We start from the raw sequence: 48,684 nt of genomic DNA, 5'->3' as shown, positions 1-48,684 counted from the left end.
AACAAAACGTTCAAGGGGTAGTCCAAGGGATGAATGTGGTACAAACTGCCGGCACTAGTTTTGGTGAAATTGCGCAAGAGGTTAAAGTTCTAATCGAGGAAATTAAGAATATTGGAATGTTAATTAATAAAATTTCACAAGGTAGTGAATGTGTGGCAGAAGAAATAAATAAAGTTACGGAATTTAGTAATGAAATGGCGGGAGATACTCAAAGTGTATCAGCGGCCAGTGAAGAACAATCAGCGACAATGAAGGAAATAGCATACTCTATTGGTGCACTTAATGATGTAACAGCGAAGCTAAATGCGGCAGTTAATTATTTTAAAATAAAATAAGATAATTTCAATAGAGCTGTTATAGCTAAAATAACAGCTCTATTGAAAAATAAGGATGTAAGATGACGACAACGCTAACAAGACCAAATAGCTCATTATTAAAATTATCATGGCCAATATTGTTGGAATTACTGTTACAGATATTAGTTGGTAATGTTGATCAGCTTATGATAAGTCATTATTCGCAACCGGCAGTGGCAGCGATTGGCAATGCTAATCAAATTATTAATATTGTGATTATTTTATTAACGGTGACCAGTACTGCCAATACGATTTTACTGAGTCAATATTTAGGAGCGAGAAATAATTTAAAAATAGCAGAAATCTGTACAGTCTCATTAGTGTTAAATGCCTTATTCAGCTTAATGACCAGTGTAGTGCTGTTATTGTTTGGCAAAACATTGTTACAGTGGTTACAAGTACCGGTTGATATCTTAGAAGAAGCTAGCTTGTATTTGAAAATAGTTGGTGGAGGCATAATTTTACAAGGAATATATTTTTCCTTGGTATCGAGTTTTCGTGGGTTTTCTTATATTAAAATGACATTAGTGGTGTCAATTATTATGAATATTTTCCATGTTGGTAGCAACTATGTGCTTATTTTTGGAATGGGCGCTATTCCGGCACTAGGCGTATTAGGGGTGTCAATATCAACGAACCTAAGTAAGTTTTTAGGACTAGTTATTTTGCTGGTTTTATTTTTTAGGTATTTAAAAATTGAGCTTAGCTGGCGGTATCTAAAACCATTTCCTTGGGATAGTGCGAAAAAAATATTGTCTATTGCAGTGCCGTCAGGAGCTGAAACCTTATCATATCAACTTTCGCAGACTTTTATTATGAAAATTGTTAATGTTTTTGGCTTAATTGTGATTAACACCAAAATTTATGTCTATATTATGGCAATGTTTTGTTATAGCTATGCCTTAGCGATATCAGCAGCAATGCAAATTGTTATGGGCTATTTAATTGGTGAGAAAAACTTTGGACAAGTTAGTACAACGGTTTGGAAAGCCGTCGGTATTGCTACTCTTATTACCGGTTTGATTACCACGACATTATATTTTAATAGTGATATAGTTTTTAGGATTTTTACTGATAATGAAGAAATTTTAAAATTAGGACAGCAAATATTTTTCATTGAAATTTTCCTGGAAATCGGGCGAGCGGTAAATATTGTAATGGTTAGAGCACTACAAGCCGCCGGTGATATTAAAACGCCGGTGACAGTGGGGATTGGCGGAATGTGGTTTATTGCGGTATTTGGTGCTTATATCCTAGGAATTGTTTTAAATTTTGGATTGGTTGGGGTCTGGATTGCGATGGCACTAGATGAAATTATAAGGGCATTAATTTTTATTTATCGCTGGCAAAGCGGTAGATGGCAACAGAAAATTTTAATCAACTAAAATAAAAGTGAATTTTCTGAAAATGAAACCGGTGTGGTATTTAAAGAAATTGTGGAAAGAATCAATAAGGTTAATGCACAATTAATTGCGGAACAAGAATCAGTAAAACAAATTAGCGCCGGTAGTGAACAAATTAATCATTCAACGCATAATATTCAACTATTGAGTCGCACTGCTTCCGATGAAGCGCAAAATGTTTCAGCGGCAACAGAAGAGCAATCGGCATCAATGAATGAAATTTCAACAGCAAGCCGTTCTTTAGCAACGTTAGCACAAGATTTACAAACAGAAATTAGCAAATTTAAAATGTAAAAACCTAAAGAGATAATTTAGCTTAAGCTAAGTTATCTCTTTTTTTGAAGTTTGTTGAACTTATTAATGTTTGACAAGTATTAATAGTATTGTTACAATCAAATCAGATGATAATGATTTTCATTATATAGGGGTGGTTAGATGGTTTTAGCAGAAGTGGAACGAGGACAAAAAGTTAGAATTCTTAAGATAGAGGATGAAACAATTAGAGCACAAGCGATTCGCTTTGGTATTTCTAGTGGTAGTGAAGTTAAATGTAGTGAAAAAATAGTAGCCGGTCCAATTATAATTTCTAAGGGAAAACAGGAAATTGCAATTGGCAGAAAATTAGCAGAAAGAATAACAGTAGTTATAGTTTAAAGTGGTGAGAAGATTATGAGCAAACAAGAACCGATAAAAGCCATGGAAATTCATGGTGAAAAAAAGAAAATAGTATTAGCCGGTAACCCTAATGTGGGAAAATCAGTTTTTTTTAATTCCTTAACAGGAATATATGTTGATGTATCAAATTTTCCAGGCACGACAGTAGATGTGTCACATGGTCATTTTGAAGAATATGCAGTGATAGACACTCCAGGGGTTTATGGAATATCTTCCTTCAATGACGAAGAAAAAGTGGCGAGAGATGTAATCTTGACCGCGGACTTAATTGTAAATGTTGTTGATGCTGTTCATTTGGAACGGGATTTGTTTTTGAGTCTTCAGGTTATTGAAACGGGAATTCCAACCATTATTGTATTGAATATGATGGATGATGCGAAAAGAGAAGGCCTAAAAATAGATTTAGCACTGTTGGAAGAACAACTAGGAGTCCCTGTTATTCCGGCAGTAGCAATCAAAGGCAAAGGGTTAAAAGAACTTAAAGAAAAGCTCAGAGAAGCGCGAACTGGTAATATTCCCCTAGAACGTCAAGCGCAACTAAAAGCTTTAACTTGCCGTAATTATTGTCGCCAATCGGAAGCGTTGTTAATTTTGGAAGGCGATGAGATTGTAGCAAAAAGGATTGGGGTAGCTCCCGGTACGCAGCGTGAGGAAATTTATCAGGAGCGTCGTCAAAGGGTTGATAAAATTGTTGCGGCAGTTGTTAGCGAAACCTTAGATGGAGCTACTTTTGCCACAAAATTGGGTCGAGCGATGTTAAATCCGTTGACTGGTGTGCCAATTTTTTTAATGGCATTAGCCTGTATGTACTATATAATAGGGGTGTTGGTAGCACAAGATATTGTCGGTTTGACCGAAGAAACAATAATGCAAGGAATGTATGAGCCGGCGGTTAGAACTTTTATCAGTTCGATGATTTATCCTGAATCAGTTCTAGGTAAGTTTTTAATCGGTGAATTTGGCTTATTAACAATGACAGTAACTTATGTTTTTGGGTTGTTATTGCCATTGGTGTTAGGATTTTATTTTATTTTATCAGTAATGGAAGACTCAGGCTATTTACCAAGATTAGCAGCCTTAGTGGATCGCGTTATGAATGCGGTAGGCTTAAATGGTCGAGCAATTATTCCAATGATTTTAGGGTTTGGCTGTGTGACTTTAGCAATTATCTCTACTAGGTTACTTGGTTCGCAACGTGAACGGACGATTGGTGTAGCTTTATTGGGCTTGGCAATTCCTTGTTCGGCGCAATTAGGAGTTATCACTGGCTTGTTGGCAGCGTTAGGTCCAATGTATGTTGCACTTTATGTCGGTATTATAGTCTTGGTCTTAGGGGTGGTTGGTCGTGTTTTACATAAGATTTTACCGGGTGAAGCGACGGACTTATTAATTGATTTACCACCGCTTAGATTCCCACGCATTAGCAATGTTGCACAAAAAATGTTTATTAAATCTTATGGGTTTATCAAAGAAGCCACACCGGTGTTTGCCCTAGGTGCATTGATTATTACGACATTAGATGTTACTAATTCTTTGGTGCAGATTCAAGACTTTTTAGCACCATTGACCAATGGTTGGTTGAAATTACCGCGTGAAACGGCTAATGTTTTTATCATGGGTTTGATTAGACGTGATTTTGGGGCGGCTGGTTTAAGCAATATGGTGCTAAGTCCGGAGCAACTATTGGTTTCCTTGGTAACAATAACTTTATTTGTTCCTTGTATTGCTTCGGTGATAGTGTTATTTAAAGAACGTAGCAAAACTGAAGGGTTATTAGTTTGGTTTGGTTCTTGGGTTGCAGCCTTTTTGATTGGCGGGCTTGTGGCTCAAATCATAATTTAAAGAAGGTATTAATATGGCAAAGCGTTGTCCAGTTTGTAATAATTTAATAAAAGATGTAACTTTATTGCGGTGTCCCCGTTGTAATAAATTGTTAGTGACACCTTGTAACGGTGAATGTAGTAAATGTGGACAAAGCAAAGTTTGTCCTACCACTAAAATAATGAAATAAGTAATAATCAGCTGGTGAAAATAATATATTTTAGCCAGCTGATTTTTATATGGTAAGTTGTACTTTTTAAAAAGTAGTTATATACTAAATTTAAGTTGTTAGTAAAACAGGAGGTCATAATGGTGTTTGATACTCATTTACATACGGAAATATCTTCTGATTCAGAAATGAAAATAGAAGAAGCAATAAAACAGGCGAAGGCCTTAAATTTGGGGCTGATTATTACTGAACACATGGATTTGTTTTATCCTGAGGATAATAAGTTTATCTTTGATGTTGAGCAATTTTTTCAAAACTATGAACAATATCGCAGTGATAAGTTGTTGCTAGGGATTGAAGTTGGGATGCAATTAAAATGTGTAACAGAAATTAAAGAAATTATTAAAAAGAACAACTTTGATTTTGTCCTTGGCTCTATTCATATGGTTGAAGGAATAGATATTTATCATCAAGAATATTATCAGCAATCGAAGGAAGAAGCTTATAATAAATATTTTAAGGCTATGACAGATTGTATCAAGGCGTTTGAAGATATTGATAGTTTAGGTCATATTGATTATATTGCCAGATATGCAGTGTATGAAGATAAGGAAATGTATTATGAAATTTTCCAAGAAGCTTATGATAAATTATTGAAAACTTTAGCTCAAGCTGATAAAGCCTTGGAAATTAATACACGGCGGTTAACTGATCCTCGGGCGATTGCAGTATTATTGCCAGTTTATAAGAGATTTAAACAACTAGGTGGTAAATATGTTACCATTGGTTCTGACGCTCATAAGGTTTGTGATATTGGTGCTAATTTTTCAGAAGGCAATAAAATTGCTGCCGCGTGTGGGTTAAGACCGGTATTTTTTAAAGAGCGGAAAATAGAATACGCCAAATAATGTCGAAAAATGACTCAAAAAAGGGTACGAAAATATTTGTCTTTCGGTAGACTTATGAGTTAAAATGAATTAATATATTTTTGAGAATATAATTCCATAACTTAGGGGATAGAGAGAATGAATCATCTAATATTTCAAAATGCAAAAGGCATTTTAGGGCTGAGCGGAATGATATTAGGTTTTTTAATGTACCTCGTGAATAGCTTAATTGTTCACGGGTATATTGCTATGTCTCAAGGAGCGTTGTGGATTATATTTGGTATTATTCTTACTATCATGGGCTTTGTGATTGGTAGTATTTTAAGCTTATTTCATTATTGGGCCTATCGAGATTTTTTAACCGGAGTATGGAATCGAAAATATTTTTCTTATAAGCTAAAAGAAGAAATAAAGATAAAGCGCAAAACCGGTATGGAGTTTTGTGTGGCATTGATTGATATGGATAATTTTAAGCAGGTTAATGACACTTATGGTCATTCTTATGGCGATGAGGTTATTAAGCAAGTTGCGAAGGTACTGAAACGTAATGTTCGTAAAGGTGATGAAGTTATTCGGCTGGGGGGCGATGAATTTGCAATAATCTTCCCCAAAACCTCAGAAGATAAAGCTAATATTATTTCCGAAAGAATTAGGGCTGTGGTTGAAAGAAAATGCTCTCATGTGACAGTTAGCATTGGTATTTTAGCGATAAATAATGATGTTGATGCTAATTGTGTGTTTAATTTTGTTGACGATATGTTATATAGTGCGAAGGAAACGAAAAACTCAATTCGCAGTATGGCAATATAAAAAGAGATTACCGAGTACTGACTCCTTAAGGTTGGCGTTAATTCTAACCCCAAGGAGCTTATGTTGCGGTAATCTCTTTTTTGTTATAGTTTAGTTGGATCAGTAGCAGTTGGTTGTGGTGTAGTATGGATATTTTGCTTAATCAGTGCTAAATCACCTAAGATGTTAAGGCTAAACGGTGCCTCTAAGATTGATGCTTTATTAAATTCTAAGATAACTTCTTCATGTTTTTTAGGGGCGGTGTTTTTAGCGTTTAAAATTTCGAGACTTTTTTGAATTAGTTGGAGCTGTTGATTGGAAAAATTGATTGTTTTAGTAATAATATTTTGTACTAAGACTTGATTTTTATCGGATAAATTTGGTGGTGGTGCTAGTTTTAATAATTCAGCATTGAAGTTTTCTATGTTATGGAGCAAGTCTTGTAATTTTACTGTAGCATATTGAAAACTAATTTCATCATTTTTCAGCATTTCGTGTAAATTGTTATAATCTTTGTTAAAAGCATCAATTTTATCAATTTGTTTTAAATAATTGCTATACCATTTGCTAAAAGAGGTGTACTCAGCAATTGCTAACTCTTGTTGCTCTGCTGTTAATTGAGGTGAACTGTTATTAGGAACGGTAATTGTAAATGGTAATAAAATAATACCGAGTATTGCTATTATTTTAAAATATTGCTGCTTTTTTAACGCTAACGCAACTAAGGCTGTTAAAATTATGGTTAAAGCCAGCGCTAGTATTTTAATGGTGATAATAGATGTAATCATGATTAAACTCCTTTTTTAAACTGTTTAGTATCTTCGACATGTTTAGGGCAGTTCCTTTTTTTAGAATAGCTATTGTCAAAGAATACTATTGTAGATATACTTTACTTTAATGTAAGTTTTTGAAAAAAACAGAAAGTTGGTGCCTTGATGAGGGTTTTAGTAACCGGTGGAGCTGGCTATATTGGCTCACATACTGTGAAAATGTTAGAAAAAATTGCCGATAAGGTTGTTGTTTATGATAATTTAAGTAAAGGGCATAAACAAGCCGTGCCAAACAGCATTTTGGTTCAAGGTGATTTGTTTGATAAAAAATTATTAAAAACAGTTTTAACAGAACATAAGATTGAGGCTGTAGTTCACTTTGCAGCATTTAGTTTAGTGGCTGAATCAATGACTAATCCTCAATTATATTATCATAATAATGTCCAAGGAACTTTATCATTATTGGAAGTTATGCTGGAGTGTAGTGTTAATAAACTTGTTTTTTCGTCGACGGCAGCTGTGTATGGTGAGCCTGAGGTAATGCCAATCAGTGAAGAGGCGCTTAAAAATCCGACCAATGTCTATGGACAGACGAAGTTAATGATGGAGCAAATTATGGCTGACTATGCCAAGGTTTATGATTTTAATTATATAGCATTGCGTTATTTCAATGCTTGTGGTGCGGATGATAGTGGCACTATCGGTGAAGATCATTCTCCGGAAAGCCATTTAATTCCGTTGGTACTGCAAACCTGTTTGGGCTTAAGAAATAGTATTAAAATTTTTGGCACTGACTATGATACGGCTGATGGTTCTTGTGTTAGAGATTATATTCATGTTAATGATTTAGGGCAAGCACATATTTTAGCCTTGCAAGCATTATATCGGGGTGCTAGTTCGACCGCTTATAATCTAGGAAACGGTACCGGATTTTCTGTTAAGGAGATTATTGCGGCAGCAGAAGAAGTTACAGGAATTAAAATTGTCAAAGAACTAACTGAACGCAGAGCCGGTGATCCAGCTTGCTTAATAGCGAGTTCCACTAAAATAAAAAAAGAATTACAGTGGCAACCCCAATATACAGAAATTAAAGATATTATTGCCTCAGCGTGGCAATGGCAGAAAAATAATCCTCAAGGTTTCGCTAAATAAAGGATAGTGAGGTAAGAAATGGCGACATTTAAAAAGGCCTTTTTTCAAGGGTTATGGAAGTTGGCAAAAGATTATTGGCAAAGTGAAGAAAAATGGAAAGCCTATGGTTTGTTGATAGTAGTAGCCTTGTTGAATTTTTTTGGAGTCTATATCTTAATTTTAATTAATGAATGGTACAACAGTTTTTATAATGCTTTGCAGGAGTATAATCAAGTTGCTTTTTGGGACTTGGTGGCAAAATTTTTACTGTTAGCGTTAATTTATATTTTTTCAGCGGTATATGCCTTATATTTGCGACAAATGTTAGAGATAAATTGGCGAAACTGGATGACAAAACAATATTTAAGCAGATGGTTACAAGTGCAAACATATTATAAAATGCAGGTGGTCAGTGATAATACCGATAATCCTGATCAAAGAATTAGTGAAGATATTAAGCTTTTTACAAATTTGACCTTGCAATTGCTGATGGGTTTTTTAAAACAATTGGCGATTTTAGTGGCGTTTATTGTTGTCCTTTGGCGCTTATCAGGAGAGTTTAATGTTGTTATTGCCGGTCAAAATGTAACTATCTATGGCTATATGGTGTGGTTGTCGTTGATTTATGCTGTTATCGGAACCTGGTTGACGGCTAAAATTGGTAAACCATTGATTCAATTAAATTATAATCAACAACGTTATGAAGCTGATTTTCGTTTTGATATGGTTAGATTGCGCGAAAATAGTGAAAGCATTGCTTTTTATGGTGGTGAAGAGATTGAAAATAATATTTTCAAGGCAAAGTTTGCTCATATTTTCAATAACTTTCGCGCCTTGATGCGCTATCAAAAAAGATTAACTTGGTTTACTAACGGTTATGGTCAACTGGCAGTTATTTTTCCGTTGTTGTTGGGCGCACCACGATATTTTAGCGGTAAAATTCAATTAGGTGGTTTAATGCAGATATCTAGTGCCTTTGGTAGAGTTCAAGATGCGTTATCCTTTTTTGTAGACAGTTATGCCACGTTAGCGGAATGGGTGGCTGTAGTAAAACGGATTACTGATTTTAGCGACAATATGGAGCAAACGTTACAATTACAAAGTAAAATATCTTTTGAAAATAATAAGAATGATAATTTGTTAATCGATAAAATGGAAGTTCAATTACCACAAGGAAATGTTTTAATAAAAGATTTAAATCTTAATATTAAGCAAGGTGACAAACTGTTGATAACCGGTGCTTCGGGTTGTGGTAAAAGTACCTTTTTAAGAACTTTAGCTGGATTATGGCCATTTGGGACGGGGTTAGTACAACTGCGTGAGGGTGATAAAAAAATATTTTTACCACAAAAGCCTTACTTGCCATTGGGCTCACTGCAAAGTGCCTTAGCTTATCCGCAAGCAGAATTAGACCTTACGGTAAAAGAATTTGAAGAAGTGTTAATAAAGTGTAGCTTAAGTCATCTAAGTGCAAAATTAACAGAAAGTGATGACTGGAGCAGAATTTTATCATTAGGAGAGCAACAACGAATTGCTTTTGCTAGAACATTGCTATATAAACCGCAATGGATTTTCTTGGATGAGGCCACTTCAGCCTTGGATGAGCAGACAGAAGAAACTATGTATGAATTATTAGCAAAAGAGTTGCCGGATAGTGCGGTTATCAGTATTGGACATCGCAATACTTTGAGAAAATATCATCAATATAATTTGCAAATAGACAACACTGGTCAATGGATACTAGAAAAAATATAGCTGGAGGAATTTATAATGGAAAAACAACATTTTGCAACGATGGCAGTACATGCCGGACAGGTTCCTGACCCTACTACTGGCTCAAGAGCGGTTCCGATTTATCAAACGACCGCATATAATTTTAATGATACGGAACATGGCGCTAATTTATTCTCGCTCAAAGAAAGTGGTAATATTTATACTAGATTAATGAATCCAACAACTGATGTCTTTGAAAAAAGAATGGCGGCACTAGATGGTGGAATTGGAGCCTTGGCCTTTGCCTCAGGGCATGCAGCAATAGTGGGAACATTGCTTAATTTTTTGCAAACCGGTGATGAGATTGTAAGCTCTGCGGCACTTTATGGTGGAACTTATAACTTGTTTGCCCATACCTTAGCGCATTTGGGGATTAAGGTTAACTTTGTCGATGCTAGTGATCCAGAAAACTTTAGAGCAGCAATCAATGATAAGACTAAGGCGGTATATGCTGAAACAATTGGCAATCCGAAAATTAATTTACTGGATGTGCAAGCTGTTGCGGACATTGCACATGAAAATAAGATCCCGTTTATTATTGATAATACCTTTTTAACACCATATTTATTTTGTCCGATTGAATATGGTGCTGATATTGTGATTCACTCGGCCACTAAATTTATTGGCGGTCATGGAACTTCAATGGGTGGCGTGGTAGTTGATGGTGGAAAGTTTGATTGGAATAGTGATAAATTTCCACTTTTAAGTAAACCTGATCCGAGCTATCATGATTTAAATTATGCCGAAGCTTTAGGAGCAAGTGCCTTTATTACTAGGTTAAGAGTGCAGGTGTTGCGAGATTATGGGGCTTGTATCAGTCCGTTTAATAGTTTCCAGTTATTACAAGGGTTAGAAACTTTGCATTTAAGAATGGCCAGACACAGTGAAAATGCGTTGGCGGTGGCTGAGTTTTTAGCACAGCATGATGCGGTAGCTTGGGTTAATTATCCGAACCTTCACAATAGCCCTGATTATGCCTTGAATAAGTTATATTTAAAAAATGGTGCCGGTGCAATGTTAACTTTTGGGATTAAGGGTGATGTGGCTAGTGGCGCTAGATTTATTGATTCGCTTAAATTGTTATCACATTTAGCCAATGTTGGTGATGCTAAGTCCTTGGTAATTCATCCGGCCAGCACAACTCATTCACAACTTAGTAGTGCTCAAAGAGTAGCAGCGGGTGTGCCAGATGATATGATTAGATTGTCAATTGGCATTGAAGATGCTAGAGATATCATTGCTGATTTAAGCCAAGCCTTGCAAAATATTTAAGTATTTCTATGTATTTAGCAGGAATTTAATATTTAAAATAGAAACTTCCTAAAGCTTGTTTTTTGCTATAGGAGGTTTTTTTATGGACATTTTACTTAAAAAAGGTTTTACTTGGAAAAACGTTTACGAAGTTTTTCAAACTGATTTGAAATTATTTATTTTTATAATAATGTTATTATTTGTTTTCCGATTGAGTTTTATTGTGACAATGGGTGATTATTTAGGTGAAAGTACTATCCTGAAGGATGTTATGTTATCACTATATTATGGTTTTAAAATAAGCCTTAAATCAGCAGGGATTTTAGCCGGAACATCTTTTTTAATTTGTTTATTAGCCAGTATTTTTGTGCCAAAATTCTATGTCAAAATTAGAATGGGTCTGGCTAGTTGTTATGTATTGATTTTGACGATTTTATTTTATGTTAGAATTCCTTATTATCAGCAATTTCATGCGGGTTTTAATCAGTTGATTTTTAATACTTTTAATGATGATGTCAGTGCCTTGACCTCTTCGTTATTGCAAGAATATAATTTGCCGCTACGCTTTGGAATTGCTTTTGTTACAGCTTTTATTTTAATAAAAGTAGTCAAGTGGTGGCTGAATACAAAAATTGTTTATTTGCCAACCTTCTCTAAACATTACGCTAATATTGGAGTGCGGATTGTCTTTTTGTTAGCGATTTACAATCTTGCAATCTTTATAAGATTTGGGGGCAGTATGAGTTATGCGTATAATGTTGACTGGGAAAATTCAGGGGTAACGAAAGATCAATTATTGAATGAAGCAATTTTAGATGATGTCCAAGCTTTATATCGAGCTTATGAACTCAATAATCGATTGTTGAGCTCGGTTGGAATGGGGCTGGAATCCAGTCAAGTTGTAAATTATGCTAAAAGCTTAACGGCGAAGAATTTTGATAGCAATAATTTAGATGATTATTTAAAACAAGAAGCCCAAGGTGCTAAAATACCAAAGCCTCAGCATATTTTTTTAATTATTGGAGAAAATTATGCTAATTGGCCGTTGTTGCCACAATATCAGCACCTTAATATTGCTAATGGCTTAAAAGGTATTATTGCTAAAGATAATGCAACCTATGTAAATACCTTTTTACCGAATGGTATGAGTACGGTTTCGGCAGTGATGGGTGTTTTAACAGGTTTTGCCGATGCCAATTTATATTTAACGCAAATGCCGGAAGCTTATAAACAGCCTTATCAAACTGCGATTGCACACCAGATTGGGAAATTAGGTTATCGAGCAAACTTTTGGTATGCCGGACCTAGTAGCTGGGAAAATGTTCGTGAATTTTCCTTAGCCCAAGGATTTAAAGCTTTTTATAGTAGTGGTGATTTTGATAAAGATGGTGGTAATGTTTGGGGCTGTGATGATAAGGATTTATATCAGGCAGTTTTAAAGGGAACAAAAAATGAAGACGCCAGTTTCAATGTAATATTAACGGTCTCTAATCATTCGCCTTACACTGTGGATTTAGTGGCGGCAGGCTTTAATCCGGACCTTGTAGAGGGACCGGCTGAAGTTAAAAATGATCCAGAGTTAATGAAAAAATTAGGACATTTTTGGTATGCTGATAAAATGTTGGCAGAATTTATTGAGACGGCTGAGCAAAAATATCCTGACAGTTTATTTATTATAGTTGGTGATCATGCCGATCGCGTTAATATTGATAAGACACCGAGTGTGTATGAACGTTATGGTATTCCGCTTGTTCTTTATGGCAAGGGTGTTAATAAAGAGATTTTAGCGCAGCAGGTAGCAGGTAGTCATATTAATATTATGCCAACATTAATTGAGCTTATTGCGCCAAAGGGTTTTGAATATTATACAATTGGTAGGAGTCTGACGAAACCTAATAAATATGGCATTAATTATGGTTTTTGGATTGATAAAGATTATGTAGGGAAAACCGATAGTGCTTTTATGGCGGAAAAAATAAATAATAGTGCTCAACCATATGATAAAGCTGAAATTGAAAATGAAGTCAATGCAGTAAGAGCATTATCTTGGTGGCGGAGCAAGTATGGAAGCAATTTGGCGGTAAAACTTTCAGAACAATCAGAGTGATGGATTGAAAATTATTATTAATTTAATTGTTTTTAATGATATAATTTAAAAGTATGTCACTAGGTAGTGCTGAGTGTACAATCTTGCGACTATTGCGATAAAAAGAAAATGGTAGTATAATTTCAACAATTACCGTCAAAATGGTAGTGGACAGGGATATTGCTGTAAGGAGATATGTAATGACTGAGTTAGTACAAGATATTTTAAGATTAAAGAAAGAACGCAATGCTATTATTTTGGCGCATGTTTATCAAAATGCGGAAATTCAAGCCATTGCTGATTATACAGGTGATTCGCTAGAATTAGCGAAAAGAGCAGCGGAAAATGATGCGGCAGTAATTGTTTTTTGTGGTGTAAGGTTTATGGCTGAAACTGCAAATATTTTATCGCCGGAAAAGATTGTGTTATTGCCGGAGGAGAGTGCCGGCTGTCCAATGGCTGATATGGTTGATGTAGGGGCGTTGCAAGCTAAGTTAGCAGAAAATCCGGACTTGTTTGTGGTGGCTTATGTTAACACTTCCGCCGCTGTCAAAGCTTTGACTGATGTTTGTTGTACTTCGGCTAATGCTATTAATGTCATCAAGTCAATACCGGTTGATAAAAAGATATTATTTGTACCGGATAAAAATCTCGGTTCATATATTATGGAAAAAACTAATAGAGAAATGGAGTTGTGGCAAGGATATTGTCCAATTCATAATGATATTTTAGTTAGTGATGTACTAGCTGCTAAGAAATTACATCCGGAGGCATTAGTATTGGCTCATCCTGAATGTGATAAAAAGGTGTTACAATATGCTGATTATATTGATGGCACTGTTAGTTTGATTAAATATGCCAAAGATAGCACCAATACAGAATTTATTGTTGTAACAGAAGCCGGGGTATTGTATCAGCTTGAGACTCAATGTCCTGATAAAAAATTTTATATGGTAAAAGATAATTTATGCTGTGTAGATATGAAGGGAATAACTTTAGCGAAAGTGAAAACCGCATTGGAAACGCTTGAACCGAAAGTAATTGTACCAGAAGAAATTAGAATTAAAGCACTAGCAAGCCTGAAAAAAATGCTAGAGATAAAACGCTAGAAGGTGAATGATTTGTCAAGAAGATATTTGACTAATTTCGATACCAGTAAATTACCTTGTCGCAATACTAGCTGTTTAGTCGTGGGCGGTGGCATTGCCGGCTTAATGGCGGCATGGAATATTTCTCAAGCCGGACAAGATGTAATCTTGGTTGTTAAGGGAAAATTAAATGACAGTAACTCTAACAAGGCTCAAGGAGGAATTGCGGCCGCTGTAGGTGCTGATGATTCCGCGGAACTACATGTGGCAGACACCTTAGTGGCTGGAGCTGGACTGTGCGATGAAGAAATAGTGAAGATTGTGGTAGAAGAAGGTCAAAAAGAAATAAAACGCTTGATTAAGCTAGGGGTTGAATTCGATAAAAATGGCAATACTTTGAGTTTAGGTCGTGAAGGCTGTCATAGTAGAAGTCGAATTTTACATGCTAATGGTGACTCTACCGGGGCGCAGATTGTCTCGGTGATGGTTGAATTATTGAAACAAGCTGAGAATGTAACAATTTTAGAAGAGTATTTTTCTATTGATTTATTAGTAGAAGAAAATGTTTGTCAAGGAATGTTAGTTTTAAACCAGTATAATAATCAAGAAGTTATTTGGGCGAAAGCCATTGTATTATCGACCGGTGGGTTAGGACAACTGTACAATAATACGACTAATCCGGCTGGTGCGACCGCTGATGGTATTGCTATGGCCTATCGTGCCGGCGCCGTAGTGATGGATATGGAATTTGTACAATTCCATCCGACGGCAATGGCGGTGGACGGTTTGCCGAACTTTTTAATTTCAGAAGCGGTGAGAGGTGAAGGCGCTATTTTGCGTAATGCCGAGGGTGAAAGGTTTATGACAAAATACCATTCGATGGCAGAACTAGCACCGCGTGATATAGTGGCAAGAGCAATCGTTAATGAAATGAATAAGACGAAAAAGAAGCATGTTTTACTGGATTTAAGTACTATTGGTAGTGAGAAAATTTTGCAACGTTTTCCAATGATTAATAAAACTTGTTTGGAATATGGCATTGATATTACGAAAGAGGCAATCCCGGTTGCACCGGCGGCACATTATATGATGGGTGGCGTTAGAACTAATCAATGGGGACAAACTAATATAAAAAGATTGTATTGTATTGGAGAAAGTGCTTGTACTGGTTTACATGGGGCCAACCGTTTAGCCAGTAATTCTTTACTAGAAGGCTTAGTGTTTGGTAAAAAAATAGTGCAAAAACTATTAAGTACCAAGACTAAAGAGCTTACTGAACATAATTTCGGTAGCCATGAATTAAATATCAAGAAAAAAATTAATGTCCAAGAAAATTTAGCAGAGTTAAAGAGTGTAATGTCAACTAGAGTCGGCATTATTAGAGATATTGAAGCGTTAAATAAAGGACAGAAATTTTTTGTTAGTCAAAATGAAATTCTCAAGGATTTTTGCTGCATGACTCCACTAGAAATGGAAACTATTAATATGATTGTTGTGGGCGAGTTAATTTGCCGAGCAGCCATTATGAGAGCGGAAAGCCGCGGTGGTCACTTTAGACAAGATTGTCCGAGACAATCGCCGTTTTGGCAACATCATATTTTACAACATAAATAATAACTCAAAGGAGTTTCTATGTATTACTCAAAAAAAATGATAGAACATAATATTAAGCAATGGTTAGCCGAAGATTTGGGGAGCGGTGATATTACGACCCAAAATATTGTACCCCAAGGGGCGATAACTACTGCTGTTATTCATGCGAAACAAGATGGCATTTTGGCCGGTAATGAAATAGCTCAATACGTTTTTCAATATTTAAATCCGCAAATAAAGTATGTAGAATGTAAAAAAGACGGTGAGACACTGGAATTTGGGGATGTTATTGCTAAAATTGAAGGTGATGCACAAACTATTTTGAGTGGTGAAAGATTAGCACTTAATTTATTGCAACGTTTGAGCGGAATTGCTACTAAAACAAAAGAGTTTGCAGACTGTATTAAAGGTTACTCGGCAAAGATTGCTGATACGCGAAAAACAACTCCGGGCTTGCGACTGCTCGAAAAATACGCAGTAACGGTGGGGGGCGGTCGTAATCATCGCTTTGGCTTATATGATGCTGTGATGATTAAAGATAACCATATTAAGGTTGCTGGCGGAATTTTAGAGGCGATTAATAAAGTACGACAAAGCATTCCACATACTGTTAAAATTGAGGTAGAGGTAGAGTCCTTAGAACAGGTGGAATTAGCATTAATCGGCAAGGCTGATATTATTATGCTTGACAATATGTCGACGGAACTAATGTTGCAGGCGGTGGAGATGATTAAGGGACAAGCGTTGGTAGAAGCTTCCGGAGGCGTTAACTTATTGACGATTGAAAATATTGCTAAGACTGGTGTTGATATTATTTCGGTAGGAGCGATTACACATTCGGTGATGGCGCTGGATATAAGTTTAGATATTGGTGAAATAAAAGTTAATAAATAGTAGGATTTTTGAGCCTCCATAGCGAATACCCTTACTTGGAATAATAAAAAGGGATCATATGGGGGTTTTTATTGTGCAGGATAAAGAGTGGGAGCTATTTAAGCAAAAATTAAATGATAAAACAGGTATTAACCTTAATTTTTATAAACCGAGCCAAATGCAACGACGGCTCACTAATTTAATGGGACGGTATGATGTTAAAGGTTATATGGAATTGTGGAATAAGGTTGAACCGGATCCAAAATTATTTAGTGATTTTATTGAATATTTAACGATTAATGTGACAGAATTTTTTCGGACGCCGGAAAAATTTACGGAACTTGAGAGTAAGGTTATTCCGGAGTTGTTGCAGAAGACGCCAAAATTAAATATTTGGAGTGCTGGTTGTTCGTTAGGTGCAGAACCATATTCTTTGGCAATGATCTTAAAGGATTTGACGCCGGGTACGAAACATCGGATTTTAGCGACTGATTTGGATGTTGAAATTTTAGCAAAAGCGAAAATGGGGATGTATTCTTCAAATGAGTTCAAAAATATTTCGCAACATCGTGCGCAAAAGCATTTCCAAGTAAGAGATGGCAAATATTTGGTATCGGAAGATATTAAAAATTGTGTGGAATTTAAACGCCATAATTTGTTATTGGACCCTTTTGAAAAAGGCTTTGATTTGATTTTATGTCGTAATGTGGTAATTTATTTTACGGATGAAGCAAAATTTGAATTATACAAAAGATTTTTTGATGCTTTAAAACCGGGTGGGGTGTTATTTGTTGGTGGTACCGAAGCAATTTTGAATTTCCGTGAAATCGGCTTTGAAAGTTATTTGCCGTTTTTCTATCGTAAACCACTGTAACAAGCACAAATAGTTTAATATTAAACAGTAATAACTAGATGTAATATTTTTATGTCTAGTTATATTTTTATTGATGGTAGGGCTAAGGGAAGTCGCTGGTAGTAGCAAAATTAATTAGTGGAGGATGTTTTCATGTACTTTGATGAAAAGATAGAGACCATGCCTCGCTCGGCGATGGAGGAGTTGCAAAGCCAACGGTTGCAACAGACCATCAAATGGGTGCAAGAGAAAAGTGGCTTTTATCAGAAAAAATTTGCCGACAGCAAAGTAGCATTACAAGATATCGAAGTAATTCAAGATCTTAATAAATTGCCGTTTACGACTAAAGAAGAGTTAATAGCCAATGCACCACTGGGGATGTTGACCCTGGAGATGAACTCGGTCGTTAGAATTGAGCCCATTGAATCCTTACCCCCGTTAGTGATGGCCTATACCTCGGCAGACATTAGACATAGTATTGAGATTTTAGCGCGTTGTTTAGTAGCTGGTGGATTAAATATTTCTTCAATCATCCAAATTTATGAGGACTATTTTACGCCGATTGCACAAGGGATGCAGTATGCTGCAGAAATGATTGGGGCAACGGTTGTGCCGATTAAGGTTAAGCAACTGGAAAAGCAACTTGAAGTAATTAAAAAATTCAATATCAATTATTTGGCGACCAGCCCTCAGCGAATACTACATTTACTTGTTGCAGGGCAGGCCTTTGGCTATGATTTTGCTAAGATGCCGATTAGTACAGTATTTTCGATTAATAATATGTTACGCAGCCCAATTTCGGAACATTTGGAATCGAGAATGGGCGCGATTGTGTTTAATTTATTTTCTATTCCTGAATTAATTGGGCCGGGAATTGCGTTTGAGTGCATTATCAAACAAGGATTTCATGTTAATGAAGATTATTTTTATCCAGAGGTTATTAATGTTTGCACGCAAGAACCAGTGGGCTTAGGTGAGATGGGCGAGTTGGTCTTAACATCGTTGGCGACTCAAGCGATGCCGATTATTCGGTATCGAACCGGACAATTAGTGAAGCTGGAGAAGGAACCATGTTTATGTGGTAGAAATTTGGTGCGATTACTTACCCCTTAATATCATCAATTTGTAACAGAACTGTTGTAAAATAAAAAAACGGAGGTGGCAAAATTGGATAAACTTCAAAGAAAATATTGGGTGGACTTCTTATTGTTAATAAGCTTTTTATTTTGTATGACCACAGGCTATTTGTTGGAATTCAAAAGTAATGTTGCTGTTTATTTAGGGCGGTCTGGATTTGGTGTTGTCAAAGAGATTCATAGTTGGTCAGCTTATGTTATAACAGCACTAATTATAATTCATTGCTTGGAAAATTTTAGTTGGTTTAAAACTATGACTAAAAAGGTATTTTCAGGTAATAATTCAGACTAAAACAGCCTTATGACAATGAGGAAAAATGTAAAAAAACAACAAAAATATTGCTCTATAAAGTTATTTTTGCTGAAAAATTATTACGAAACTGCAAAAAAAATAATTGGAAAAAAGAACAATTGAATAATTTGTCGAAAAAAGTTGAAAAACTTTTAATAACAGTGCTTTAACGAAAAACAGGATTAATTTTCCATGGATAATATATGGGAAATTAATCCTGTTTTTTTATGATTTTTTGCAAAAAAATATGATTAATGTTTGACAAAAAATAAATGTGCATGTTATAATGCACAAGCGCATCGAAAGGGGGAGATTTTATGAATAATACTCAGCCCAGAAAATCGCGATTTACGAGCAAAATGCTTGTAGCTACGTTAGGATTGTTTCTCACCGTAATGCTGGCAACAGGGTTTGTTTGGACCCCAAAAGAGGTTCAAATCGTTGCTGATGGAAACAATGTAGTTGTTAGTACATTAAAAAGAAAACCTGTTCAGGTTTTAGAACAAGCGGGAGTTGTTTTAGGTCCGCTTGATGAATATCGTTTGTCGACACCGAAGTTAACTAATGGAACGGTTATTACAGTGCACAGAGCTGTTCCGGTAAATGTTATTTATAAGGGTCAGGCTAAAACGATGATGACGGGTAAGCCGACTGTCGGTGAACTCGTGGCTGCGGTAAAACAGCCGGAAGATTTGGTAAAGGTTGAACCTGGTGAAAACAGTAAGATTGAAAATGGCATGACTATAACAATAATGTCATTAACAGAACAAATTGTCGAGCGCGAAATTGTCGAACCTTTTACTGTAATAAATCAGCCTGATCCTAATATGGAAAAAGGCAATAGTCAGGTTGCTGAATACGGTAAAAATGGTACCAAAATTGCCAAAATTAAAATAAAATTAGCAGATGGACAGCAGATTTCAGAGGAAATAATTTCTGAAAATCTAATAACGCCAGCGGTACCACAGATAGTAAGAGTAGGAACTCGTGATGTTATTGATACTTCGCGTGGTACCAGTAGATTTCAAGCAGTTCATTATATGGAAGCAACAGCCTACTTGCCATCTGATGGCAATGGACAAGGTATAACAGCTACAGGAACTAGAGCAGGTTATGGGACGGTAGCGGTTGATCCAAGAGTTATACCATTAGGCACCAGACTTTATATCCCGGGATATGGTACTGCTTTAGCCGCAGATACGGGTGGCGCTATAAAAGGCAATATTATTGACTTGTGTATGGAAGACTATGGTGAGGCAATGCGTTTTGGGCGACGCACGGTCAAGGTTTATGTACTAGCAGAATAAATTCGCGAAATAACAGGGGAAGCCCTGTTATTTTTTTTAGATAAATATTAATAATGATAAATTTGTAGTATAATATTATGTCAAAGATATTAATATAAAGTAGGGCTATTAAATGATTAAAGAAGTTATTATTGTTGAGGGAAAGCAAGATGTAAATGCTATTAATAAAGCGGTAGAAGCTGACTGCATTATGACGCATGGCTTTAACTTGCATAATCATACCTTAACATTGATAAAACAAGCTTATAAAAAACGGGGCATCATAATATTAACGGATCCTGACTACGGTGGAGAAAAGATTAGAAACTTTCTCAGTAAGCGCTTTCCGGATGCTAAGCATGCCTTTATTCCGAAGGCGGAGGCTACGGCTAATAATGATATTGGTGTTGAACAAGCAACGCCGGAGGCGATTAGAAACGCGTTAAATAAAGTGCGGTGTTTGGAGTGGCAAGAAGGTACTGAATTTAGTCACGCTGATCTTGTAAAATATAATCTTAATGGTGTGGCAACGGCGGCGGTGAGAAGAGCTAAATTAGGAGCGGCGCTAGGGATTGGCTATGCTAATGCTAAAACCTTTTTGCAACGGCTCAATAAATATGGCGTAAGCAGAACTGAGTTTGAAGAAGAATTTAATAAAATGGTACTGGATGAAAAGATGGAGGAAACTAAATGAAGCCGATTATTGCGAAAAAGGAAGTTACGAAATATATTTTAAAAACTTTTGATATTCATATGAGTAAAAAACTGGGGCAAAATTTTTTAATTGATGAAACTGTTGTCAATAATATTGTCAACGCTGCTGAGATTGAGGAAGGCGAAACGGTGTTAGAAATAGGACCGGGGATTGGTACTTTGACACAAGCTTTAGCAGAAGCTAAAGCTAATGTTATTGCTGTAGAAATTGATAATAAATTGCCGGCAGTTTTAGCAAAAACCTTAGAAGGCTATGATAATGTTAGAATTGTTCATGATGATATATTAAAGGTTAATATTAGAGAATTGGTGGAAGATAAACCGTTTAAGGTCGTGGCAAACCTTCCTTACTACATCACAACGCCAATTATTATGGGAATATTAGAACAAAAGTTACCGGTGACTAGATTGGTGACAATGATTCAAAAAGAGGTTGCAGACAGAATGATTGCTAAGCCTGGCAAAAAAGATTATGGTTCGTTGTCAGTGGCGGTTCAATATTACACTGAACCGGAAATTGTTGCGTTAGTGCCGCCAAAATCATTTATTCCGTCACCGGCAGTTGATTCGGTGGTAATAAGTTGTAAGGTTCGACCACAACCGGCAGTAAAGGTTAATAGTGAAAAAATGTTTTTTACTATTGCCAAAGGCGGGTTTGCACAACGCCGAAAAACGCTTAGTAATTCACTTAAAACAACCGGAATACCGGCGGACAGAATTAAGGGAGCCCTTGAATCAGCCGGTATTGATGGTAATAGAAGAGGCGAAACTTTAAGTTTGCAAGAATTTGCGGATATTGCTAATAATTTAGCTTAATGGAGGCTGTTATGAAACTTGTATCGTGGAATGTTAATGGACTGAGAGCTTGTATGGGCAAAGGGTTTATGGATTTTTTTACAGCGGTTGAAGCTGATGTTTTCTGTTTGCAGGAAACTAAAATGCAAGAAGGACAAGTTGTGTTTGATTTTCCGGGTTATCAACAGTATTGGAACAGTGCACAAAAAAAAGGTTATTCCGGAACTCTTATTTTGACGAAAATAAATCCGTTAAGTGTTAGTTATGGTATGGAAATACCGGAGCATGATAATGAGGGGCGCGTTATCACAATAGAGTTTGAAAAATTCTATCTGATTAATGTCTATACGCCTAATTCACAACAAGAATTAGCTAGGCTAGATTATCGGATGAGCTGGGAAGATGCTTTCCGTAATTATGTACTTAGCTTGGAAAAAGCTAAGCCGGTGATGATTTGTGGTGATTTAAATGTAGCACATACTGAAATAGATTTAAAAAATCCTAAAACTAATAGGAAAAATGCCGGTTTTACGGATGAAGAACGTCAAAAAATGACCGCGCTATTGGATAGTGGTTTTATTGACAGCTATCGTTATTTTTATCCTGATAAAATTGAGGCTTATACTTGGTGGTCTTATATGAGACAAGCACGCAGTAAAAACATTGGTTGGCGGATTGATTATTTTATTGTTTCGCAACAATTAAAAGATAATTTAAAAGCTGCTTATATTTATGAAGAAATTTTAGGCAGTGATCACTGTCCGGTTGGAATAGATATCTTTTAAAATTAATGATTTAACTTTATAATAGAATTAAGATGAATTTTGGAAATTTATTCTTGCCGAGAAAACGTTATTTCTATCTAAAAAAGGAGTTGTTTTTATGGAAGGTAAAATGAGAGATGATTTACAGGTTGTTGTTTTTTATTTAGGTAAGGAAGAATATGCATTACCGATAATGAAAGTTCAAGAAATTAATAAAATTGAACAATTGACTAAAATGCCCCATACTCCTGATTTTATGGAAGGGATTATTAAATTACGTGGACAGATCATTCCTGTTATTGATATGAAAAAACGTTTTAAGATGAAAGTTAGTGCAGAAACCGAAAATTCCAGAATTGTCGTGGTTGATTTTAAAGGGCAAATTGTGGGATTGATGGTGGATGGGGTGGCAGAGGTTGTTCATTTGGAACACGAAAATATTGAAGCGCCTCCGGCTGTATCTAAACTTGATACCCAATATGTTAAAGGTCTGGGAAAAAAAGATGGCAGACTATTGGTGCTACTTGATATTGATGGGTTATTTACCGGCAAAGAAGCTGATGATTTAAAAAAAGCGAATGGATGATATGATGTTTAGCTTAGAAGCACAGGCGAAAATTAATTTAACATTAGATGTTTTGGGTAAACGTCCTGATGGTTATCATGAAGTTGAAATGATTATGCAATCAATTCAACTTCATGATGTACTGCATTTTTCCTTAAGAGAGCAAGGTCTTGAACTGATTAGTGCAGTAGAGGGTGTTGCTGATGATAAAGATAATTTAATTTATCAGACGGCTGTTAAATTAAAAGAATTATATAATGTAACAGCCGGCGCGAAAATAATTTTAGAAAAAAATATTCCGGTGGCGGCAGGCTTAGCTGGTGGTAGTGCTGATGCGGCAGCGACGTTGCAGGGACTTAATAAATTGTGGTCATTAAACTTGTCGCTGGATACATTGTGTGAAATTGGGGCGCAATTGGGCTCTGATATCCCGTTTTGTTTAAGAGGCGGGACGATGCTGGCGAAAGGTCGTGGTGAAATACTAACACCGTTACCTTCATTTCCACAGACTTATGTTGTTTTAGCGAAACCGATGCTAGGTGTTTCAACTGCGTGGGTTTATAATAATTATGATCAATCCAAGGTTGATAAACATCCTGAAACAGCAATGGTTATTGAAGAATTGCAGAAAAAAAATTCTCAAGGAATAGCTGCTTTATTGTGTAATGTATTAGAAAGTGTTACTATAAAAAAGTACAATGAAATTTCTCTGTTAAAAGAAAAAATGTTGGAGTTTGGAGCCAGTGCTAGTTTAATGTCGGGCAGTGGACCGACTGTATTTGGCTTAGTTGATACAAAGGAACAAGCTGAAGAACTTGCGACAAGGTTAGAACAGATAACTTCAGCGAAAATCATTGTAACTAGAACAGTGTAAAGAAGTGGGGAACAGCATGAAACGACGATTAGCACCGATAAGATTGGATAGTTATCAACCTTTACGCGAAGTTGTCTGTGAAACTTTACGCGAAGCAATTAGAAGTGGTGTTTTAAAGCCGGGTGAGCGACTAATGGAGATTCAATTAGCGGATGAACTTGGTGTTAGCAGAACTCCGGTGCGCGAGGCGATGCGTAAGCTGGAACTGGAAGGCTATGTTATTATGTTGCCACGACGCGGTACTTATGTAGCTAACATTTCTATTCGTGATATCAATGAAGTTTTTGAAATCAGAACAACTCTAGATGCTTTGGCCAGTGGATTGGCCGCTGAACGTATCACTGAAGAAGAATTAGAACAACTGGAACGATTGCTTGTTTCGATTGGTGAAAATATTGAGACGAGAAATATGAAAAAAGTTGTTGAAGATGATATGGAGTTTCATGATATTCTTTATAAAGCAAGTCGTAACCAAAGATTGGTCGGGATTATTTCTAATTTAAGAGAGCAAATGACAAGATTTCGGTCGATGTCAATGTCATATCCCGGAAGATTGAAAAAAACACTGGAAGAACACAGTAGGTTGGTGGAAGCGATTGCGCAACGCGATGTAGAATTAGCGCAGAAATTAGCGGTTGAGCATATGGAAAACTCGGAGCAAACCTTGTTAATTGATATGGAGGCCATTCACCAAGCCCGAAAAGAATAAAAAATATCTTTTATTATCAGATGTTCTAAAAGTCATAGAAAAAATCCTAATTTGAAGTTATAATTAAGTTCGGTTAGGATTTTTATTTTTGATGCTTTAGAAAATTAGCAGGAAAAATAAAAAAAATGTCGAAACTTAAAGCTGTTTGTCATAAAATATCTGTACAAGTGAAAGATATAACGATATAATGGCAAAGATAAATGGAGGAATGGTTGTGTCTAATTTACAAACGGTGATATTAGCTGCCGGTAAAGGAACTAGAATGAAATCAACTTTACCGAAAGTATTACATTGTGTTGGCGGTAAGCCGATGGTTCAGCAAGTGCTGGATGCAGCTAATGGCGCAGGAGCCCAACGTAATATTGTAGTAATTGGCTTTGGAGCGGAAGTTGTGGCCGAACAATTACAACAGCAAGCTGATTTTGTTATGCAAACTGAACAGTTAGGAACGGGTCATGCTGTGTTACAGGCTCAAAAGCAGTTGGAAACTTTTGACGGTACGGTTATGGTTTTATGTGGTGATACACCACTCTTGACCAGTAAGTTGCTAAAAGAATTATATGATGAACATATTGCTTCAAAAGCTAAGGCTACTGTTTTAACAGCTAAAATGCCGGATCCTACCGGTTATGGTCGCGTTATTCGTAGCGCTACCGGCGAGGTTGTAAAAATTGTAGAACAAAAAGATGCGACGCCGGAAGAGTTACTTGTCGCTGAAGTTAATTCTGGTATTTATTGTTTTGACAACAAGGCGTTGTTTAGTGCATTATCAGTATTGAATTGTGACAATGCACAAGGTGAATATTATTTAACTGATGTATTTGGAATTATGAATAGTCGTAAGGAAAAGGTTTGGGCAGTTGCGACCTCTGATTATGAACAAACTTTAGGGATTAATTCTCGAGTGCAACTTGCGCAAGCGGAGCAAATTATTCGTCGCCGTAAAAATATTGAGTTGATGAATAATGGTGTTACGATTATGGATCCTAATACTACTTATATTGATGAACAAGTTATTGTAGCAAAAGATACTATTATTTATCCGTTCACTTGGTTGGAAGGCGATACGGTTATCGGTTCTAATTGTGAAATTGGACCTAATACTAGAATTCAAAATACGGTTATAGCAGAGAGTGTGAAAATAAGTTTCAGTTATGCTCATGACTGTGAAATAGCCAATAATGTAACAGTAGGGCCGTATGTACATTTAAGACCTGATACAAAGTTATGTGATAATGCTAAAGTTGGCAATTTTGTTGAAGTTAAAAATTCCGTAGTTGGTGTTGGTAGTAAAATTCCGCATTTGAGTTATATTGGTGACACTGATATGGGTAGTGCGGTTAATATTGGGTCAGGGACGATTACTGTTAATTATGATGGTAAGCATAAACATCGTACGACCATTGAAGATGAAGCTTTTGTAGGTTGTAATTCAAATCTAGTTGCCCCGGTGGTGATTGGTAAAAGTGCGTATGTAGCAGCTGGCTCTACTATTACTAAAAATGTTCCGGGATCAGCCTTAGGTGTGGCTAGAGCACGCCAAACTAATATAGAAGAATGGCAAAAAAGAAAATAAATTAATATCGTTGGAGGTTTTTATAAAATGACATTAGCTAACAGTGACAGAATCCGTATATTTACAGGTAATGCCAATCCGCAATTGGCGAAGAATATTGCGAAATGCTTAAATATTCCTTTGGGTAATGCCTATGTTGGACATTTCAACAATGGTGAAACTCAAGTTATGATTGATGAGAGTGTTCGTGGCAAAGAAGTTTTTATTGTTCAACCAACTTGTCAGCCTGTAAATGATAGCTTAATGGAATTGTTAATAATGATTGATGCTTGTAAAAGAGCTTCAGCTAAAAATATTGCGGTCGTTATTCCTTACTATGCTTATGCTCGTCAAGATCGCAAGACCCGTGGTCGTGAACCTATTTCAGCTAAGTTAGTGGCGGATTTGCTAACGAGAGCCGGAGCTAGTCGTGTTATTACAATGGACTTACATGCTGGACAAATTCAAGGCTTTTTTGATATTCCGTTAGATAATTTATTAGGTGTGCCGATTTTATCGGATTATATTGAAACTAAAGGCTTGAAAGATATTGTAGTAGTATCGCCGGATTTAGGCGGTGTAACAAGAGCTAGACAATTAGCAGATCGCTTAGAAGCACCGATTGCAATTATTGAAAAGCGTCGTCCAATGCCGGGTGTAGCAGAGGTTATGAATTTAATTGGTAGCATTGAAGGTAAAACTGCGGTGATTGTGGATGATATTGTAGATACTGCGGGATCATTAGTTGAAGGTGCAAAAGCTTTAGGTAAGTTTGGGGCAAAAGAAGTTTATGCTTGTTGTACGCATGCGATTTTAAGTGACCCGGCGATTGCCAGAGTGGAAGCATCTAATATTAAGGAATTAATTATTACGGATACGATTCCGTTAGCTGAAGAAAAAAAATCCTCCAAAATTAAAATTTTATCAGTGGCACCAGTCTTTGCGGAAGCGATTGAATTAATCTACGGTCAAAAATCTGTTAGTAAATTATTTAGATAAAATTATTATAAGGACACGTGTAACGTGTCCTTATTTTAGATATAAGGGTGAAAAAATGAAAATTGTTGTGGGTTTAGGAAACCCGGGCAGTGAATATAGCCAAACTCGTCATAATGTCGGCTTTATGGCTATCGATGCCTGGGCGGCAAAGCATGGGGTTGTTACTTGGAAAAATAAATTTGAGGCACAAATTGCCGAAATAAAAATAAATAATGAGCAAGTTATTTTAGTGAAACCGCAAACTTATATGAATTTAAGTGGAGTAGCTGTTGCCCCTATTGTTAAGTGGTATAAGGCGCAGTTAGAAGATGTTATTATAATTTATGATGATATGGATACGACTTTAGGAAAAATAAGATTGCGAAAAAAAGGAAGTGCCGGTGGCCATAATGGGATTGAATCGATTTTGGTCAATTTAGGGCAAGAAGATTTTCCGCGAGTGCGTGTGGGAATTAGCAGACCACCACAAGGTTGGACGGTCGTAGGCTATGTGCTAGGTAAATTTTCTAAAGAAGAACAGGGGATAGTAGTAGAGATTCTTGAAAAAATAGGCTTAGCGTTAGAAAGTTGGCTCAAAGAAGGGCTAGATAAAGCGATGAATAAATTTAATAAATAGGTGATGAAATGATAACAGCGTTATTTGCTGATGAAAATGGTGAAATTTTTGATGATCCTGAATTTTTGGGGTTAGGCCGAATTGGTGCAGAGACTATTTTGTTAAAACCGCAAGATCTTATTCCGTTACCTGAAGGTGCTGATTTAATGTTATTGCCACAACGTCAAGCACTGGGGTTTAAAAACAATAAGATTGTGACGCTGTCAGGGCAAGCGGTGGCGGCAATTTTACCGGCGGGTTATACCAGAACTTATTTGCCGGCATATCAAGAGGATGCTAATACAAAAGCCTTGCCATTATATGGCTATACTGCGGTGGTGCTATATAAGGATGAATTACATGTAGCGGCGCTTAAAACTGATGATGCTACTAAATGGAACCCTTTAGGCTTTAATACTAATCAACTAAAAAAATTAGTAAATAAAACGAAGAAAGAATTAGCTGATAATAGAATAGTAGAGCAATTGGCTAAATGCTCCTTACAATGGCATTGTTGTACGGCTCAAAACTTATTTTATCGACGCTGGGAAGCGGGAGTGCCGGTTTCACCAGTTTGTAATGCCAATTGTTACGGCTGTATATCGCTGCAACCAGCAGAATGTTGTCCTTCGCCCCAAAGTCGCATTGATTTTAAACCGACCCCACAAGAAATTGCAGAAGTTGGAACTTATCATCTAGAATATGCTCCGGAAGGGATTATTAGTTTTGGTCAAGGTTGTGAAGGTGAACCATCGTTAGCGGCTGATAATATTGCAGCGGGGATAAAAATTATCAGAACAAAAACTTCAGCTGGCCAAATCAATATTAATACCAATGCCGGTTATACTGAAGGTATAAAAAAAATCGTAGATGCCGGACTTGATACGATGAGAGTTAGTATTATTAGTGCGATTAATGAGACTTATGATGCTTATTATAAAGCTAATTACAGTCTTGATAATGTTAAAGAATCGATTAATTATGCGAAAAGTAATGGAGTGTTTGTTTCTTTAAATATGCTCTATTTTCCAGGGCTTAATGACCGTTTAAGCGAATTTGAGGCTTGGGAGAGTTTTCTGGCAGAAACTAAAGTTGATATGATTCAGTTGCGTAATTTAAATGTTGATCCAAATGCTTTTTTGAAGATTATGCCACAATGTGACAGTAAGATGCTAGGAACGCTATTATTTATTGAAAAAATAAAACAAAAGTTTCCACAATTAGTGTTAGGGAGCTTTAGTCATTATCTAAAAAAATAACTGTACAAGAAAAGAGTGGGGGCAATGAAGTTGAAAATTGGTTTGCTTGCTGAAAAAAGTGAAGTTGTCAGCACCAATAACACTGCGATTAGTTATGGCAGTGGTAGTATAGCGGTCTATGCAACGCCGGCGATGATCGGTTTAATGGAGGGGGCTGCTATAAAATGCGTTGATGATAAACTGGAAAGCGGTTTGGGGACGGTAGGGATTAGTTTAAATGTTAGACATTTAGCGGCTACACCAATAGGAATGAGTGTTACGGCGACCGCTGAGTTAATTGAAATAGTAGAACGTAAATTGGTTTTTAAAGTAACGGCATTTGATAATAACGAAAAAATTGGTGAAGGAATTCATGAACGATTTATTATCAAAATTGATAAGTTTTTAACAAAATGTAATAATAAAAAACAGTAAGATAATAAAATTATTGTAATTTTATATTTAAGGTATGTTCTAATTGTCCGGAGCAGAAAATTTCGAGTAAAGTAGCATTTAAATTTATTAAAGTTAAGCTACCGTCACTTTGGGTAATTATTTTGTGTAGTGCAACAAAAATACCTAAGGAGGCACTATCGATATAATCAGCAGCAGCTAAATCTAAAGTATAATGGTGATAACCTTGATTGAGGGTTAGGAGGATTTGTTCTCTGATTTTGATACTGTAATTGATGGTAATACTACCACTGATATGAATAATGATATTATCTGCGTTTTTATCTAGGTTGAAGGTCATAGCAAAAACTCCTAACATAAAATTATTTACAGTTTAATTCGCTGTTAATGAAAAAATTTCCTGTAAAGTAAGGGCGGTCGCGAAATATTTTACCGGAGTTAAAAAATCTTTTTATTCTTGCACAGTTTTTAGCGGTATGCTATAATTGTCTGGTGATAAGCACAGTTATTGCTTGTTGCGTTCGAGATTGCTGTGTTCTCAAGACTGACTAGCTTTGCCTTCAACAGGGTTAAGGCTTAGTTTTAACAAAATATTTAACCCTGGTTGGGGAAAGAGTGAGGTGCAATAATTAATGAAAGAACAAATTCATCCTGATTTTAAAGAGGCAAAAGTTATTTGTGGTTGTGGACAGACTTTTATGACTGGTTCCGTTAAACCTGAATTACGTGTGGACGTATGTTCCAAATGCCATCCTTTCTTTACAGGTCAGCAACGTAATATTACAGCTGGCGGACGAATTGAAAAATTCAATAAACGTTACGGTAAATAAAATAAATGGATGCAGAGCAGAGATGCTCTGCTTCATTTATAATATAAGTGATTTTTAGGAGGCTAAGGTGGATAAAAAGCCGAATATTGGTGGGCAAGCTGTAATTGAAGGAGTAATGATGCGCAATGCTAATGCGGTGGCGACGGCAGTGCGAGAGCCATCAGGGACAATTACGGTAAAAAACGAAAAAATTATTTCGATTGCGGAAAGATTCCCAATATTAAAAAAGCCGATGCTTCGCGGAGTAGTGGCATTGGGTGAATCTTTAGTGGTGGGGCTAAAGGCACTTTCGTATTCGGCACAAATGGCCGGTGATGAAGGTGAAACTTTGAGTGACAAAGAGATTGTGTTGACAATGATTTTTTCATTGTGCTTAACAATAGTGTTATTTGTAATTATTCCAACCGCTGCTGCAAAATATGTTCATAGTGCGATAAAAGATCCAATGCTCTTAAATTTAGCCGAAGGCGGTTTAAGGATGTTGATTTTTTTCCTTTATATATATGGAATATCCCGCATGAAGGATATTAAGAGAGTATTTCAATATCATGGTGCAGAACATAAAACCATTCATGCTTATGAAGCTGGTGTGCCTTTGACAGTGGAGAATGTGCAGAAATTCAGCACCCTTCATCCGCGGTGTGGAACATCATTTTTATTGATTGTGATGATTGTTAGTATTTTAATGTTTGCTTTTTTAGGCTGGCCTGATTTGTGGATGAGAATATTATCAAGGATTATTTTGTTGCCGGTAGTCGCCGGAATATCATATGAAATAATTCGTTATGCTGGACGCAGTGAAAACAAATTTGTAAAATTTGCAACATTACCGGGATTGTGGTTGCAAAATTTAACCACTAATGAGCCGGATGATGAGCAGGTTGAAGTGGCAATCAGAGCACTGGAAGAAGTTAGTGTAGTTGATTAAAAAATAATGAGGTGGATTTTGTGCTTGATAAATTACAAGCCATTGAAGATAAATACTTACAACTGGAGTCGATGATTAGTGATCCTGATATTATTGCTGATATGAATAAATGGCAAAAATATACTAGGGAACACTCTAAATTGGGCGAAATTGTAGTAAAGTTTAGAGAGTATAAAGAGGTTTTACAAGGCCTCGATGATGCTAAAGAAATGCAAAAAGAAGAGACTGACGACGAATTTAAAAAGATGATTGATTTGGAAGTAGCAGAGCTGAAAACCAAGCTGTCGGTCTTGGAAACAGAATTACCAATTTTGTTGTTACCAAAAGACCCCAATGATGATAAAAGCGTTATCGTTGAAATTCGTGGTGGTGCTGGTGGCGATGAAGCAGCGTTGTTTGCGGGCAATTTGTTTAGAATGTATACGCGCTATGCTGAAGTTCAAGGCTGGAAAACAGAAATTTTAGATTCTAATCCGACGGAATTAGGTGGCTTTAAAGAAGTTGTTTTTGAAATTGATGGTTATGGTGCTTATAGTAAGTTGAAATATGAAAGTGGCGTTCATCGGGTACAACGTGTACCAACCACTGAATCCAGTGGTCGTATTCATACATCGACGGTAACTGTGGCTGTTTTACCAGAAGTAGAAGAAGTTGATGTTGTGATAAATCAAAATGATTTGCGAATTGATACATATTGTGCCAGTGGCGCGGGTGGACAGCACGTTAATAGAACGGAATCAGCAGTTCGAATAACGCATTTGCCAACCGGAATTGTAGTACAATGCCAAGATGAAAAATCACAGTTAAAGAATAAAGATAAAGCGATGAAAGTTTTGAGAGCGAAAATTCAGGATTTAGCTGAAGAAACTCAGCGCTCAGAAATTGCGGAAAATCGGAAAAGTCAAGTCGGAACAGGTGATCGTAGTGAACGAATCAGAACTTATAATTTCCCGCAAGGACGAGTGACTGATCACAGAGTAGGATTAACTTTGCATAAGCTTGACTATGTTTTAAATGGTGAGCTGGACGAGCTGATAACAGCTTTAGTTACTGCCGATCAAAGTGAAAAATTAAAGCAGGTTACTTAAGATGACAAAAGCTAAAGAAGTTTGGACAATCGGAGCCATTTTAAAATGGACAGGGCAGTATTTCGCAGAAAAAGGCGTGGAAAATCCACGCCTTGATGCTGAAGTACTGCTTTCTAATATCTTGAAAAAAGAACGAATTTATTTGTATGTAGAATTTGATAAACCGTTATTACCGCAGGAACTAACAAGTTTTCGCGAAGCAATCAAAAAACGTGTAGCGAAGCAGCCGGTAGCTTACATCTTGGGTTATAAAGAATTTATGGGTTTAGAATTCAAAGTTACTCCGGCGGTCTTGATTCCGCGTCCCGATACTGAAATTTTAGTAGAACAGGCCTTAAAATTGTTAAGTAACTATGAAAATCCACGCTTTGTCGATATTGGAACCGGTAGTGGCGCAATTGCTGTGTCCATCGCGAAACTTTCACCTACAGCGGTTACCGGAGTAGCGGTAGATATATCACCGGAAGCCTTAGCGGTTGCGAAAGAAAATGCTGAAAAGTTAGCTGTAAGTGAAAAACTAGAGTTTGTTTTAGGCAATCTTTGTGAACCGCTTAAGGGAGCTAAATTTACAGCGTTATTGTCAAATCCGCCGTATATTCCTAATGCTGATATAGCATCATTGGCACCGGAAGTGAAAAATGAACCCTATTTAGCCTTGGCCGGAGGTGCTGAAGGGTTAGATTGTTATATTGAATTGATTCAGCAAGGGCGACATTTATTGATTGATGGTGGCTTCATGATGTTTGAAGTTGGAATAAATCAGGCACAAAGTGTAGCTGAAATCGCTAGACAATATGATGATCTAGAAATTTGGGAGATTATTAAAGATTATGGCGGAATTGACCGTGTGGTGGTAATAGGAAAAAGGGAGAGTTAAGATGGAAACTAAGCTGATGATAGCTTCAGAAGACGAAAACAGTTTGAATCAAGCAGTAGCTTTCTTGAAAAATGGTGAGTTAGTGGCATTTCCAACAGAAACGGTGTATGGGTTGGGGGCAGATGGTCTTAATAATAAGGCTGTTGAAAAAATTTATCAGGCCAAAGGGCGACCATCTGATAATCCATTGATTTTACATATTGCAGAGTTAGCACAACTAGAACTGTTAGTAGAAACAATTTCACCAGAAGCGCAGTTTTTAATAAATAAATATTGGCCGGGTCCCTTAACGATTGTTTTTAAGAAAACAGAACTTGTGCCGGCGTTAGTGTCAGGGGGACTTGATACTGTAGCGGTAAGAATGCCGGATCATAAAATTGCCAGAGCTTTGATAAAACTGGCTAATGTACCATTGGCAGCACCAAGTGCTAATACTTCCGGACGCCCCAGTCCTACTACTGCTAAAGCTGTAATGGCTGATTTGCAAGGGAAAATTGCTGGAGTGCTTGATGGTGGTGATTGTCAGATTGGCTTGGAATCAACAGTGGTTGATTGTAGTGGCGAAATTCCGGTGTTATTACGTCCCGGCGCCATAACTTTTGAAATGTTACAGCATGATTTAACAAAACTAGTGGTTGATCAGGCTGTAGTTGATGCTAAGGCTAAACCGAAAGCACCGGGGATGAAATATCAGCATTATGCTCCGGCTGCGCCGCTTGTTTTATTTGAGGGTGAAAACAGTACAGCGGTTATTCAAAAAATGCTGGAAGAATATCAAAAAGCATTGGCTGAAGGAAAAAAAGTTGGGTTTATTATTAGTGAAGAAACGGCGCAAGTTTTACCGAAACAAAATTTAACGGTAGTATACGGTTCGCGTTACATCTTGAAACAAATTGCTTTGAATTTATATTGTTCGCTACGATTTTTTGATCAAAATAAAGTCGATGTTATTTTCGCGGAAGGTGTTAAACGCAGTGGGCTGGGGGTTGCGATAATGAATCGACTAGACAAAGCTTGTGGCCATAATATTATTAAGTGTTAAACTTTGTAAACTTAAAATTATTGTAAAAACATACAAAATCTTAACGACATCCGTTAAATATTCTAGTAAAAAGCTATCTTAATATGATAGAATGGCGTTGGATACTTTTATGGAGGCAAAAAAATGGAAGTATTATTTGTTTGTACAGGAAATACTTGTCGTAGTCCGATGGCAGAGTTTTTACTACGTGACAAAATTTTAAAAGCTGGTTTAAACACAGCTGTAACAATATCTTCAGCCGGTTTAGCAGCGGTACCGGGTGCTGTGGCTTCAGCTAATGCCATAGCGGTCTTAAAGGATAAAGGGATTAATGCTAATAACCATAAAGCTAGACTATTAAACTTAGAGTTACTAAAACAAGCTGATTTGGTTTTAACGATGACGAAGTATCATAAAAATGATATTATAAAAGCTGTTCCCACGTTTAGTCACAAAGTATTGACGTTAGGTGAATTTGCGGAATCAGCGGTAGATGTTGGTGACCCTTTTGGTGGTGATGAGACAATTTATAAAAATTCTTGTCAACAAATTGCTACTTTGCTGGAATTGGCTTGGCCTAAAATTTTGGCAATGAATAGCTAAAGGGGTGTAATATATTTTTGGAGGGTTATTGTGAAGGTTACAATTGGTAGTGATCATGGTGGGTTTAACTTAAAGGAAGAAATTAAAAGCTTATTGGAAGAAATGAAAATTGAATATAATGATGTTGGAACATATCAAGCTGAAGCGATTGATTATCCGGAAGTTTCAGGAAAAGTCGCAAAAAGTATTTTACAAGGTGAAGCTGATAAAGGTATTATAGTTTGTGGAACCGGTATTGGTGTTTCGATTGCCGCTAATAAGTTCAAAGGAATCAGAGCGGCGTTGTGTAATGATGTTTTTTCGGCACAAATGGCGGCTGAACATAATAATGCGAATATCATCACATTGGGTGAAAGAGTGGTCGGAGCCGGCTTAGCTAAAATGATTGTTAAGACGTGGTTAACGACTGAATTTGCTGGTGGTCGTCATGAACGCCGAGTAAATCAGATAACAGCATTAGAAAAAAATCTTGATTAAAGAGGTTATTATCATGGAGCTTGCGTTAATAAAACAACAAGCATATACGGTAGCAACTGAAATCATTACAATTGGTGCATTGAAAACTAACGATATTCTGGTGGTCGGTTGTAGTACCAGTGAAGTTATTGGTGAAAATATTGGAACTGCCGGCTCAGCAGAAGTTGCAGCTAATTTATTAGCAGGGCTTATGGAAGCTTGCTTAGAACATGATGTTTTTTTGGCAATTCAATGTTGTGAGCATTTAAATCGAGCATTAGTAGTGGAACAAAGCTGTTGTGAGCAGTATTTGTTAGAGAAAGTTAATGTAAAGCCTGTGGCTAGAGCCGGTGGGGCGTTAGCTGATAGTGCCATGAAAACCTATAAAAATCCGGTGGTAGTTGAGACAATTGTAGCTCATGCTGGCGTTGATATTGGCGCAACCTTAATTGGGATGCACTTGAAAAAAGTTGCAGTACCGGTACGGTTGTCGATAAAAAATATCGGTGCAGCGATGATTATTGCGGCACGAACTAGACCAAAGTATATTGGTGGACATCGTGCTCAGTATGAAGCTCTTTAATATTATCTTTGGAGGAATGTAAAATGAGTTTTTTAACCCAAGTAGATCCTGAAATTGCAAAAATGATTGGTGAAGAAAGTAGCCGTCAGCAAAACAAATTAGAATTAATTGCCTCAGAAAACTTTACTAGTGAAGCTGTGATGGAAGCACAAGGTTCAGTTTTAACTAATAAATATGCCGAAGGATATCCTGGTAAACGCTATTATGGCGGGTGCGAATGTGTTGATGTGATTGAGCAATTAGCAATTGATAGAGCTAAAGAACTTTTTGGTGCAGGATATGCTAATGTACAACCACATTCTGGAGCACAAGCTAATATGGCGGTGTTTTTTGCTTGTTTAAATTTAGGTGATACTGTTTTAGGCATGGATTTATCACATGGTGGTCACTTAACACATGGTAGTCCTGTTAACATGTCAGGTAAATATTTTAAAATAGTACCTTATGGTGTTAGTGCCGAAACAGAAACAATTGATTATGATGAATTAGAAAAAATTGCGAAAGCTTCTAACCCGAAAATGATTATTGCCGGTGCTAGTGCTTACCCTAGAATCATTGATTTTGAAAGAATGGGTAGTATTGCTAAAAAAGTAGATGCCTTATTAATGGTAGATATGGCTCATATTGCTGGGCTGGTTGCAGCAGGCTTGCATCCAAGTCCAATGGATTATGCTGATATTGTGACCACAACTACTCATAAAACTTTGCGTGGACCAAGAGGCGGTATTATTTTAGCGAGCGAGGAAAATGGCGCTAAATTTAATTTCAATAAAGCTGTGTTCCCAGGAATTCAAGGTGGTCCACTAATGCATGTTATTGCGGCTAAAGCAGTAGCTTTTAAAGAAGCACTTACTCCTGAGTTTAAAGTTTATCAACAACAAGTTATTAATAATGCTAAGGCCTTGGCAAGTAAATTATCAGCGGAAGGTTTTAGATTAATTTCCGGTGGTACTGATAATCATTTAATGTTAGTTGATGTTAGAGGACAAAACTTAACTGGTAAGGTTGCCGAAAACTTATTGGATGAAGTTGGTGTTACTGTTAATAAAAACACAATCCCATTTGATCCAGCTAGTCCATTTGTTACTAGTGGTATTCGTATTGGGACACCGGCGCTTTCATCTCGTGGAATGAAAGAAGAAGATATGAATGTTATTGGCGAAATTATTGCCATGACCTTAAAAAATCCGGAATCTGAGGATGTAAAAGCAACAGCAAAAGGTTTAGTTGAAAAACTTTGCCAAAAATATCCTTCAGTTCGAGTATAATCTTAGGAGATGAATTAATGTCTAATTTAAAAGTTAATGTAATCGACCATCCGTTGATTCAACACAAGTTAACTTTAATGCGCGAGGAAGGTACTGGTACAAAAGATTTTCGTGAGTTGTTGGAAGAAATTTCAGCATTAATGGCTTATGAAATTACCAGAACATTACCGCTGGAAGAAGTTGAAATTAAAACACCGGTACAATTGTGCAAAAGTAAGGTGTTAAGTGGTAAAAAAATTGCGGTGGTGCCAATTTTAAGAGCTGGCTTAGGCATGGTAAATGGAATTGTCAAGTTAGTACCGGCGGCGAGAGTTGGCCATGTTGGTTTATACCGTGATCCGGAAACACTAAAACCGGTGGAATATTATTGTAAGTTGCCAAGTGATGTTAGTGAGAGAATGTTAGTGATAACTGATCCAATGTTAGCAACTGGTGGCTCAGCGATTGCGGCGATTGATTTATTAAAGCAAAAAGGTGCCAAAACAATTATTTTAATGTGCTTAGTAGCAGCGCCGGAAGGCGTAATTGCTGTGAATGAGGCTCATCCTGATGTTGACATTTATGTTGCTAGTGTGGATGAATGTTTAAATGACCATGGCTATATTGTGCCTGGTCTTGGAGATGCCGGTGACCGTATTTTCGGTACCAAGTAGTGACATATAAATTAATAGCTGCCAAGATTTCTTGGCAGCTATTAATAAATTTTACTTAAGTAGAGTTGATGCTCTGCTTTTCGGTATTTTTGGAGGTAAATATGAAACGCCCGGAGTGGGATGAATATTTTATTGAAATAGCTAAAGTGGTAGCGAGTAGATCAACTTGTTTAAGACGGCAGTATGGTGCAGTGTTAGTAAATGATCAAATTATTATCAGTACCGGCTATAATGGTGCGCCAAGAGGCGAGACAAATTGTATTGACAGCAATTTATGTTATCGTGAAGAAATGAATGTTCCGAAAGGTGAACGTTATGAATTATGTGTGGCTGTTCATGCGGAACAAAACGCGTTAATTAACGCTGACCCTAATAAAATGAAAAATGCAACATTATATATTGCGGGATTTAATGCGGATGGCAGTGCTGCCGACGGCAAACCATGTTTGTTGTGTCGGCGGATGATTAGAAACGCCTTAATTTCCAAAGTTGTTTACTTGGCAAAAGACGGTTCGCTGATTAGTTGTGATCCTAAAGATATAAAATAAGAGGTGCCTGATGATTACGATGTTGAGTTTGCCAAAACTTAATAGATTGTCGCCGAATATGCAATCGACTTTACTAAAAATAATAGAAGAAGCTGGCGAATTGGCAAGAGCAGTACTGACTTTTTTGCCGTATGAGCATTTAGGCAAAAAAGAAATTTTAACTGAACCGTTAATTAAAGGCTATTTAGATGCGGTAAGTTCAGAGTTGTTAGATGTAGCGCAAACTTGTGTAACAATGATTTTTGTGTTGGAAGAAGAATGTAATGTAAAGACTGAACGGTATATTGACAATCACTTAAAGAAATTAAGTAACAAGGGTTATAATTTTAATAAAACTTTAAATTATAATATTTACACGGAAAATAATTTCAAATATTTAGCATTGCCGAAATTGTTATTACCCAAGGTGACACTGCTTACAACGGTTTGTAAAATCCAAGAAGAAGTTGGTGAATTAACGCAATACTTGGGAAAAAAAGCCGGTGCTTCTGGCGAAAGTGAAAAACTTGATTTTTCAACAATATTGGATGGCTCAGTGCAAGAATTATTGGATGTAGCACAATGCTGTTTCACGATGTTATATATTTTAGCAGACCGCTATGATGTTGATACTATTGAACTGGTAGAAGACCATGTTAATAAACTTAAAAGGAAAGGCTACTGCGTATAATTTAAACAAAGCTAACCGTAGTTGATGAAGGTTAGAACTGGTTTGGCTCATTTTATAATATTTGACAGTCTAATTACAGTAAGGTAAAATGAGCTTGGTACGTAGAAAAGGAGTGCATAAGAATATGCAAATGTATATAGGGGCATTTTTAATTGCCTTAGCGGTGTCATTTTTTTTGACCCCCAAAATAATTTCGTTAGCGATAAAAGCAGGGGCGATGGACGCGCCGGATGAACGTAAAGTTCATAGTAAACCTATCCCGAGAATGGGTGGGATTGCGATTTATATCGCTTTTATGGTAGCCGTTATAGCAACGACCCCATTGAGTAGTGAAATCATCGGTTTATTGGCTGGTGGAACATTAATTATGTTGGTAGGTATTGTTGATGACTTAAAAGGCTTACCGGCGAAGGTTAAGTTGTTAGGACAAATTATCGCGGCAGCGGTATTAGTATTGTTTGATATTAGAATTGATTGGTTGACCGGTCCGTTTGGTGGGATGGTTTACTTAGAAATGTTGGCGATTCCAGCGACCTTGTTTTGGGTAGTGGGTCTAACTAATACTGTAAACTTAATTGATGGCTTAGATGGCTTAGCAGCTGGGGTGGCCAGTATTGCGGCTATTACTATTTTATTGGTAGCGCTACAGCAAGAAATTGTCTTAGTATCATTATTAACAGCAGCGCTAGCAGGTAGTGCCCTTGGATTTTTACAACACAATTTTAATCCTGCCAAAATTTTCATGGGTGATACCGGCAGTATGTTTTTAGGCTATATGTTGGCTGGCATTTCTATTATTGGCGCGGTTAAAAGTGCGGCAACGATTGCGTTAATAGTTCCAATCTTAGCATTAGGGTTACCGATTATGGATACTTCTTTTGCAATTTTTCGCAGAGCAATTAATGGTAAGCCTATTTTTAAACCGGATCGTGGACACTTGCATCACCGTTTATTAGATATGGGTTTTAATCAAAAACAAGCGGTGTTATTGATGTATGCTATTAGCGGTTGCTTAGGCCTTAGCGCTATTGCTTTATCTGAGGTCAATGGGTTGTTAGGAATAATTATTGTTATCGGTGTAATTGTGGTAGCATTAATAGGAGCAAAAAAAGCCGGCATATTGAAAATTAACTAAACTAATAGGCAGGCTTAGGCCTGTCTATTTTTACAAATAATGCAGAGGATATTGAAAAGAGGTAAAAAGATGAAGCGTATAAAAGTAATGACTGTTTTTGGCACTAGACCGGAGGCTATAAAAATGGCGCCTGTCGTTTTAGAATTAAATAAATATCCTGAATATATTACGCCGGTGGTAGCAGTTACCGCACAACATCGCGAAATGCTAGACCAAGTCTTAAATTTGTTTGAGATTAAGCCTGATCATGATTTGAATATTATGGCGCAGGGCCAGACTTTATTTGATATTACGACTAAGGCAATGCAGGGGCTAAATGAGGTCTTAAGTACAGAAAAACCTGATATTGTTTTGGTTCATGGTGATACTACCACAACTTTTGCCGGAGCGCTAACGGCTTTTTATCATCAAATAGCGGTAGGGCATGTTGAAGCTGGGCTGAGAACTCATGATAAATACTCACCATATCCGGAAGAAATGAATAGAAAATTAACAGGTTCTTTGGCTGATTTACACTTTGCGCCAACGGTGACATCCAGTCACAATCTTTGTCAAGAAAACATTGATGAAAAAGCAGTGTTTATTACAGGAAATACCGTAATTGATGCGTTGTTGGCTACTGTTGATGAAAATTATCAATTTGAAAATGAATTATTGAAAAATATTGATTATAAAAATAAGAAAATAGTGTTGGTGACAACACATCGTCGGGAGAATCTTGGTGAGCCGATGCGCCATGTTTATCAAGCCTTGCGTTGCTTGGTCGAAGAATTCCCTGAAGTAGAAATAATTTTCCCAGTGCATAAAAACCCTAAAGTTCGTAGTGTAGTAGATAGTGAACTAGGGGATTTGGCACAGGTTCATCTAATTGATCCGCTTGATTATGAACCTTTTGCTAATTTGTTAGCAAGATCATATCTTGTTTTAACTGATTCCGGTGGAATTCAAGAAGAAGCGCCGGCACTTGGCAAGCCGGTATTGGTATTGCGTGATAATACTGAACGACCAGAAGCGGTAGAAGCTGGTACGGTCAAGTTAATTGGTACTGACAAACAGATTGTATATGAAGAAGCAAAGTTATTATTAACGGATGCTGGTGAATACCAAAAGATGGCTAATGCTTGTAACCCTTATGGTGATGGCAGAGCTTCAGAACGTATTGTAAAGGCAATTTTATATAAATACGGCTTTATAAAAGAATTGCCAACAGCTTTTAAGGCTTGCTTAAAATAAGGTTAACCTGTTATTATATTAATGTTATAAATGTTTATTTGTTATTTAATTAATATCTAATATGTTTTTTATAAATTAGTACAGTAAAAGTTGGTGCATAATGTCTGGAAAAAAAGATAAATCTACTTGGGAAGCGTTTACTTTTGTTTCAGGATTAGGCTTGACGGTAGTTATTGAAATTGCTGTAGGCATTTTTATTGGTAATTTTGTTGATAAATATTTTGATAGCACTCCTATTGGTACGACAGTGGGGATTATTCTGGGTATAGTTATTGGAATATGGTCTGTTTACAAAAAAATAATAAATTATTAGAATGATTGAAATTATTGTTTATAGCAGGAAATGTTTTAACTTTGTTGAATTTACTATTTGACATAAAATAGAAAATTCAGTAGTGGTTTAATTATGGAATTGGCGGTAAAAATGAAGGATATTTTAATTTGCACTAAAAGAGTTTTATGGCAATTGTTAATATCTGTTATTATATTAGCAATAATACTGTGGCAAGAACAACAAATGATCTTACTAAATGGGGTTTTGGCAGGTTTTATCGCCGGTCTTACTTATTTTTATATTATCGGGAAGAGATTGTTTAAGTCCACTGAATTAGAACTTGAAAAAGCTGTAATTTATATGAGGGCAGGTTGGTTTATTAGACTGAGTATTCTGGTATTGATTTTTATCTTATCAATAAGAATATCAACAGCAATGTTTTGGGCTGCTGTGGCCGGCTTAGTATGGGTTAATGTAGTTGTACTTATTAATGCTGTTATTTATGCATATCAGAAGAAAATGCATGAAAATAAATAAGAGATAAGGAGGGGATTTTATGCATGAAATTGGAGCTCATAAGGTTGCCCATTTAGCGGGATTTAGTTTTAATTTAGACACGCTGTATATGACTTGGATTTCGATGGCAATTGTTATTGTTATAGCGATTTTGGCAACGCGAAATTTAAAGCTGGTTCCGCAAGGTTGGCAAAATATTTTAGAAATAATTATAACATCCTTACTTGAGCAAATTGACATGGCAATGGGACCACGGGGAAGAAAAATAGCGCCATTATTAATCACTTTATTTTTGTTTATTTTAATTTCCAACTGGTTAGGGTTAGTTCCTGGCTTTACATCACCAACGAATGATCCTAATACAACATTAGGTTTAGCGTTGATGGTAGTGATGTTACTGCATATCTTGGGCTTGGTGTTCAAAGGAAAACATTATATTAAACATTTTTTTGAACCGTTTGCGCCGTTTGTTATTGTTAATATGTTGGAAGAGGTTGCAAAGCCGATTACTTTAGCTTTTCGTCTCTTTGGTAATATTTTAGCGGGAGAAATTCTAATTATTATCCTAGCACAACTATTACCAATGTGGTTTCCGATTCCAAATATAATCTGGTTAGGCTTTAGTGTTTTTGTTGGTGTAATTCAAGCCTTCATTTTCACAATGTTGTCAATGTCTTATTTGGCAAATGGTGTAAAAGAAGACCAACATGACTAAAATAAAATAATTTAAAAAGATATTATTAAGGGGGATTTTTTATTATGGAACATGCAATTATGGTAACAGCAGCTTTGTTTAGTGCAGGGCTAGCAATCGGTTTGGCTGCTATTGGAGCGAGCCTTGGTAACGGTCTTGTAACTTCAAAATTTATTGAAGGTGTATCAAGACAACCTGAAGCAAAAGGTACTTTATTAGTAAACATGCTTATCTCCGTAGGTTTGATTGAGGCAGTGCCTATTATTGCGGCAGTTATAGCAATTGTTATGCTTTATGCAAATCCTTTAATTGGTAAATAATGTTGTGCGTTGGGCGACAGGATTCTGTCGCCTGCCTTTGCGCTAACAGACAAGGAGGTGCCCGAGATATGGTAGATATTAATGCTACGCTGATAGCACAAATTATAAATTTTCTGATTTTATTATTTATTTTGAAAAAATTTGCTTACGGTCCTTTAATGCAAGTAATGAAGGAACGCGAAGATAAAATTTCCTCTAGTCTTGAGGCCGCTGATAACGATAAGAAAGCAGCTGAAGAACTAAAAGCTGAATATCAAAAACAACTTGCCCTAGCAAGAACGCAAGCGCAAGAAATTGTTGATAAAGCTATTAAAATCGCTGAAGAAAGTAAGCAACAAATTTTGGCGGAAGCTAGAGCTGAAAATGAGCGTATGTTACAAAATGCCAAAGCTGAAATTGAGCGTGAAAGAGTAAGAGCGATAGCTGAGCTAAAAGGTGAAGTTGTAACTTTATCCATTAATGCAGCAACAAAAATTATTGGTGAAAATATCAATGAAGAAATCAGTGCAAAATTGGTAAATGACTTTATCAATAAGATTGATGAAGAGAAAACAGGTGGTTTACCATGCTAAGCAATGAACTAGCCAATAAGTATGCTAAAGCTGTTTTTGAATTAGCAGTGGAAGAAGAAAAACTACAAGAAGTTGAAAATGACTTAAAATTCATTGTGCAAACAATAAGTTCGCAACAAGATTTAAGTGATTTTATTTATCATCCACATGTTAAGCTTGAAGCAAAAAAGGAAATTTTCACTAAAATATTTAGAGCAGAAATTGGGGACTTAACTAACAAGTTTATGTCCTTATTGTTTGATAAAAAAAGAGAAATGTTATTGCCGCAAATTGTTGGTGAATTTGAAGTACTAGCAAATGAAGCTCAAAATATTATTAAAGCGCAAGTTATTGTTGCAACGGCCTTAAATGTTGAGCAACGTACTGCCTTAATTAACAAATTGAGTATGGCTACAGGGAAAACTGTGGTAGCTGAGTATAAGATTGATACAGGAATATTAGGCGGCGTTATTGTTAAAATTGGCGATAAATTAATTGATGGCAGTATTGTTCGTCAAATAGCAGCCTTAAAAGCACAATTATTAGCAGATGAAACTACTAAGATTGGGGTGAACGAGTAGTTATGAAAATGAATCCGGAAGAAATAACGGCGATAATAAAAGAACAAATTAAAAATTATCAAATTGAACTTAACGTTGATGATGTAGGGACAGTTATTCAAGTTGGTGATGGTATTGCTCGTATCCATGGCTTGGAAAAAGCAATGGCAGGGGAATTACTGGAATTTGACAATGGTGTTTATGGGATGGTCTTGAACTTGGAAAAAGATAATGTTGGTGGCGTTATTTTAGGTGGTGAAACCTTAATTAAAGAGGGTGACACTGTAAAAAGAACAGGACGAATCATGCAGGTTCCTGTAGGGGAAAATATGGTAGGTCGTGTTGTTAATGCTTTAGGACAGCCTGTAGATGGTAAAGGTCCGATATCAACAACCGAAACCAGACCGGTTGAATATCCTGCTCCGGGGATTGCCGCTAGACAATCAGTAAATGAACCGTTACAAACAGGGATTAAAGCAATTGACTCGTTGGTGCCGATTGGTCGCGGCCAACGTGAACTTATAATCGGTGACCGTGGTACCGGTAAAACAGCAATCGCCATTGATACTATTATTAATCAAAAAGGTCAAGGTGTTATCTGTGTCTATGTAGCAATTGGTCAAAAAGCATCAACTGTTGCAAGGGTTGTTAAAACTTTAGAAGATGCTGGGGCAATGGATTATACGGTAGTAGTTGTTGCAACAGCTTCTGATAGTGCACCGTTACAATATTTAGCACCATATGCCGGAGTATCGATAGCGGAGTACTTTATGTATAAAGGTCAACATGCATTATGTGTATATGATGACTTATCAAAACATGCAATGGCGTATCGTGCCATGTCATTGTTGTTACGTCGTCCGCCAGGTCGTGAAGCATATCCAGGAGATGTATTCTTCTTACATTCACGTTTATTAGAAAGAGCGGCAAAATTATCTAAAGAATTGGGTTCAGGCTCAATTACTGCGTTACCGATTATTGAAACTTTAGCCGGTGACGTTTCGGCATATATTCCGACTAATGTAATCTCTATCACTGATGGACAGATTATCTTGGAAAGTGAATATTTTTATGCTGGTATCAGACCGGCAATTAATGTCGGATTATCAGTTTCCCGTGTTGGGGGTTCAGCGCAAATTAAAGCGATGAAGCAGGTTGCCGGTAGAATGAGACTAGACTTAGCACAATATCGTGAACTAGCAGCTTTTGCTCAATTTGGCTCTGATTTAGATTCAGCGACAAAAGCTCAATTAGATCGTGGTGCTAGAATGGTTGAAACATTGAAACAACCACAATATTCACCAATGGTGGTAGAAGACCAAGTTGTAATCATTTATGTATCAACTAATGGTCATTTAGATGATGTTCCAAGTAATCATGTTGTAAAATTCGAAAGTGATTTCTTGAAATTTATGAGATCAAATTATGCTGAAGTTAGCAAGGCGATTAGAGAGAAGAAAGCAATTGATAATGAAATTGAAACTTCATTGCAAAAAGCGATAAAAGAGTTTAAAGGTACATTTGTATCTTATCAACAAGAAGCGTAAGCAGTAACGAGGTGATTTAGGTGGCTAGTACCCAAGATATACGTCGTCGTATAAAGAGCGTAAAAAATATTCAGCAAATCACTAAAGCCATGAAAATGGTTGCGGCAGCTCGTTTACGCAAAGCTCAGGAAAAAGCATCAGTCAATGAACCTTATACTAATAAGATGAAGCAAGTTTTAGCTGATGTGGCCGGTAATGCCGGCAGTGTTGTTGAGCATCCATTACTTACAGTCAGACCGGTTCAAAGAACTGTTTATTTAGTAGTGGGACCTGATAAAGGTTTGGCGGGTGCTTATGCTAGTAATGTTTTTAAAGAAACAGTTGCTAAAATAGAAGCTAAAGAAAGTACTAATATTATTGCAATTGGTCGTAAAACAAAAGATTATTTTGGTAAGCGTGGTTATAATGTAATCAGTTCTTATGAAGATTTCAGTGAAAAACCTAGTTATGATAAAGCTAGAGAAATTTCACGACAATTAATGCAGTTATTTACTGATACTGCTTGTGATGAAATTTACATGGTTTATACGAGATTTGTTTCGGCAATTCAAGTAGTGCCAACAACTGTAAAATTATTACCATTGACCAATTTAGAGGAAAATAAATCTTTAGCCAGTGGCACTGAATATATTTATGAACCGTCAGCGGCAGAAGTTTTAGGCTATTTGTTACCACAATATTTTGAAACAATGGTCTATGGAGCATTATTACAAGCGGCTGCTAGTGAACTTGGTTCAAGGATGACAGCAATGAGTTCTGCAACAGATAATGCTGAAGAATTAATTAACAAACTAATACTTAATTACAATAAAGTTCGTCAAGCGTCAATTACTAGTGAGATTTCGGAAATTGTTAGTGGCGCTGAAGCGTTGAAGTAAGGAGGGGGACCTAAGTGAGTATAGGTAAAGTAGTACAGGTTATTGGACCGGTAGTAGATATTGAATTTCCCCTAGATCAGTTACCGGCTATTTACAATGCTGTTAAAATCGAAGGAAAAGTAGATCAAGTAGAAATAAATTTAACAGTAGAAGTAATGCAGCATCTAGGAGATAATACAACCCGTTGTATCGCCATGTCCTCTACGGACGGTTTGACTAGAGGAATGAAAGCGACTGATACTGGAGCACCAATTAGTATTCCGGTTGGTCCGGAAACATTAGGTAGAGTTTTTAATGTTTTGGGACAAACGGTAGATAATAAGCCTGAAGCCGTAAAAACGGCCGAAACATGGCCAATTCATCGAGCTGCACCAAGCTTTGAGGAACAGGAAACAGCAACTAGCATTTTGGAAACAGGGATTAAAGTAGTAGATTTGATTGCGCCGTATTCTCGCGGTGGTAAAATCGGTCTCTTCGGCGGTGCCGGTGTTGGTAAAACTGTTTTAATTATGGAACTTATTCATAATATTGCAACGCAACATGGTGGGTACTCCGTATTTGCCGGCGTTGGTGAGCGTACTCGTGAGGGTAATGATCTTTGGTCAGAAATGCAAGAATCCGGCGTTATTGATAAAACGGCTTTGGTTTATGGACAAATGAATGAACCACCTGGTGCGAGAATGAGGGTTGCCTTGACTGGTCTTACAATGGCGGAATATTTCCGTGATGTAGCCGGACAAGACGTATTGTTATTCATTGATAATATCTTCCGTTTCATTCAAGCTGGCTCGGAGGTTTCGGCTTTACTTGGTCGGATGCCTTCAGCAGTAGGGTATCAGCCAACATTAACAACAGACGTTGGTGCGTTACAAGAACGTATTACCTCAACTAAAAAGGGTTCAATCACGTCAGTACAAGCAGTTTATGTACCAGCCGATGATTTAACTGACCCAGCTCCGGCAGCGACTTTTGCTCATTTGGATGCAACAACAGTTTTATCCAGACAAATTGCCGAGCTTGGTATTTATCCAGCCGTAGATCCACTTGATTCTACTTCACGGATTGTTGATCCTAATACTATTGGCGAAGAACATTATAAAGTTGCTCGTGGTGTGCAGGAAGTATTGCAACGCTATAAAGAGTTACAAGATATCATTGCTATCTTAGGGATGGAAGAATTATCTGATGATGATAAATTAATGGTATCAAGAGCACGTAAAATTCAAAGATTTTTAAGCCAACCGTTCTTCGTAGCGGAAGTATTTACTGGTACTCCTGGTAAATATGTACCGTTAAAAGAAACGATTAGAGGCTTTAAAGAAATATTAGATGGTAAACATGATGATTTACCGGAATCTGCTTTCTACATGGTAGGAACAATTGATGAAGTAATTGAACAGGCCCGCAAAACAAAGGGGGAGTAACAATTGGCTCACAAAATAAAGTTGGAAGTTGTTTCTCCTGAAAAAACTGTTTTCAGTGATGATGTTAACATGGTTATAGCGCGTAGCACTGGTGGCGAAATTGGTATTTTACCGAATCATGCACCGCTAATAGCAAGCTTAACAACGGAGTTTTTTCGTATTTTAACTGATGATGGTGAAAAAACTTTAGCTGTAACGGGTGGTTTTATTGAGGTACAGCCAAAGAAAATTACTGTTATTGCTGTCACGGCTGAAACACCGGAAGAAATTGACGTGGACAGAGCACAAAAAGCTTTAGAACGTGCTAAAGAAAGATTGGCACAAAAGAAACAAGAAATAGATGAGTTGAGAGCGCAAGCTGCTTTAAAAAGAGCAATACTACGCTTAACTTTGGCGGAACGCTATCGCCATCGCTAAAAAAAGTTCGCAGGTAACTGCGAACTTTTTTCTTTTACTAATTTTCTTAAAATACCATAATTATTACTTGCTTGACAATATGCTTAATGGTAAACTAAGGGAAGGCTGTTAAAGTGGTTAACTGTGTTTATTTTTAGTTAAAACTATAGTGCTATA

56 protein-coding genes are annotated in these 48,684 nt (G+C 36.7%); 54 read left to right on the top strand and 2 right to left on the bottom strand.

Features of this window, described 5'->3' with window-relative positions; translation table 11 throughout:
- The 8 genes from KBI38_03160 to KBI38_03125 form a co-directional block, all read left to right on the top strand.
- A partial coding sequence (locus KBI38_03160; GenBank protein ID MBP8629065.1) for a methyl-accepting chemotaxis protein occupies window positions 1-335 on the top strand: 335 nt, incomplete at its 5' end.
- 62 nt (window positions 336-397) lie between these two features.
- Window positions 398-1,741 carry an MATE family efflux transporter gene (locus tag KBI38_03155; GenBank protein ID MBP8629064.1) on the top strand — a complete coding sequence of 448 codons (1,344 nt, stop codon included), beginning with the start codon at window positions 398-400 and terminating at the stop codon, window positions 1,739-1,741.
- A gap of 33 nt (window positions 1,742-1,774) precedes the next feature.
- A complete protein-coding gene (locus tag KBI38_03150; protein MBP8629063.1) occupies window positions 1,775-2,053 on the top strand; it encodes a hypothetical protein in 279 nt (92 codons plus the stop codon).
- Between the two features lie 141 nt (window positions 2,054-2,194).
- Entirely contained in the window at window positions 2,195-2,413 is a 219-nt protein-coding gene (locus KBI38_03145) for a ferrous iron transport protein A (GenBank protein ID MBP8629062.1), read from the top strand.
- Between the two features lie 15 nt (window positions 2,414-2,428).
- Window positions 2,429-4,276 (top strand): ferrous iron transport protein B, encoded by a 1,848-nt coding sequence (gene feoB, locus KBI38_03140; protein ID MBP8629061.1) that lies wholly within the window; start codon window positions 2,429-2,431, stop codon window positions 4,274-4,276.
- Window positions 4,277-4,289: 13 nt separating this feature from the next.
- Window positions 4,290-4,445 (top strand): hypothetical protein, encoded by a 156-nt coding sequence (locus KBI38_03135; protein MBP8629060.1) that lies wholly within the window; start codon window positions 4,290-4,292, stop codon window positions 4,443-4,445.
- 122 nt (window positions 4,446-4,567) lie between these two features.
- Window positions 4,568-5,332 (top strand): histidinol phosphate phosphatase, encoded by a 765-nt coding sequence (locus KBI38_03130; GenBank protein ID MBP8629059.1) that lies wholly within the window; start codon window positions 4,568-4,570, stop codon window positions 5,330-5,332.
- Window positions 5,333-5,449: 117 nt separating this feature from the next.
- Window positions 5,450-6,121 carry a GGDEF domain-containing protein gene (locus KBI38_03125; GenBank protein MBP8629058.1) on the top strand — a complete coding sequence of 224 codons (672 nt, stop codon included), beginning with the start codon at window positions 5,450-5,452 and terminating at the stop codon, window positions 6,119-6,121.
- A gap of 83 nt (window positions 6,122-6,204) precedes the next feature.
- Here the strand turns inward: KBI38_03125 and KBI38_03120 are convergent, their stop codons facing one another.
- Window positions 6,205-6,888, bottom strand: a complete 684-nt coding sequence (locus KBI38_03120; GenBank protein MBP8629057.1) for a hypothetical protein — start codon at window positions 6,886-6,888, stop codon at window positions 6,205-6,207.
- A 147-nt stretch (window positions 6,889-7,035) separates the two neighbouring features.
- Here KBI38_03120 and galE point away from each other — a divergent pair, with 147 nt between their 5' ends.
- The 22 genes from galE (at window position 7,036) to KBI38_03010 (ending at window position 29,475) form a co-directional block, all read left to right on the top strand.
- The gene (gene galE, locus KBI38_03115) at window positions 7,036-8,022 is read left to right on the top strand and encodes a UDP-glucose 4-epimerase GalE (protein ID MBP8629056.1); all 987 of its coding nucleotides are present in this window, start codon (window positions 7,036-7,038) and stop codon (window positions 8,020-8,022) included.
- An 18-nt stretch (window positions 8,023-8,040) separates the two neighbouring features.
- Window positions 8,041-9,756, top strand: coding sequence for an ABC transporter ATP-binding protein/permease (locus KBI38_03110; GenBank protein ID MBP8629055.1), 1,716 nt, complete (start codon window positions 8,041-8,043; stop codon window positions 9,754-9,756).
- A gap of 15 nt (window positions 9,757-9,771) precedes the next feature.
- Window positions 9,772-11,046 (top strand): O-acetylhomoserine aminocarboxypropyltransferase/cysteine synthase, encoded by a 1,275-nt coding sequence (locus tag KBI38_03105; GenBank protein ID MBP8629054.1) that lies wholly within the window; start codon window positions 9,772-9,774, stop codon window positions 11,044-11,046.
- A gap of 82 nt (window positions 11,047-11,128) precedes the next feature.
- The gene (locus KBI38_03100; GenBank protein ID MBP8629053.1) at window positions 11,129-13,132 is read left to right on the top strand and encodes a sulfatase-like hydrolase/transferase; all 2,004 of its coding nucleotides are present in this window, start codon (window positions 11,129-11,131) and stop codon (window positions 13,130-13,132) included.
- Window positions 13,133-13,311: 179 nt separating this feature from the next.
- A complete protein-coding gene (gene nadA, locus KBI38_03095; protein ID MBP8629052.1) occupies window positions 13,312-14,220 on the top strand; it encodes a quinolinate synthase NadA in 909 nt (302 codons plus the stop codon).
- Window positions 14,221-14,232: 12 nt separating this feature from the next.
- The gene (gene nadB / locus KBI38_03090; protein ID MBP8629051.1) at window positions 14,233-15,813 is read left to right on the top strand and encodes an L-aspartate oxidase; all 1,581 of its coding nucleotides are present in this window, start codon (window positions 14,233-14,235) and stop codon (window positions 15,811-15,813) included.
- Window positions 15,814-15,831: 18 nt separating this feature from the next.
- Complete coding sequence (nadC, locus tag KBI38_03085; protein MBP8629050.1) at window positions 15,832-16,686, top strand: carboxylating nicotinate-nucleotide diphosphorylase; 855 nt, start codon at window positions 15,832-15,834, stop codon at window positions 16,684-16,686.
- A 70-nt stretch (window positions 16,687-16,756) separates the two neighbouring features.
- On the top strand, window positions 16,757-17,539 hold the full coding sequence (locus tag KBI38_03080; protein MBP8629049.1) for a protein-glutamate O-methyltransferase CheR: 783 nt from the start codon (window positions 16,757-16,759) through the stop codon (window positions 17,537-17,539).
- Between the two features lie 132 nt (window positions 17,540-17,671).
- A complete protein-coding gene (locus KBI38_03075) occupies window positions 17,672-18,631 on the top strand; it encodes a phenylacetate--CoA ligase family protein (GenBank protein ID MBP8629048.1) in 960 nt (319 codons plus the stop codon).
- A 54-nt stretch (window positions 18,632-18,685) separates the two neighbouring features.
- Window positions 18,686-18,946: a DUF4405 domain-containing protein gene (locus KBI38_03070; GenBank protein MBP8629047.1), complete on the top strand. Its 261-nt coding sequence runs from the start codon at window positions 18,686-18,688 to the stop codon at window positions 18,944-18,946.
- 317 nt (window positions 18,947-19,263) lie between these two features.
- A complete protein-coding gene (locus KBI38_03065; GenBank protein ID MBP8629046.1) occupies window positions 19,264-20,253 on the top strand; it encodes a G5 domain-containing protein in 990 nt (329 codons plus the stop codon).
- A gap of 112 nt (window positions 20,254-20,365) precedes the next feature.
- Window positions 20,366-20,926 carry a ribonuclease M5 gene (gene rnmV, locus KBI38_03060; GenBank protein ID MBP8629045.1) on the top strand — a complete coding sequence of 187 codons (561 nt, stop codon included), beginning with the start codon at window positions 20,366-20,368 and terminating at the stop codon, window positions 20,924-20,926.
- Window positions 20,923-21,762 (top strand): 16S rRNA (adenine(1518)-N(6)/adenine(1519)-N(6))-dimethyltransferase RsmA, encoded by an 840-nt coding sequence (gene rsmA, locus KBI38_03055; protein MBP8629044.1) that lies wholly within the window; start codon window positions 20,923-20,925, stop codon window positions 21,760-21,762. Before rnmV ends, rsmA begins: the two co-directional genes overlap by 4 nt.
- Window positions 21,763-21,773: 11 nt before the next feature.
- Window positions 21,774-22,526, top strand: a complete 753-nt coding sequence (gene xth / locus KBI38_03050; GenBank protein MBP8629043.1) for an exodeoxyribonuclease III — start codon at window positions 21,774-21,776, stop codon at window positions 22,524-22,526.
- Window positions 22,527-22,623: 97 nt separating this feature from the next.
- Window positions 22,624-23,091 carry a chemotaxis protein CheW gene (locus KBI38_03045; protein MBP8629042.1) on the top strand — a complete coding sequence of 156 codons (468 nt, stop codon included), beginning with the start codon at window positions 22,624-22,626 and terminating at the stop codon, window positions 23,089-23,091.
- 4 nt (window positions 23,092-23,095) lie between these two features.
- Window positions 23,096-23,944 carry a 4-(cytidine 5'-diphospho)-2-C-methyl-D-erythritol kinase gene (locus KBI38_03040; protein ID MBP8629041.1) on the top strand — a complete coding sequence of 283 codons (849 nt, stop codon included), beginning with the start codon at window positions 23,096-23,098 and terminating at the stop codon, window positions 23,942-23,944.
- Between the two features lie 16 nt (window positions 23,945-23,960).
- Window positions 23,961-24,653, top strand: coding sequence for a GntR family transcriptional regulator (locus KBI38_03035; protein ID MBP8629040.1), 693 nt, complete (start codon window positions 23,961-23,963; stop codon window positions 24,651-24,653).
- 214 nt (window positions 24,654-24,867) lie between these two features.
- On the top strand, window positions 24,868-26,229 hold the full coding sequence (gene glmU, locus KBI38_03030; GenBank protein MBP8629039.1) for a bifunctional UDP-N-acetylglucosamine diphosphorylase/glucosamine-1-phosphate N-acetyltransferase GlmU: 1,362 nt from the start codon (window positions 24,868-24,870) through the stop codon (window positions 26,227-26,229).
- 27 nt (window positions 26,230-26,256) lie between these two features.
- Window positions 26,257-27,207 carry a ribose-phosphate pyrophosphokinase gene (locus KBI38_03025; protein ID MBP8629038.1) on the top strand — a complete coding sequence of 317 codons (951 nt, stop codon included), beginning with the start codon at window positions 26,257-26,259 and terminating at the stop codon, window positions 27,205-27,207.
- Window positions 27,208-27,262: 55 nt separating this feature from the next.
- Window positions 27,263-27,823 carry an aminoacyl-tRNA hydrolase gene (locus KBI38_03020; protein ID MBP8629037.1) on the top strand — a complete coding sequence of 187 codons (561 nt, stop codon included), beginning with the start codon at window positions 27,263-27,265 and terminating at the stop codon, window positions 27,821-27,823.
- A gap of 8 nt (window positions 27,824-27,831) precedes the next feature.
- Window positions 27,832-29,061, top strand: a complete 1,230-nt coding sequence (locus tag KBI38_03015) for a radical SAM protein (protein MBP8629036.1) — start codon at window positions 27,832-27,834, stop codon at window positions 29,059-29,061.
- A gap of 24 nt (window positions 29,062-29,085) precedes the next feature.
- The gene (locus tag KBI38_03010; GenBank protein ID MBP8629035.1) at window positions 29,086-29,475 is read left to right on the top strand and encodes a thioesterase family protein; all 390 of its coding nucleotides are present in this window, start codon (window positions 29,086-29,088) and stop codon (window positions 29,473-29,475) included.
- 10 nt (window positions 29,476-29,485) lie between these two features.
- Here KBI38_03010 and KBI38_03005 read toward each other — a convergent pair whose 3' ends face one another.
- The gene (locus KBI38_03005; GenBank protein MBP8629034.1) at window positions 29,486-29,794 is read right to left on the bottom strand and encodes an STAS domain-containing protein; all 309 of its coding nucleotides are present in this window, start codon (window positions 29,792-29,794) and stop codon (window positions 29,486-29,488) included.
- Window positions 29,795-30,086: 292 nt separating this feature from the next.
- Between KBI38_03005 and rpmE the strand changes: the two genes are divergently transcribed.
- From rpmE to KBI38_02885, 24 genes are all read left to right on the top strand, one after another.
- Entirely contained in the window at window positions 30,087-30,284 is a 198-nt protein-coding gene (rpmE, locus tag KBI38_03000; GenBank protein ID MBP8629033.1) for a 50S ribosomal protein L31, read from the top strand.
- A gap of 67 nt (window positions 30,285-30,351) precedes the next feature.
- Window positions 30,352-31,212: a DUF1385 domain-containing protein gene (locus tag KBI38_02995; GenBank protein MBP8629032.1), complete on the top strand. Its 861-nt coding sequence runs from the start codon at window positions 30,352-30,354 to the stop codon at window positions 31,210-31,212.
- A 20-nt stretch (window positions 31,213-31,232) separates the two neighbouring features.
- Entirely contained in the window at window positions 31,233-32,300 is a 1,068-nt protein-coding gene (prfA, locus tag KBI38_02990) for a peptide chain release factor 1 (GenBank protein MBP8629031.1), read from the top strand.
- A 1-nt stretch (window position 32,301) separates the two neighbouring features.
- The gene (prmC, locus tag KBI38_02985; GenBank protein ID MBP8629030.1) at window positions 32,302-33,177 is read left to right on the top strand and encodes a peptide chain release factor N(5)-glutamine methyltransferase; all 876 of its coding nucleotides are present in this window, start codon (window positions 32,302-32,304) and stop codon (window positions 33,175-33,177) included.
- A gap of 1 nt (window position 33,178) precedes the next feature.
- Window positions 33,179-34,219, top strand: coding sequence for a threonylcarbamoyl-AMP synthase (locus KBI38_02980; protein MBP8629029.1), 1,041 nt, complete (start codon window positions 33,179-33,181; stop codon window positions 34,217-34,219).
- A gap of 123 nt (window positions 34,220-34,342) precedes the next feature.
- Window positions 34,343-34,801 carry a low molecular weight protein arginine phosphatase gene (locus KBI38_02975; protein MBP8629028.1) on the top strand — a complete coding sequence of 153 codons (459 nt, stop codon included), beginning with the start codon at window positions 34,343-34,345 and terminating at the stop codon, window positions 34,799-34,801.
- Between the two features lie 30 nt (window positions 34,802-34,831).
- A complete protein-coding gene (gene rpiB, locus KBI38_02970) occupies window positions 34,832-35,278 on the top strand; it encodes a ribose 5-phosphate isomerase B (GenBank protein ID MBP8629027.1) in 447 nt (148 codons plus the stop codon).
- A gap of 13 nt (window positions 35,279-35,291) precedes the next feature.
- Window positions 35,292-35,840: a TIGR01440 family protein gene (locus KBI38_02965; protein ID MBP8629026.1), complete on the top strand. Its 549-nt coding sequence runs from the start codon at window positions 35,292-35,294 to the stop codon at window positions 35,838-35,840.
- A gap of 23 nt (window positions 35,841-35,863) precedes the next feature.
- A complete protein-coding gene (locus KBI38_02960) occupies window positions 35,864-37,108 on the top strand; it encodes a serine hydroxymethyltransferase (GenBank protein ID MBP8629025.1) in 1,245 nt (414 codons plus the stop codon).
- Window positions 37,109-37,125: 17 nt separating this feature from the next.
- Window positions 37,126-37,761, top strand: coding sequence for a uracil phosphoribosyltransferase (gene upp, locus KBI38_02955; protein ID MBP8629024.1), 636 nt, complete (start codon window positions 37,126-37,128; stop codon window positions 37,759-37,761).
- A gap of 101 nt (window positions 37,762-37,862) precedes the next feature.
- Window positions 37,863-38,309, top strand: coding sequence for a cytidine deaminase (locus tag KBI38_02950; GenBank protein ID MBP8629023.1), 447 nt, complete (start codon window positions 37,863-37,865; stop codon window positions 38,307-38,309).
- A 10-nt stretch (window positions 38,310-38,319) separates the two neighbouring features.
- The gene (locus KBI38_02945) at window positions 38,320-38,979 is read left to right on the top strand and encodes a MazG-like family protein (protein ID MBP8629022.1); all 660 of its coding nucleotides are present in this window, start codon (window positions 38,320-38,322) and stop codon (window positions 38,977-38,979) included.
- A gap of 124 nt (window positions 38,980-39,103) precedes the next feature.
- Window positions 39,104-40,114, top strand: a complete 1,011-nt coding sequence (locus KBI38_02940) for an undecaprenyl/decaprenyl-phosphate alpha-N-acetylglucosaminyl 1-phosphate transferase (GenBank protein ID MBP8629021.1) — start codon at window positions 39,104-39,106, stop codon at window positions 40,112-40,114.
- A gap of 69 nt (window positions 40,115-40,183) precedes the next feature.
- Window positions 40,184-41,347 carry a UDP-N-acetylglucosamine 2-epimerase (non-hydrolyzing) gene (gene wecB / locus KBI38_02935; protein MBP8629020.1) on the top strand — a complete coding sequence of 388 codons (1,164 nt, stop codon included), beginning with the start codon at window positions 40,184-40,186 and terminating at the stop codon, window positions 41,345-41,347.
- A gap of 100 nt (window positions 41,348-41,447) precedes the next feature.
- Window positions 41,448-41,660, top strand: a complete 213-nt coding sequence (locus tag KBI38_02930; protein MBP8629019.1) for an AtpZ/AtpI family protein — start codon at window positions 41,448-41,450, stop codon at window positions 41,658-41,660.
- 93 nt (window positions 41,661-41,753) lie between these two features.
- The gene (locus KBI38_02925; protein ID MBP8629018.1) at window positions 41,754-42,158 is read left to right on the top strand and encodes a hypothetical protein; all 405 of its coding nucleotides are present in this window, start codon (window positions 41,754-41,756) and stop codon (window positions 42,156-42,158) included.
- A gap of 19 nt (window positions 42,159-42,177) precedes the next feature.
- On the top strand, window positions 42,178-42,852 hold the full coding sequence (atpB, locus tag KBI38_02920; GenBank protein MBP8629017.1) for a F0F1 ATP synthase subunit A: 675 nt from the start codon (window positions 42,178-42,180) through the stop codon (window positions 42,850-42,852).
- Window positions 42,853-42,896: 44 nt separating this feature from the next.
- Window positions 42,897-43,151, top strand: coding sequence for a F0F1 ATP synthase subunit C (gene atpE, locus KBI38_02915; protein ID MBP8629016.1), 255 nt, complete (start codon window positions 42,897-42,899; stop codon window positions 43,149-43,151).
- A 68-nt stretch (window positions 43,152-43,219) separates the two neighbouring features.
- Entirely contained in the window at window positions 43,220-43,723 is a 504-nt protein-coding gene (gene atpF, locus KBI38_02910) for a F0F1 ATP synthase subunit B (GenBank protein ID MBP8629015.1), read from the top strand.
- Complete coding sequence (atpH, locus tag KBI38_02905) at window positions 43,717-44,283, top strand: ATP synthase F1 subunit delta (GenBank protein MBP8629014.1); 567 nt, start codon at window positions 43,717-43,719, stop codon at window positions 44,281-44,283. Before atpF ends, atpH begins: the two co-directional genes overlap by 7 nt.
- Before the next feature lie 2 nt (window positions 44,284-44,285).
- Window positions 44,286-45,809, top strand: a complete 1,524-nt coding sequence (gene atpA / locus KBI38_02900) for a F0F1 ATP synthase subunit alpha (protein ID MBP8629013.1) — start codon at window positions 44,286-44,288, stop codon at window positions 45,807-45,809.
- A 20-nt stretch (window positions 45,810-45,829) separates the two neighbouring features.
- Window positions 45,830-46,687: an ATP synthase F1 subunit gamma gene (gene atpG / locus KBI38_02895; protein MBP8629012.1), complete on the top strand. Its 858-nt coding sequence runs from the start codon at window positions 45,830-45,832 to the stop codon at window positions 46,685-46,687.
- A 14-nt stretch (window positions 46,688-46,701) separates the two neighbouring features.
- Complete coding sequence (gene atpD, locus KBI38_02890; GenBank protein MBP8629011.1) at window positions 46,702-48,111, top strand: F0F1 ATP synthase subunit beta; 1,410 nt, start codon at window positions 46,702-46,704, stop codon at window positions 48,109-48,111.
- A 3-nt stretch (window positions 48,112-48,114) separates the two neighbouring features.
- Window positions 48,115-48,528 carry a F0F1 ATP synthase subunit epsilon gene (locus tag KBI38_02885; protein ID MBP8629010.1) on the top strand — a complete coding sequence of 138 codons (414 nt, stop codon included), beginning with the start codon at window positions 48,115-48,117 and terminating at the stop codon, window positions 48,526-48,528.
- Window positions 48,529-48,684 lie beyond the last annotated feature (156 nt).

The sequence above is a fragment of the Negativicutes bacterium genome (assembly GCA_018052945.1).
GTDB lineage: Bacteria > Bacillota > Negativicutes > JAGPMH01 > JAGPMH01 > JAGPMH01.
Note: the sequence above shows the minus strand (reverse complement) of the source record. Positions and strands in the feature narration are given on the sequence as shown.

Coding starts and splice junctions, on each gene's coding strand:
- KBI38_03120 (MBP8629057.1), bottom strand. CDS start 6,888: ATGATTACATCTATTATCACCATTAAAATACTAGCGCTGGCTTTAACC.
- KBI38_03075 (MBP8629048.1), top strand. CDS start 17,672: ATGTACTTTGATGAAAAGATAGAGACCATGCCTCGCTCGGCGATGGAG.
- KBI38_02945 (MBP8629022.1), top strand. CDS start 38,320: ATGATTACGATGTTGAGTTTGCCAAAACTTAATAGATTGTCGCCGAAT.
- KBI38_02980 (MBP8629029.1), top strand. CDS start 33,179: ATGGAAACTAAGCTGATGATAGCTTCAGAAGACGAAAACAGTTTGAAT.
- KBI38_02940 (MBP8629021.1), top strand. CDS start 39,104: ATGCAAATGTATATAGGGGCATTTTTAATTGCCTTAGCGGTGTCATTT.
- KBI38_03035 (MBP8629040.1), top strand. CDS start 23,961: ATGAAACGACGATTAGCACCGATAAGATTGGATAGTTATCAACCTTTA.
- feoB (MBP8629061.1), top strand. CDS start 2,429: ATGAGCAAACAAGAACCGATAAAAGCCATGGAAATTCATGGTGAAAAA.
- KBI38_03065 (MBP8629046.1), top strand. CDS start 19,264: ATGAATAATACTCAGCCCAGAAAATCGCGATTTACGAGCAAAATGCTT.
- KBI38_02960 (MBP8629025.1), top strand. CDS start 35,864: ATGAGTTTTTTAACCCAAGTAGATCCTGAAATTGCAAAAATGATTGGT.
- KBI38_03145 (MBP8629062.1), top strand. CDS start 2,195: ATGGTTTTAGCAGAAGTGGAACGAGGACAAAAAGTTAGAATTCTTAAG.
- KBI38_03110 (MBP8629055.1), top strand. CDS start 8,041: ATGGCGACATTTAAAAAGGCCTTTTTTCAAGGGTTATGGAAGTTGGCA.
- KBI38_03020 (MBP8629037.1), top strand. CDS start 27,263: ATGAAAATTGTTGTGGGTTTAGGAAACCCGGGCAGTGAATATAGCCAA.
- upp (MBP8629024.1), top strand. CDS start 37,126: ATGTCTAATTTAAAAGTTAATGTAATCGACCATCCGTTGATTCAACAC.
- KBI38_03005 (MBP8629034.1), bottom strand. CDS start 29,794: ATGACCTTCAACCTAGATAAAAACGCAGATAATATCATTATTCATATC.
- KBI38_02965 (MBP8629026.1), top strand. CDS start 35,292: ATGGAGCTTGCGTTAATAAAACAACAAGCATATACGGTAGCAACTGAA.
- atpE (MBP8629016.1), top strand. CDS start 42,897: ATGGAACATGCAATTATGGTAACAGCAGCTTTGTTTAGTGCAGGGCTA.
- KBI38_02975 (MBP8629028.1), top strand. CDS start 34,343: ATGGAAGTATTATTTGTTTGTACAGGAAATACTTGTCGTAGTCCGATG.
- KBI38_03045 (MBP8629042.1), top strand. CDS start 22,624: ATGGAAGGTAAAATGAGAGATGATTTACAGGTTGTTGTTTTTTATTTA.
- KBI38_02930 (MBP8629019.1), top strand. CDS start 41,448: ATGTCTGGAAAAAAAGATAAATCTACTTGGGAAGCGTTTACTTTTGTT.
- KBI38_03155 (MBP8629064.1), top strand. CDS start 398: ATGACGACAACGCTAACAAGACCAAATAGCTCATTATTAAAATTATCA.
- KBI38_03010 (MBP8629035.1), top strand. CDS start 29,086: ATGAAGTTGAAAATTGGTTTGCTTGCTGAAAAAAGTGAAGTTGTCAGC.
- wecB (MBP8629020.1), top strand. CDS start 40,184: ATGAAGCGTATAAAAGTAATGACTGTTTTTGGCACTAGACCGGAGGCT.
- prmC (MBP8629030.1), top strand. CDS start 32,302: ATGACAAAAGCTAAAGAAGTTTGGACAATCGGAGCCATTTTAAAATGG.
- nadA (MBP8629052.1), top strand. CDS start 13,312: ATGACTGAGTTAGTACAAGATATTTTAAGATTAAAGAAAGAACGCAAT.
- KBI38_03105 (MBP8629054.1), top strand. CDS start 9,772: ATGGAAAAACAACATTTTGCAACGATGGCAGTACATGCCGGACAGGTT.
- KBI38_03135 (MBP8629060.1), top strand. CDS start 4,290: ATGGCAAAGCGTTGTCCAGTTTGTAATAATTTAATAAAAGATGTAACT.
- xth (MBP8629043.1), top strand. CDS start 21,774: ATGAAACTTGTATCGTGGAATGTTAATGGACTGAGAGCTTGTATGGGC.
- rsmA (MBP8629044.1), top strand. CDS start 20,923: ATGAAGCCGATTATTGCGAAAAAGGAAGTTACGAAATATATTTTAAAA.
- KBI38_02925 (MBP8629018.1), top strand. CDS start 41,754: ATGGAATTGGCGGTAAAAATGAAGGATATTTTAATTTGCACTAAAAGA.
- rnmV (MBP8629045.1), top strand. CDS start 20,366: ATGATTAAAGAAGTTATTATTGTTGAGGGAAAGCAAGATGTAAATGCT.
- KBI38_03025 (MBP8629038.1), top strand. CDS start 26,257: ATGACATTAGCTAACAGTGACAGAATCCGTATATTTACAGGTAATGCC.
- atpA (MBP8629013.1), top strand. CDS start 44,286: ATGAAAATGAATCCGGAAGAAATAACGGCGATAATAAAAGAACAAATT.
- atpB (MBP8629017.1), top strand. CDS start 42,178: ATGCATGAAATTGGAGCTCATAAGGTTGCCCATTTAGCGGGATTTAGT.
- nadC (MBP8629050.1), top strand. CDS start 15,832: ATGTATTACTCAAAAAAAATGATAGAACATAATATTAAGCAATGGTTA.
- rpmE (MBP8629033.1), top strand. CDS start 30,087: ATGAAAGAACAAATTCATCCTGATTTTAAAGAGGCAAAAGTTATTTGT.
- KBI38_03125 (MBP8629058.1), top strand. CDS start 5,450: ATGAATCATCTAATATTTCAAAATGCAAAAGGCATTTTAGGGCTGAGC.
- atpH (MBP8629014.1), top strand. CDS start 43,717: ATGCTAAGCAATGAACTAGCCAATAAGTATGCTAAAGCTGTTTTTGAA.
- atpF (MBP8629015.1), top strand. CDS start 43,220: ATGGTAGATATTAATGCTACGCTGATAGCACAAATTATAAATTTTCTG.
- galE (MBP8629056.1), top strand. CDS start 7,036: ATGAGGGTTTTAGTAACCGGTGGAGCTGGCTATATTGGCTCACATACT.
- KBI38_02950 (MBP8629023.1), top strand. CDS start 37,863: ATGAAACGCCCGGAGTGGGATGAATATTTTATTGAAATAGCTAAAGTG.
- KBI38_03040 (MBP8629041.1), top strand. CDS start 23,096: ATGTTTAGCTTAGAAGCACAGGCGAAAATTAATTTAACATTAGATGTT.
- KBI38_03100 (MBP8629053.1), top strand. CDS start 11,129: ATGGACATTTTACTTAAAAAAGGTTTTACTTGGAAAAACGTTTACGAA.
- KBI38_03015 (MBP8629036.1), top strand. CDS start 27,832: ATGATAACAGCGTTATTTGCTGATGAAAATGGTGAAATTTTTGATGAT.